The 55,943-nt window shown below is 72.2% G+C and carries 53 protein-coding genes (2 of these 53 only partly in view); 17 read left to right on the forward strand and 36 right to left on the reverse strand.

Translation table 11 applies throughout. The features are described 5' to 3' along the window. On the forward strand, positions 1-344 hold the 3' portion of the coding sequence (locus AB0424_RS03950) for a hypothetical protein (protein WP_366302031.1). It extends 379 nt beyond the left edge of the window; 344 of the gene's 723 nt are visible here — the last part of the coding sequence; its start codon lies off the left edge, out of view; its stop codon occupies positions 342-344. On the opposite strand, the gene AB0424_RS03955 is transcribed toward AB0424_RS03950, so the two are convergent. After that, a complete protein-coding gene (locus tag AB0424_RS03955) occupies positions 341-1,483 on the reverse strand; it encodes a hypothetical protein (protein ID WP_366302032.1) in 1,143 nt (380 codons plus the stop codon). The genes AB0424_RS03950 and AB0424_RS03955 overlap by 4 nt on opposite strands. Continuing rightward, entirely contained in the window at positions 1,480-2,412 is a 933-nt protein-coding gene (locus AB0424_RS03960) for a 5-dehydro-4-deoxyglucarate dehydratase (RefSeq protein ID WP_366302034.1), read from the reverse strand. Before AB0424_RS03960 ends, AB0424_RS03955 begins: the two co-directional genes overlap by 4 nt. Positions 2,413-2,639: 227 nt before the next feature. On the opposite strand from AB0424_RS03960, the gene AB0424_RS03965 reads away from it, so the two are divergent. Next, positions 2,640-3,449 (forward strand): NAD(P)-dependent oxidoreductase, encoded by an 810-nt coding sequence (locus tag AB0424_RS03965; RefSeq protein WP_366302036.1) that lies wholly within the window; start codon positions 2,640-2,642, stop codon positions 3,447-3,449. A 352-nt stretch (positions 3,450-3,801) separates the two neighbouring features. Here AB0424_RS03965 and AB0424_RS03970 read toward each other — a convergent pair whose 3' ends face one another. Then, the gene (locus tag AB0424_RS03970) at positions 3,802-4,794 is read right to left on the reverse strand and encodes an AraC family transcriptional regulator (protein WP_366302038.1); all 993 of its coding nucleotides are present in this window, start codon (positions 4,792-4,794) and stop codon (positions 3,802-3,804) included. 55 nt (positions 4,795-4,849) lie between these two features. Between AB0424_RS03970 and AB0424_RS03975 the strand changes: the two genes are divergently transcribed. Then, the gene (locus AB0424_RS03975) at positions 4,850-5,089 is read left to right on the forward strand and encodes a hypothetical protein (RefSeq protein ID WP_366302663.1); all 240 of its coding nucleotides are present in this window, start codon (positions 4,850-4,852) and stop codon (positions 5,087-5,089) included. Between the two features lie 36 nt (positions 5,090-5,125). After that, positions 5,126-6,349 (forward strand): TerD family protein, encoded by a 1,224-nt coding sequence (locus AB0424_RS03980; RefSeq protein ID WP_366302040.1) that lies wholly within the window; start codon positions 5,126-5,128, stop codon positions 6,347-6,349. A 24-nt stretch (positions 6,350-6,373) separates the two neighbouring features. Here AB0424_RS03980 and AB0424_RS03985 read toward each other — a convergent pair whose 3' ends face one another. The 4 genes from AB0424_RS03985 to AB0424_RS04000 all read right to left on the reverse strand — a co-directional run bounded on the left by AB0424_RS03985 (position 6,374) and on the right by AB0424_RS04000 (position 11,276). Then, positions 6,374-7,390 (reverse strand): 1-aminocyclopropane-1-carboxylate deaminase, encoded by a 1,017-nt coding sequence (locus tag AB0424_RS03985; RefSeq protein WP_366302042.1) that lies wholly within the window; start codon positions 7,388-7,390, stop codon positions 6,374-6,376. A 51-nt stretch (positions 7,391-7,441) separates the two neighbouring features. Then, positions 7,442-8,173, reverse strand: coding sequence for a GntR family transcriptional regulator (locus AB0424_RS03990; RefSeq protein WP_366302043.1), 732 nt, complete (start codon positions 8,171-8,173; stop codon positions 7,442-7,444). Between the two features lie 53 nt (positions 8,174-8,226). Further along, positions 8,227-9,669, reverse strand: a complete 1,443-nt coding sequence (locus AB0424_RS03995; protein ID WP_366302045.1) for an alkaline phosphatase PhoX — start codon at positions 9,667-9,669, stop codon at positions 8,227-8,229. 152 nt (positions 9,670-9,821) lie between these two features. After that, positions 9,822-11,276: a hypothetical protein gene (locus AB0424_RS04000; protein WP_366302047.1), complete on the reverse strand. Its 1,455-nt coding sequence runs from the start codon at positions 11,274-11,276 to the stop codon at positions 9,822-9,824. 209 nt (positions 11,277-11,485) lie between these two features. On the opposite strand from AB0424_RS04000, the gene AB0424_RS04005 reads away from it, so the two are divergent. Next, complete coding sequence (locus AB0424_RS04005) at positions 11,486-13,321, forward strand: endonuclease/exonuclease/phosphatase family protein (RefSeq protein ID WP_366302049.1); 1,836 nt, start codon at positions 11,486-11,488, stop codon at positions 13,319-13,321. A gap of 12 nt (positions 13,322-13,333) precedes the next feature. On the opposite strand, the gene AB0424_RS04010 is transcribed toward AB0424_RS04005, so the two are convergent. Further along, a complete protein-coding gene (locus tag AB0424_RS04010; protein ID WP_366302051.1) occupies positions 13,334-14,047 on the reverse strand; it encodes an antibiotic biosynthesis monooxygenase in 714 nt (237 codons plus the stop codon). Positions 14,048-14,143: 96 nt separating this feature from the next. On the opposite strand from AB0424_RS04010, the gene AB0424_RS04015 reads away from it, so the two are divergent. Together AB0424_RS04015 and dapA are read left to right on the forward strand one after the other, a co-directional pair. Further along, positions 14,144-14,587 carry a GNAT family N-acetyltransferase gene (locus AB0424_RS04015; protein WP_366302053.1) on the forward strand — a complete coding sequence of 148 codons (444 nt, stop codon included), beginning with the start codon at positions 14,144-14,146 and terminating at the stop codon, positions 14,585-14,587. A 102-nt stretch (positions 14,588-14,689) separates the two neighbouring features. Continuing rightward, positions 14,690-15,574, forward strand: coding sequence for a 4-hydroxy-tetrahydrodipicolinate synthase (gene dapA, locus AB0424_RS04020; protein ID WP_366302055.1), 885 nt, complete (start codon positions 14,690-14,692; stop codon positions 15,572-15,574). A 39-nt stretch (positions 15,575-15,613) separates the two neighbouring features. Here the strand turns inward: dapA and dapD are convergent, their stop codons facing one another. The 3 genes from dapD to AB0424_RS04035 form a co-directional block, all read right to left on the reverse strand. After that, positions 15,614-16,597 (reverse strand): 2,3,4,5-tetrahydropyridine-2,6-dicarboxylate N-succinyltransferase, encoded by a 984-nt coding sequence (dapD, locus tag AB0424_RS04025; RefSeq protein ID WP_366302057.1) that lies wholly within the window; start codon positions 16,595-16,597, stop codon positions 15,614-15,616. A 109-nt stretch (positions 16,598-16,706) separates the two neighbouring features. Further along, entirely contained in the window at positions 16,707-17,321 is a 615-nt protein-coding gene (locus tag AB0424_RS04030) for a TetR family transcriptional regulator (RefSeq protein ID WP_366302059.1), read from the reverse strand. Beyond that, entirely contained in the window at positions 17,321-17,641 is a 321-nt protein-coding gene (locus tag AB0424_RS04035; protein WP_366302060.1) for a multidrug efflux SMR transporter, read from the reverse strand. Before AB0424_RS04035 ends, AB0424_RS04030 begins: the two co-directional genes overlap by 1 nt. 63 nt (positions 17,642-17,704) lie before the next feature. Between AB0424_RS04035 and AB0424_RS04040 the strand changes: the two genes are divergently transcribed. Beyond that, positions 17,705-18,766 carry an oxidoreductase gene (locus AB0424_RS04040; RefSeq protein WP_366302062.1) on the forward strand — a complete coding sequence of 354 codons (1,062 nt, stop codon included), beginning with the start codon at positions 17,705-17,707 and terminating at the stop codon, positions 18,764-18,766. Between the two features lie 64 nt (positions 18,767-18,830). On the opposite strand, the gene AB0424_RS04045 is transcribed toward AB0424_RS04040, so the two are convergent. The 8 genes from AB0424_RS04045 to AB0424_RS04080 form a co-directional block, all read right to left on the reverse strand. Beyond that, positions 18,831-19,169, reverse strand: a complete 339-nt coding sequence (locus tag AB0424_RS04045) for a metal-sulfur cluster assembly factor (protein ID WP_360782720.1) — start codon at positions 19,167-19,169, stop codon at positions 18,831-18,833. Continuing rightward, positions 19,166-19,627 (reverse strand): Fe-S cluster assembly sulfur transfer protein SufU, encoded by a 462-nt coding sequence (gene sufU / locus AB0424_RS04050; RefSeq protein WP_250768641.1) that lies wholly within the window; start codon positions 19,625-19,627, stop codon positions 19,166-19,168. The genes AB0424_RS04045 and sufU overlap by 4 nt, the downstream gene beginning before the upstream one ends. 10 nt (positions 19,628-19,637) lie before the next feature. Then, positions 19,638-20,906 (reverse strand): cysteine desulfurase, encoded by a 1,269-nt coding sequence (locus AB0424_RS04055; protein ID WP_366302065.1) that lies wholly within the window; start codon positions 20,904-20,906, stop codon positions 19,638-19,640. Next, complete coding sequence (sufC, locus tag AB0424_RS04060) at positions 20,903-21,667, reverse strand: Fe-S cluster assembly ATPase SufC (protein ID WP_017238623.1); 765 nt, start codon at positions 21,665-21,667, stop codon at positions 20,903-20,905. The genes AB0424_RS04055 and sufC overlap by 4 nt, the downstream gene beginning before the upstream one ends. Before the next feature lie 7 nt (positions 21,668-21,674). After that, the gene (locus AB0424_RS04065; protein ID WP_366302067.1) at positions 21,675-21,992 is read right to left on the reverse strand and encodes a bifunctional 3-phenylpropionate/cinnamic acid dioxygenase ferredoxin subunit; all 318 of its coding nucleotides are present in this window, start codon (positions 21,990-21,992) and stop codon (positions 21,675-21,677) included. Next, positions 21,992-23,173, reverse strand: a complete 1,182-nt coding sequence (gene sufD, locus AB0424_RS04070; protein WP_366302069.1) for a Fe-S cluster assembly protein SufD — start codon at positions 23,171-23,173, stop codon at positions 21,992-21,994. Before sufD ends, AB0424_RS04065 begins: the two co-directional genes overlap by 1 nt. A gap of 63 nt (positions 23,174-23,236) precedes the next feature. Next, positions 23,237-24,652 (reverse strand): Fe-S cluster assembly protein SufB, encoded by a 1,416-nt coding sequence (gene sufB / locus AB0424_RS04075; RefSeq protein WP_056561066.1) that lies wholly within the window; start codon positions 24,650-24,652, stop codon positions 23,237-23,239. Beyond that, positions 24,649-25,374 carry a metalloregulator ArsR/SmtB family transcription factor gene (locus tag AB0424_RS04080; protein WP_366302072.1) on the reverse strand — a complete coding sequence of 242 codons (726 nt, stop codon included), beginning with the start codon at positions 25,372-25,374 and terminating at the stop codon, positions 24,649-24,651. The genes sufB and AB0424_RS04080 overlap by 4 nt, the downstream gene beginning before the upstream one ends. Positions 25,375-25,686: 312 nt before the next feature. On the opposite strand from AB0424_RS04080, the gene AB0424_RS04085 reads away from it, so the two are divergent. The 3 genes from AB0424_RS04085 (at position 25,687) to AB0424_RS04095 (ending at position 28,426) form a co-directional block, all read left to right on the forward strand. Continuing rightward, positions 25,687-26,619 carry an ABC transporter ATP-binding protein gene (locus AB0424_RS04085; RefSeq protein ID WP_366302664.1) on the forward strand — a complete coding sequence of 311 codons (933 nt, stop codon included), beginning with the start codon at positions 25,687-25,689 and terminating at the stop codon, positions 26,617-26,619. Continuing rightward, entirely contained in the window at positions 26,616-27,383 is a 768-nt protein-coding gene (locus tag AB0424_RS04090; protein WP_366302074.1) for an ABC transporter permease, read from the forward strand. Before AB0424_RS04085 ends, AB0424_RS04090 begins: the two co-directional genes overlap by 4 nt. A 74-nt stretch (positions 27,384-27,457) precedes the next feature. Then, a complete protein-coding gene (locus AB0424_RS04095; protein ID WP_366302076.1) occupies positions 27,458-28,426 on the forward strand; it encodes a COX15/CtaA family protein in 969 nt (322 codons plus the stop codon). Positions 28,427-28,571: 145 nt separating this feature from the next. Here AB0424_RS04095 and AB0424_RS04100 read toward each other — a convergent pair whose 3' ends face one another. From AB0424_RS04100 to AB0424_RS04110, 3 genes are all read right to left on the reverse strand, one after another. Then, entirely contained in the window at positions 28,572-29,684 is a 1,113-nt protein-coding gene (locus tag AB0424_RS04100) for an amidohydrolase (protein ID WP_366302078.1), read from the reverse strand. Positions 29,685-29,754: 70 nt separating this feature from the next. After that, complete coding sequence (locus AB0424_RS04105; RefSeq protein WP_366302080.1) at positions 29,755-30,075, reverse strand: hypothetical protein; 321 nt, start codon at positions 30,073-30,075, stop codon at positions 29,755-29,757. Between the two features lie 101 nt (positions 30,076-30,176). Continuing rightward, entirely contained in the window at positions 30,177-31,124 is a 948-nt protein-coding gene (locus tag AB0424_RS04110) for a heme o synthase (protein WP_366302082.1), read from the reverse strand. Positions 31,125-31,438: 314 nt separating this feature from the next. Between AB0424_RS04110 and tkt the strand changes: the two genes are divergently transcribed. The 5 genes from tkt to pgl are packed head-to-tail and all read left to right on the forward strand — an operon-like array spanning position 31,439 to position 38,035. Beyond that, positions 31,439-33,526, forward strand: coding sequence for a transketolase (tkt, locus tag AB0424_RS04115; RefSeq protein WP_366302084.1), 2,088 nt, complete (start codon positions 31,439-31,441; stop codon positions 33,524-33,526). Between the two features lie 36 nt (positions 33,527-33,562). Next, the gene (gene tal / locus AB0424_RS04120; protein WP_366302086.1) at positions 33,563-34,681 is read left to right on the forward strand and encodes a transaldolase; all 1,119 of its coding nucleotides are present in this window, start codon (positions 33,563-33,565) and stop codon (positions 34,679-34,681) included. A gap of 5 nt (positions 34,682-34,686) precedes the next feature. Beyond that, positions 34,687-36,219 carry a glucose-6-phosphate dehydrogenase gene (gene zwf, locus AB0424_RS04125; protein ID WP_366302088.1) on the forward strand — a complete coding sequence of 511 codons (1,533 nt, stop codon included), beginning with the start codon at positions 34,687-34,689 and terminating at the stop codon, positions 36,217-36,219. Beyond that, entirely contained in the window at positions 36,216-37,265 is a 1,050-nt protein-coding gene (gene opcA, locus AB0424_RS04130) for a glucose-6-phosphate dehydrogenase assembly protein OpcA (protein ID WP_366302090.1), read from the forward strand. The genes zwf and opcA overlap by 4 nt, the downstream gene beginning before the upstream one ends. After that, positions 37,262-38,035, forward strand: a complete 774-nt coding sequence (pgl, locus tag AB0424_RS04135; RefSeq protein ID WP_366302092.1) for a 6-phosphogluconolactonase — start codon at positions 37,262-37,264, stop codon at positions 38,033-38,035. The genes opcA and pgl overlap by 4 nt, the downstream gene beginning before the upstream one ends. Positions 38,036-38,071: 36 nt before the next feature. Here pgl and AB0424_RS04140 read toward each other — a convergent pair whose 3' ends face one another. The 13 genes from AB0424_RS04140 to uvrC form a co-directional block, all read right to left on the reverse strand. Beyond that, positions 38,072-39,607 (reverse strand): PH domain-containing protein, encoded by a 1,536-nt coding sequence (locus AB0424_RS04140; protein ID WP_366302094.1) that lies wholly within the window; start codon positions 39,605-39,607, stop codon positions 38,072-38,074. Next, positions 39,604-40,104, reverse strand: a complete 501-nt coding sequence (locus AB0424_RS04145) for a PH domain-containing protein (RefSeq protein WP_366302096.1) — start codon at positions 40,102-40,104, stop codon at positions 39,604-39,606. Before AB0424_RS04145 ends, AB0424_RS04140 begins: the two co-directional genes overlap by 4 nt. A 4-nt stretch (positions 40,105-40,108) precedes the next feature. After that, a complete protein-coding gene (pgi, locus tag AB0424_RS04150) occupies positions 40,109-41,764 on the reverse strand; it encodes a glucose-6-phosphate isomerase (RefSeq protein WP_366302665.1) in 1,656 nt (551 codons plus the stop codon). Positions 41,765-41,932: 168 nt separating this feature from the next. Continuing rightward, positions 41,933-42,268, reverse strand: coding sequence for an RNA polymerase-binding protein RbpA (locus tag AB0424_RS04155; RefSeq protein ID WP_071891222.1), 336 nt, complete (start codon positions 42,266-42,268; stop codon positions 41,933-41,935). 77 nt (positions 42,269-42,345) lie between these two features. Continuing rightward, on the reverse strand, positions 42,346-42,576 hold the full coding sequence (secG, locus tag AB0424_RS04160; protein WP_030205174.1) for a preprotein translocase subunit SecG: 231 nt from the start codon (positions 42,574-42,576) through the stop codon (positions 42,346-42,348). 97 nt (positions 42,577-42,673) lie between these two features. Continuing rightward, on the reverse strand, positions 42,674-43,450 hold the full coding sequence (gene tpiA / locus AB0424_RS04165) for a triose-phosphate isomerase (protein WP_366302097.1): 777 nt from the start codon (positions 43,448-43,450) through the stop codon (positions 42,674-42,676). A gap of 7 nt (positions 43,451-43,457) precedes the next feature. Then, positions 43,458-44,669, reverse strand: a complete 1,212-nt coding sequence (locus tag AB0424_RS04170; RefSeq protein ID WP_366302099.1) for a phosphoglycerate kinase — start codon at positions 44,667-44,669, stop codon at positions 43,458-43,460. Between the two features lie 104 nt (positions 44,670-44,773). Further along, positions 44,774-45,784 (reverse strand): type I glyceraldehyde-3-phosphate dehydrogenase, encoded by a 1,011-nt coding sequence (gap, locus tag AB0424_RS04175; protein ID WP_366302100.1) that lies wholly within the window; start codon positions 45,782-45,784, stop codon positions 44,774-44,776. Positions 45,785-46,002: 218 nt separating this feature from the next. Further along, positions 46,003-48,954 carry a M14 family zinc carboxypeptidase gene (locus AB0424_RS04180; RefSeq protein WP_366302101.1) on the reverse strand — a complete coding sequence of 984 codons (2,952 nt, stop codon included), beginning with the start codon at positions 48,952-48,954 and terminating at the stop codon, positions 46,003-46,005. Positions 48,955-49,118: 164 nt separating this feature from the next. Further along, a complete protein-coding gene (whiA, locus tag AB0424_RS04185) occupies positions 49,119-50,108 on the reverse strand; it encodes a DNA-binding protein WhiA (protein ID WP_017238652.1) in 990 nt (329 codons plus the stop codon). After that, complete coding sequence (gene yvcK / locus AB0424_RS04190) at positions 50,099-51,124, reverse strand: uridine diphosphate-N-acetylglucosamine-binding protein YvcK (protein ID WP_366302103.1); 1,026 nt, start codon at positions 51,122-51,124, stop codon at positions 50,099-50,101. Before yvcK ends, whiA begins: the two co-directional genes overlap by 10 nt. Then, a complete protein-coding gene (rapZ, locus tag AB0424_RS04195) occupies positions 51,121-52,098 on the reverse strand; it encodes an RNase adapter RapZ (protein ID WP_366302104.1) in 978 nt (325 codons plus the stop codon). Before rapZ ends, yvcK begins: the two co-directional genes overlap by 4 nt. After that, positions 52,095-54,077, reverse strand: a complete 1,983-nt coding sequence (uvrC, locus tag AB0424_RS04200; RefSeq protein WP_366302106.1) for an excinuclease ABC subunit UvrC — start codon at positions 54,075-54,077, stop codon at positions 52,095-52,097. Before uvrC ends, rapZ begins: the two co-directional genes overlap by 4 nt. Positions 54,078-54,189: 112 nt before the next feature. Here uvrC and AB0424_RS04205 point away from each other — a divergent pair, with 112 nt between their 5' ends. Beyond that, complete coding sequence (locus AB0424_RS04205; RefSeq protein WP_366302107.1) at positions 54,190-54,900, forward strand: SDR family oxidoreductase; 711 nt, start codon at positions 54,190-54,192, stop codon at positions 54,898-54,900. Between the two features lie 378 nt (positions 54,901-55,278). Here the strand turns inward: AB0424_RS04205 and AB0424_RS04210 are convergent, their stop codons facing one another. Continuing rightward, positions 55,279-55,943 carry the 3' portion of a hypothetical protein gene (locus tag AB0424_RS04210; RefSeq protein WP_366302109.1) on the reverse strand. It continues 97 nt past the right edge of the window, so the window shows 665 of its 762 coding nt (coding positions 98-762); its start codon lies beyond the right edge, outside the window; its stop codon occupies positions 55,279-55,281.

A 55,943-nucleotide genomic window follows, 5' to 3' on the forward strand; every position in this document is an offset into this window, starting at 1 on the left:
TGAACCGGACCGCGTCGGCCCTCTTCGTGACCGGCTCGGCCTTCCCGCTGCTGTACGCCCTGGCGGGCTGGAAGCTGCTCGCGGGCCCGTCCTCGGCGTGTTCCGCCGGCGGCGGCTGGGGCAGCCATCCGCCCAGGACACTGGAGGTCTCCTTCCTCCCGCCGCAGGCCACCTGCCAGTACACCAGCGGCATGACGTCACCGCTCAACCCCGCGTGGCTGGCCTCCCTCACGGCCTGGTCCGCCGTCCCCCTGATGCTCGCCTCGGTCGGCTTCGCCCTCGCCTGGCGCCGCCGCCGCGCCGAGCGCCGCTCGACGGCCGCGCAGGCGCAGGACGCCGCCTAGAGCCTCCCGCCCAGGGTCCGCAGCGCCGTCCGGACGGCGGTCAGGTCGGCGTCCGAGGCCAGGCCGGCGTGGTAGAGCCGGAGTTCGGTCGCGCCCGCGGTCCGGGCCCGTACGGCGTCGTCGGCGAGACGCTCCGGGGCGCCGCCCATGCCGCCGACGACGGAGAGGTTGGCGGCGAGGACGGCGCCGGGACGGGCGTGGGCCGCGAAGTCGGCGATCCTCGGCGGCCGGGCGACCACGCCGTCGGCGAGGCCCAGGACGTGCGCCGGGTCGGTGCCCGCGTCGGCGCCGCAGCGGTACGGGTCGGGGTCGGCGTGCAGCAGGACCCGGAAGCCGGGCGGGGCGGCGGCCCGTACGGCGGCGACCGCGGCCTCCTGGAAGGTACGGGCGGTCCCGGCGCGCCAGGCCAGGACGGGGGCCTCCAGGGCGCCGAGGCCGCCCGCCGGGCCCGCGCCGGCCCAGACGGGTGCCAGGGCCCCGCGCACGGCGGCGGCCAGCTCGTCCGGGTCGGCGCCGCCGTTCCCGTAGCCCTGTCGGCAGGCCGGGCAGAAGCAGAGCGACATCAGGTACTGCTCGCGCTCGCCGAGCGCGACCCCGCCGGTCTTGTCGTGGGCGTGCAGGTGCGCGAGGCCGTACCAGCCGCAGGACTCCAGTTCGGTGCCGGCCGCGCCGGGCCGTACGGCGGCCTCGGCGGCCAGGCCGACGAGGAGGGCGCGGACGTCGGGCCGGGCGATGCAGGGCGCCCAGGGGTAGCGGTCGCCGTAGGCGTTGACGACGGAGGTCTCCGGATGCTCCGCCCCGAGGCGGGAGTTGTGGGCGAGGACGACCCAGCTGTGCACCTCGATGCCGGTGCCGGCGAGGGCGTCGGCGGCCCGCCCGTAGGCGTCGCCGGGGGCCCACTCCCCCGCCGGGTACGGGCGGAGCGCGCGGCCGGCCCATCGGTCGGGGTCGGGCGGGTAGAGGACGGCGGCGTGCTCGGCGGTGACGATCCGGTGCGCCGGGTGACGGGGGCTCAGCGCCCGGGTGGAGTGGTAGGCGGCGGCGAGGGTGACCTGGGCGAGCCCGAGGCCGGCGAGGAGTCCGGGCGCGGCGGGGTCGCCGTCGACGTCCCAGGGGTAGACGAACGCGCCCGCCCTCACGCGCCGGCCTCCTTGAGGAGGGCCCGGCCGCGCTCGACGAGCAGGGCGAGCTCCCGCAGGTGCGCGGGGGCGGGCTCGCTGAGCGGCGGCCGCACCTCGCCGACGTCCAGACCGCCCATCCGCACGGCCGCCTTGACGAGCGAGACGGCGTATCCGCGCCCCTGGTCGCGGAGTTCGACGAGGGGCCGGAAGAAGCCGTCGACGAGCAGGTCGACGGTGGCGTCGTCGCCGGCGGCGAGGGCCCGGTGGAAGGCGAGGGCGAGGTCGGGGGCGAAGCAGAACACGGCGGAGGAGTAGAGGGTGACGCCGATGGACCGGTAGGCGGCGCCGGTGAGTTCGGCGGTCGGCAGGCCGTTGAAGTACAGCAGGTCGAGGCCCTCGGCGCGGACGGCGCTGACGATCCGCTGCATGAGGCCGAGGTCGCCGTGGCCGTCCTTGAGGCCGATGACGCCGTCGGTGCGGGCGAGGGCGACGGCGGTGGCCGGGGTGAGGATCGCGTTGTCCCGCTGGTAGACGATCACGTCGAGCGAGGTGGCGGCGGCGAGCCGGGTGTAGTGGCGGAGCAGCCCGTCCTGGTCGGGGACGACGAGGTACGGGGGCATGGCGAGGAGGCCGTCGGCGCCCGCCTCCTCGGCGAGGCGGGCGTACGCGACGGCCAGCGCGGTGCCGTAGCCGGTGCCCGCGACGACGGGGACGCGGCCGGCGGTCTCCTCGACGGCGGCGGCGACGCAGTCCCGGAACTCCTCGGGGGTGAGGGCGTGGAACTCGCCGGTGCCGCAGCAGGCGAACACGGCCGCGGCGCCCGCGTCGACGCCGGCCCGGACGTGGGCGCGGAAGACGTCGAGGTCGACGGAGCCGTCCGGCGCGAAGGCGGTGACGGGGAAGAAGAGCAGGCCGTCGAGCCGGCCGGCGAGCGGGGCAGTGGACACGGGCGCTCCCAGGGAAGTCCGTCGTACACGATCTCTGTGCACGGTTATGACTGTCATCCATATTCTTGAACAGTGCCGTCAGGCACGCTAGATCAGCCAGGAAGACCGGTCAAGAAGGGAACGCCGCGGATCACCGACTCTTGACGCTCCGTCGGACGGCTCCCTAGCGTGTCCATGGTTGTGAACGACACGCATCCGCATGCCACTCGACGGAGGAGACCCGCTCCATGTCCGCACCCCGCACCGTCCTGCTCACCGGCGCCGCCGGGGGCGTCGGCACGCTGATGCGGGAGCTGCTGCCCCCGTACGGCTACGCGCTCCGCCTCCTCGACGTCGTCCCCGTTCCCGGGGAGCCGGAGGCGATCGTCGCCGACCTCGCGGACCGCGCCGCGGTGCGCGAGGCGGTCCGCGGCGTGGACGCGATCGTGCACCTGGCGGGCATCTCCCTGGAGGCGGACTTCGAGAAGATCATGGCCGCCAACATCGCCGGGACCCACCACCTCTACGAGGCCGCCCGCGAAGAGGGCGTCCGGCGGGTGGTGTTCGCCTCCAGCAACCACGCCGTCGGCTTCACCCGGCGCCCGCGCGAGGGCGAGCCGCCGGTCCCCGTCGGCACCCCGCACCGCCCCGACACCTTCTACGGCCTCTCCAAGTGCTTCGGCGAGGACCTGGCGCAGCTCTACTGGGACCTGCACGGGGTCGAGTCGGTCTCCGTCCGCATCGGCTCCTGCTTCCCCGAGCCCACCTCCGTGCGGATGCTGTCGATGTGGCTGAGCCCCGCCGACTGCGCCCGGCTGCTGCACGCCGCGCTCACCGCCCGGGACGTGGCCCACACCGTGGTGTACGGCTCCTCGGCGAACACGCGCGCGTGGTGGGACCTCGGCACCGCGCGGGCACTCGGCTTCGATCCGCAGGACGACTCGGAGGCGTACGCGGAGAAGCTGGTCGCGGAGAAGGGCCTCCCGGCCGAGGGCAGCGCCGACGACCTCTACCTCGGCGGCCACTTCTGCGTGGACCCGCCCCGGTGGCCGCACTGAGCGGCGGGCGGCCGGGGGCGTGTCCACCGGGCGCGTACCTCGGGGACGGGGGTACGCAGGACCCGGCCGGACTGATACGGGGGAGCCGGCCGGGGCCCGGGTCACGGCGCGCGCTGGCTGACCGGACCTGTCCACCGTAGGCCGGGGCGAAGATCGTCGCGAGCCGCGGAACGCGGCAGCTGTCCGGAATGCGCGACGAATGAATGCGCGGTGGTGCGCCCCCGGCGCACAGGGGGCGCGTGTTTTGCTCCCGCCCAGCTCGGAGCAGGGGTACGGCCCGGAATCCGCAGCGGAACCGGCCCCGTACGGCAGCGTTCGCGAGCCATCGGCCGACACGTTGCGCGCCCCCCGGTCAGCGGCCCCGCAGCGTGCGCGAGGGCGTCTCGCCGAACTTCTCCCGGTAGCGCGCGGCGAACCGCCCCTGGTGGCCGAAGCCCCAGCGCCAGGCCACCTCGCTCACACCGGTCTCGTCCGGGTCGGCCGCCCTCAGCTCCTCGCGGACCCGGTCGAGACGGACCTCGCGGACGTACGCCATCGGCGACATCCCGACGTACTCCCGGAAGGACTCCTGCAGGCGCCGCACGCTCACCCGGGACAGGGCCGCGAGCTCCGTGGTGGTGAACGGGTGCTCCGGACGCTCCCGCACCGCGTCCATCGCCCGCTTGACCGGGGCCGGGCGGAGCGGCTCCCCCGGGTGGGCGAGCGCCTCGCGCCAGGGGTGGTCCGCGGCCAGCAGCAGCCCGTTCAGGAGCGCCTCCTGCAGGGGCCGCGCGACCAGCTCGTGCCGGGCGAGACCCTCCCCGGCCAGCGCCTCGTAGGCGACCTGCCGGGCGAAGCGCACCCAGCTGAGCCCGGGGCCGCGGCTGATGTCCAGCCGGGGTGCGAAGGCGAGCGGCCCGTTCGGGCTCCGGCCGATCAGCCGCTCCAGGCGGTCGGCCAGCTCGGCCGCCCCGACCTTCACCGACAGGGTCCGGCAGTCACCGCTCCACCGGTCCAGGAACGTGTCCCCGGCCGGGTCGAGCAGCAGGGCCTCCGCGGGCGTCGCGACGACCGTGGGACCACCGCCCTGCCGCATCTCCATCGTCCCGCTCAGCGGCGCGTTCAGGTGGTACGCGCCCAGCTCCCCGAAGCTCATCCGCACGTCGGCGCCGCAGCTCAGGTCACCGATGACCAGCGGCCCGAGCGCCACCGTGTCGAAGCGGGCCGCGAAGGGCCGCCCCTCCCCCTCGACCACGTCCATCCGGTTGGCGTAGTACCGCGCGTCGAGCTCCTCGCGCGCCTCGTCGACGTCCCCCGTCCGGAACGAGCTCCCGCCCACCGCGCCCCCGCCCCCCACAGTCCCCATGAACCGAAAGAATATTCATATGACGGATCTGACCGGGAACGGCAGGATGCCCGGCATGCCACGACCTCATGGATTCACCTACGAGCGACGCCCGGACGGGTCCGTCGTCCTCACCCACCAGGGACGCGCCGCGGGCGTGCTGCGCGGCGGCCGCGCCGAGAAGTTCCTGGCCGAGGTGGAGACGGGCGACGCCCAGCTCGTCATGGCCCGGTGGACCGGCTCGTACCGCTTCGGCAACGAGCGGCAGGCCAGGAACCATCCGCGTAACCAGGGTGGCCGAACCGGGCGCGGGTAAGGGAACGGCAAAGGGGGCCGGATCGTTAGCCCTGGCATGACCGCAATGACCCCCGGCTCGAACATCCCTCTCACCGCCGCGCGCGTGGCGGTGGACGTCGCCGCCCCGGTGCGGCTCGACGTCTCGGGCCTGCTGCTCGGCGCCGACGGCAAGGTCCGCTCGGACGACGACTTCATCTTCTACAACCAGCCGGCCGGGCCCGGTGTCACCTACCGCTCCGGCGGCGGGACCGCGCCCGACGCCATCCTGGTGGACACCTCCGCCCTCCCGGCCGGCATCGAGCGGATCGTCGTCACGGCGAGCCCCGACGCCGCGGGCCAGACCTTCCAGGGCATCGAGCCCACCGCGACCCTGCGCAACGCGGACGACGGCAGCGTGCTGGCCACGTTCACGCCGCCGCGGCTGGCCACCGAGACGGCGCTCGTGGTCGTCGAGATCTACCTGCGCAACGGCGCCTGGAAGGCCCGCGCCGTCGGCCAGGGCTACGCGAACGGGCTGGCCGGCATCGCGACCGACTTCGGCGTCTCCGTGGACGACGAGCCGGCCGCCGCCCCGGCCCCGGCCGCCGTCGCCCCGCCGGTCGCCCCGCCGGTCGCCCCGCCTGCCGCCGCTCCGGTGGACCCGCGGATCGCCGCCCCGCCGGCGCCCCCCGCTCCCCCGGCCGCCGCCCCCGCCGCCACGGGCAAGATCAACCTGGACAAGGGCCGCGTCAGCCTCCAGAAGAACCAGACGGTGTCCCTGGTCAAGGGCGGCCGCCCGCTGCTCTCCCAGGTCAAGATGGGCCTGGGCTGGGAGCCGGCCTACCGGGGCAAGGACATCGACCTGGACGCCTCCGTCATCGCGTACGGCCCGCAGCGCAACCACCTGGACAGCTGCTACTTCGGCAAGCTGTCCATCCTGAACGGCTCGATCAAGCACTCCGGCGACAACCTCACCGGCGAGGGCGCGGGCGACGACGAGGTGATCGTCGTCGACCTCGGCCGCCTCCCGGCCGACGCCACCGGCCTGGTCTTCACGGTCAACTCCTTCTCCGGCCAGAAGTTCACCGAGGTGGCCAAGGCGTACTGCCGGCTCATCGACGCGGCGACGGGCGAGGAACTGGTCCGCTTCGACCTCACCACCGCCGAGCCGCAGACCGGCGTGATGATGGCCAAGCTGATCAAGCAGTTCTCCGGCGAGTGGGAGATGACGGCGATGGGCGAGTTCGTGAAGTCCCGCACCGTCCGCGGCATGGTGAAGCCGGCCGCCCAGTCGCTCTGAGCGGCCGGCCCCGGGGCTCGGCGTCTAGAACAGGGCGCTGTAGGCGTTGAGGGCGGGCTGGCCGCCGAGGTGGGCGTAGAGCACGGTCGAGTCCCGGCCGATCTCCCCGCGGTCCACCAGGTCGACCAGTCCCGCCATCGACTTCCCCTCGTAGACGGGGTCCGTGACCATGCCCTCGGTGCGGGCGGCGAGCCGCATCGCGTCGAGGGTGGCCTCGTCCGGAATGCCGTACACCCCGCCGTGGTAGCGCTCGTCCAGCTCGACGTCGTCCGCCGTGACCTCGCGCTCGACGCCGATGAGGGCGGCGGTGTCCCGGGCGATCCGGGTGATCTGCTCGTGCGTCGGGACGGGCTTCGCGGAGGCGTCGACGCCGATGATCCGGCGGGCCGCCCCGCCCTCCTCGGCGAGCGCGGCGAAGCCCGCGACCATGCCGGCCTGGGTGGAGCCGGTCACCGAGCAGACGACCACCGTGTCGAAGAAGACGCCGAGCGCGCGCTCCTGTTCGGCCACCTCGTACGCCCAGTTCGCGAAGCCGAGGCCGCCGAGCGGGTGGTCGGAAGCGCCCGCCGGGATCGCGTACGGCTTCCCGCCGCCCTCCTCCACCTCCCGGAGGGCCTGCTCCCAGCTCTCCTTGAAGCCGATGCCGAAGCCCGCCCGGACCAGGCGGACGTCGGCGCCGGCGAGGCGGCTGATGAGGATGTTGCCGACCTTGTCGTAGACGGGGTCGGGCCAGTCGACCCAGCTCTCCTGCACGAGGACGCACTTCAGGCCCGCCCGGGCGGCGACGGCGGCGACCTGACGGGTGTGGTTGGACTGGACGCCGCCGATGGAGACGAGGGTGTCGCAGCCCTGCGCGAGGGCGTCGGCCACCAGGTACTCCAGTTTGCGGGTCTTGTTCCCGCCGTACGCCACCCCGGAGTTGCAGTCCTCGCGCTTCGCCCAGAGCGTCGCGCCGCCCAGGTGGTGGGTGAGCCGTTCGAGGGGGTGGACCGGGGACGGCCCGAAGAGCAGCGGATAGCGTTCGAAGTCGGTGATCGGCATGGCGGCTCCCGGTGGGTGGCGGCGGCTGGGGCGACGGTCCCGGGACACCCCTCAGGGGCGCCCGGGAAGTACGGGAGGCGCGGCGGGCGCGGGCGGTTCGGCCGGTGCCGGGATGCCGGTGACCTCGGCCACCTCGATGGCGTCGTCCGCGAGCTGTTCGAGCGCCGCCCATATCTCGGTGGTGACCCGCACCGCCTCCTCGGCGTCCCCGGCGGCGCAGGCGTCGATGAGCCGGGCGTGCAGCTCGGCCGACCCGCAGCTTCCGGAGTCGCCGAAGAGCCGCCGCTCGACGCGGCGGATCAGCGGGGTGTACCGGGCGATGGTGGCGGCGGCGGCGTGGTTGCCGCTGGCGACGACGAGGACCTGGTGCAGCTCGTCGTCGGCGCTCAGGGCGGCCTCGACGTCGGAGGCGCGCACGGCGGCCGCGAAGCGCTCGTTGGCCTCGCTCATGGCCCGGATGCCCTCGGGGCCCAGCAGGGGGACGCCGGTCCTGGCGGCGAGCTCGTGCATCACCCGGACCACCGAGGCGGCGTCCCGGACGACCCGGCTGACCGGCCGGGTGACCCGGGTGTAGCTCTGCGGCTTGGACTCGACGAGCCCCTCGTCGCCCAGCCGGGCCAGGGCCTCGCGCACGGGTGCGCGCGAGAGCCCGAGCCGTTCGGCGAGATCGGCGTCCTTGAGCGCGGCGCCGGGGGCGAGGTCGCCGCGCACGATGGCCTCGCGCAGCGCCTCGTACGCCCGGTCGCGCAGCAGGGTCCGGCCCACGGGCCGCAGTGCGTCCATGGACTGACATGTTAGATGTCAGTCAGAGCGCTGACCAGGGATCAGTTTCGGCCTCAGCGGCGGGGCTGACGGCGCCACGGACCGGTGATCGCCACCATGATGCCCGGGTCCTGGATGTTGGCGAACAGCGTGTCGCCGTCGGGGGAGAAGGTCACGCCGGTGAACTCGCTGCCGTTGAGGTCGTTGCGGGCGATCGGGTAGGTGCGGCCGGAGTCGGTGGCACCGAAGAGGTGCTGGACACCCTCGCCGTCCTCGGCGATGACCAGCCCGCCGTACGGCGAGACCGTGATGTTGTCGGGACCGTCGAAGGCGCCGTCCTCGTCGGGGGCGGCGTTCACGCCGAGCAGCACCTTGAGGGTGAGGGTGCGGCGCTTGGGGTCGTAGAACCACACCTGGCCGTCGTGCGCGGCGCCCGGGCTCTCCTCGCGCGCGTAGGAGGAGACGACGTAGGTGCCGCCGTCGGCCCACCACATGCCCTCCAGCTTGCGGGCGCGGGTGACCTGGCCGTCCGCGAACTGCTTGCGGACGGAGGTGGTGCGGGCGTCGCGGTCGGGGACGTCGACCCAGTCGACGCCGTAGACGGTGCCGATCCGGGTGGCGCGGGAGAGGTCGTCCACGAACCGGCCCGCGGAGTCCGTGCACTTGAACGCCTGGAGCACGCCGGCGTCGTCGGCGAGGGTGCGGAGCCTGCCGCGGCCGTGCTCGAAGCCCGCCGGCGGCGTCCAGCGGAAGAGCAGGCCGTTGGGGTTGGACGCGTCCTCGGTGAGGTAGGCGTGGCCCCGCTTGGGGTCGACGACGACGGCCTCGTGGTCGTAGCGGCCGAATGCCTTGACCGGCTTCGGATCGCGGTTGGCGCGGCGGTCGCGCGGGTCGACCTCGAAGACGTAGCCGTGGTCCTTGGTCATGCCGTTGACGCCGGCGCGGTCGGAGTTCTCCTCGCCGGTCAGCCAGGTGCCCCAGGCGGTGCGGCCGCCGGCGCAGTTGGTGGAGGTGCCGGCGATGCCGACCCACTCGGCGACGGTGCCGTCGCGGTGCACCTCGACGACCGTGCAGCCGCCGGCGGCGGCGGGGTCGTAGACCAGGCCCTCGGTGAGCGGGACGGGGTGCTCCCACTTGGCGCGGGGGCCCTTCAGCTCGTGGTTGTTGACCAGGTAGGTGGTGCCGCGCGGGCCGGCGAAGGCGGCGGTGCCGTCGTGGTTGGACGGCGTGAACTCGCCGCTCTCCAGGCGGGTCACGCCGCTGTGGGTGACGACGCGGTACGAGAAGCCGGCCGGCAGGGCGAGCATCCCCGCGGGGTCGGAGACGAGCGGTCCGTAGCCGAGACCGCGGCCGTGGCCGTGGTCATGCCCGTGGCCGTGGCCGTGGCCGGCACCGAGCGCGGCCGGCTCGTCGGAGGCCAGCGCCTCGGGCGCGGTGGCGAGGGCCCCGACGACACCGGTGAGGGCGAGGCCCGCGCCGGCGGACTGCTTGGTGAACTCTCTGCGGTTGAGGGGCATGTGTGGCGTTCTCCCTGTGATGGCCGAATCTCGCTGGCCACCCTTGCGCGCCTCCGCGAACACCGGCTGAACGCCACGGGAACACCGCCCGCGCCCCGCACGGCCGGGACCCGGCGGGCGACGGCCGTCCCGTCGCCCGGCGGGCCCGGGGGTCAGGAGCCCGAGCGCGAGCGGGCCTTGAACGCGGCCTTGCGGGCGTCCTTCGCCGCCGCCTTGTCGCGGTGCAGCCGGCCCATCGCCTCCAGGACCTCCGCCGTCGCCGGGTGCTCCACCCGCCAGGCCGTCTCGAAGAAGCCGCTGTGGCGGCCGGTCAGCCCCTCGATCAGCTCCTGGAGCTCCTCCAGGTCGCCGTCGGCGTCGAGCTGGGCGGCGATGGTGTCCACGGCAAGCCAGAAGATCATCGCCTCCGAGGGCGCGGGCACGTCCGTCGCTCCCCGCTCGGCGAGCCAGACCCGGGCCAGACCGCCGAGTTCGGGGTCGTCGAGGACCTCGCGCACGGCCGGCTCCGCCTCGGCGCCCACCAGCGAGAGCGTCTGCTGGCAGTGGAGGCGGCGGAGCGGCGAGCCGGCGTCGGTGCCCCGCGCGGCGGCCAGCAGCTCACGGGCGGCGGTGAGGGCGTCACGGCCGTCGAGCCACGCGGCGGTCTCCTCGCGCGCCGCGGCCTCCGGGTAGCCGGTGATCCCGTCCAGGAGCGCGTCGGCGCCCTTCTCGGCCAGATCGCCGACGGCGGGCGCGTCCACGCCGGCCTCCAGCATGCGGGCCCGGACGCCGTAGAGGCCGAGCGGGGTGAGCCGGACCATGCCGTACCGGGAGACGTCCTCGTCGTCGACCGGCGGCGCGGGCTCCTCGCCCTCCTCGGCCATCAGGGCCTCGTCAACGGGCCGGTAGGCGACGAGGCCGATCGGTTCGAGGAGCCGGAACTGCTCGTCGAGCCGCATCATGGCGTCCGAGACCTGCTCCAGGACGTCGTCGGTGGGCTCGCCCATGTCGTCGGGGACGATCATCGACGCGGCGAGCGCGGGCAGCGGCACGGGGCCCTCGCCGGCTCCGCCCTCGCTGACGGTCAGCAGGTAGAGGTTGCCGAGGACGCCCTCCAGGAAGTCGGCCTCGACCTCGGGGTCCCAGTCGAGCGCCTCGAAGTCGATCTCGCCGTCGTCGCCGACGATCGCGTCCAGGTCGTCGAGGACGGGGGCGACCGCGTCGGCGAAGACGGCGTCGAAGCCGTCCAGCCAGATCGCGAGCACGTCCTGCGGCGAACCGCCCGTGACCAGCGCCAGGTTCTCGCCGGGCCCGGCGCTGCCGGGGGTCACGGCCTCCTCGTCCTCCGTGCCGTCCTCGACGTCCACCAGGCCGGTGTCGACGGCGAGCCGCCAGGCGTCGCCGGCCAGGATCTCGCCGTCCTCCACGTCGTCGAGGCCCAGCAGCGCCACGGCCTCGGGGAGTTGCTCGTCGACGAGCTCGCCGCCGGCGTCGACCCGGGTGTCGGGGCCGGCCCAGCGGGCGAGCCGTACCGCGTGGGCGAGGAGGGGGGCGGCCAGGGCGTCCCGCGCCAGCTCCGCGTCCGCACGGAGCCGAACGGGGGGAAGGGTGGGGTGCTCCGCTGACATCTGGGGGGTCTCCTCGACGCGTGCGTGGGTGATGGTGAAGGGCTCAAAGAGCGGTCCTCAGCGTAGACGCATCCGGGGGCCCGTCCGGCGGTTCACCGATCCGTCAGCCTTCGTACACCCGTCGACTCTTGACAAGTCCACTGCTCTCACAAGAGATTGACGCGCGTAGATTCTTCTGCCGATCGTCCAAGCACCCTCGGAGTCCTCTGATGTCTTCCTCCATACCGAGATCCGCCGCGGTCTCCGCCGTCGTCGCGGCCGCCCTCGCCGCCGGTCTGCTGGCGAGCTCGTCCAGCGCCGCGGCGGAGGACGCCGCGGGCGTCCGCATCCACGACATCCAGGGCACGACCCGCGTCTCCCCCCTCGTCGGCCGGCAGGTCACCGGCGTCACGGGCATCGTCACCGGCGTCCGCACCTACGGCTCGCGCGGCTTCTGGATCCAGGACCCCGAGGCCGACGCGAACCCGGCCACCAGCGAGGGCGTGTTCGTCTTCACGAGCTCCGTCCCGACCGTCGCCGTCGGCGACGCGGTCAGCGTGAACGGCACCGTCACCGAGTACGTTCCCGGCGGTCTGACCTCGGGCAACCAGTCGCTGACGCAGATCTCGAAGCCGGTCGTCACGGTCGTCTCGAAGGACAACCCGGTCCCGGCCCCGGTGACGATCTCCGCCTGGTCGGTCCCCGACGCGTACGCCCCCGAGGGCGACCCGGCCGCCGGCGGCTCCGTCAACGGCCTGACGCTGGACCCCGAGACGTACGCCCTGGACTACTACGAGTCCCTGGAGGGCACCAACGTCCGGATCGGCTCCTCGCGCGTGGTCGGCGCCACCGACGCGTACGCGGAGCTGTGGGTGACGGTGAAGCCCTGGGAGAACCCCAACCGGCGCGGCGGCACGGTCTACGGCTCGTACGAGTCCCAGAACACCGGCCGGCTCCAGATCCAGTCGCTGACCCCGCTCGCCCAGCAGCCCTTCCCCAAGGCGAACGTCGGCGACCGGCTGACCGGCGCCACCGAGGGCCCGCTCGACTTCAACCAGTTCGGCGGCTACACGCTGACCGCCCGCACCCTGGGCACGGTCGTCGACCGCGGCCTGGAGCGCGAGACCACGGACAAGCAGCACAAGAACGAGCTGGCCGTGGCGACGTACAACGTCGAGAACCTCGACCCGAGCGACCCGCAGGAGAAGTTCGACGCGCTCGCGAAGGCGGTCGTCGAGAACCTCGCCTCGCCCGACATCGTCGCCCTGGAGGAGATCCAGGACAACAACGGCGCCAAGAACGACGGCACGGTCGCCGCCGACCAGACGGTGAAGAAGTTCACCGACGCGATCGTCGCGGCCGGCGGCCCGGCGTACGACTGGCGCTCGATCGACCCCGAGAACGGCAAGGACGGCGGCGAGCCCGGCGGCAATATCCGTCAGGTCTTCCTCTTCAACCCCGAGCGGGTCTCCTTCACCGACCGCGCCGGCGGCGACGCCACCACCGCCACCGCCGTCACGGGGACCAAGGGCCGCGCCGCGCTGACCCTCTCCCCCGGCCGCATCGACCCGGCCAACGCCGCCTGGGAGAGCAGCCGCAAGCCGCTCGCGGGCGAGTTCGTCTTCCGCGGCCGCACGGTCTTCGTGATCGCCAACCACTTCGGTTCCAAGGGCGGCGACGAGTCCATCGTCTCGCACCACCAGCCGCCGGCCCGCTCCTCCGAGGCGAAGCGACTCCTCCAGGCGCAGGCGGTCAACGCCTTCGTCAAGGACATCGTCAAGGTGGAGAAGCAGGCCGACGTCCTCGTCGTCGGTGACATCAACGACTTCGAGTTCTCCGGCACGACGCAGGCGCTGACCGACGGCGGCGCGCTGTTCCCGGCCGTGAAGTCGCTGCCGTGCAGCGAGCGTTACTCGTACGTCTACCAGGGCAACAGCCAGGTCCTCGACCAGATCCTGACCAGCCCGGGCGTGCACCACTTCGAGTACGACAGCGTGCACATCAACGCCGAGTTCGCCGACCAGGACAGCGACCACGACCCGCAGGTCCTGCGCTTCCGCCCGTAGGGGGAGGCCCGGTCACACGCCCGCGCTCAGAGTGAGCGCGGGCGTGTACCGCCGCACCCGGCCGCCCGTGAGCCCCGGGTGGTGGTGCACCCGCTGCCACGCCTCGCCCTGCCGGCCGTCGTCGGCCAGCCACTCCTCGTGGGCCCGCTCGCTCTCCCACTCGGCGTAGTTCAGGACCCGGCCGCCGTCGACGGACAGATGGAACCGGCCGCTGATCCCGCCGGACACCCGCCCGGCCGCCGTGTCCTCGTCGAGGGCGGCGAAGACGGCGTCCACCCACGCCTCCCGGCGTCCCTCCCCTGGGCCGTCGAAGTCGGCCTCGACGACCACGACGACCCCGGGCAGCTCCCCGGCGCCCGTCCCGCCGCGGACCGCGGAACGGTGGACCGGCGCGTACCGGCGGAGCTCCACCCGCTCGATGCCGGGGACGGCCGCGTCGATCTCGGCGTTCCGGTCGTCGCGGTAGGCGCGCACGAAGTCGTCGTAGGCGCTCTGCCCGGTCCACTGCGAGTAGTGCAGGAGCGTGTCCCCGTCGGTCCCGATGTGGACGCTGTACGAGAGCAGCCCCAGGTCGGGCCACTCCCTGCGCTCCCAGGCCGTGCGGATGGCCTCGACGGCGGCCCGCTGCCGCTCGGGGGTGCCGACCCGCCAGGTGCTGACGAGGACGGCTCCCACTCCGGGGCGGTGGAGGTCGGGGCGGGCGTCGGGGTGTGCGACGGCGTTCATGCGGGACTCCTTCGACCGTGATCGGCTCGGACCCCTCCACCGTCACACCTCGACCTTGGTCGAGGTCAAGCCTCCGCCCCGTGCGAGACTCCCGGCATGATCCTCCGCCCCGCCACCCGCGCCGAACTGCCCGCCGTCCTGGCCCTGCTCGCCGACGAGGAGCGGGTCGTGGACCCCGCCTCGGTCACCGTCACCGAGGCGTACGAGCGGGCCTTCGCCGCCATCGAGGGCGACCCGCGCAACGAGATGCTGGTCCTGGTGGACGACGGTCTCGTCGTGGGCTGCCTCCAGGCCACGTACATCCCGGGGCTCGGCAGGGGCGGCGCCGAGCGGGCCCTGATCGAGGCGGTCCGGATCAGGGCCGACCGGCGTGGCGGCGGCCTCGGCCGGGAGCTGATGGAGCGGGCGGCGGCACGCGCGCGGGAGCGCGGCTGCGCGCTCGTCCAGCTCACCAGCGACAAGCGGCGCACACAGGCCCATCGCTTCTACGCCTCCCTGGGCTTCGCACGCAGCCACGACGGCTTCAAGCGGACGCTCTAGCGCGGACGCGTACTCTCCGGCAGAACCCTTCAGCAGCGCTTATCCCTCGAACCAAGAAGGTCTAAGTGGACCTACATGGTCGGGTGTGCCCAGACTTGTCGCATGACTCCTGCACGTCCTTTCGGCCGCGCGCTCTGCGCGATGATCACCCCGTTCGCCCCGTCCGGCGCGCTCGACCTCGACGGGGCGGGAGAGCTGGCCGTGCGTCTCGTCGCGGACGGCTGCGACGGTCTGGTCCTCAGCGGGACCACCGGGGAGTCCCCGACCACCACCGACGCCGAGAAGGCGGCGCTCGTCCGCGCGGTGCGGGAGGCGGTCGGCCCCGGCCCGTCCGTCGTCGCGGGCGTCGGGACCGCCGACACCCGTCACACCGCGGAGCTGGCCCGGCAGGCCGAACGGGCCGGGGCCGACGGGCTGCTGGTCGTCACCCCGTACTACAGCCGACCGCCCCAGGCGGCCGTCGAGGCGCACTTCCTGAAGGTCGCGGACGCGACCGGGCTGCCGGTCATGGTCTACGACATCCCCGGCCGCACCGGCACCCGCGTCGAGCCCGCGACGATGCTGCGGCTCGCCGCGCACCCGCGGATCGTCGCGGTGAAGGACTGCTCCTACGACCTGCTGGGTTCGGCGCGGGTCATCGCGGAGAGCGAACTCGCCTACTACTCCGGCTGCGACGAGCTCAACCTGCCGCTGTACGCGATCGGCGCCGCGGGATACGTCAGCACGGTCGCGAACGTGGTGCCGCGTCCGATGCGGGCGGTCCTGGACGCCTTCGACGCGGGCGACACCGCCGGGGCGGCCCGCCTGCACGCCCGGAACCTGCCGCTCACCGAGCTGATGATGGCCGCCGGCCTGCCCGGCACGGTCACCGTGAAGGCGCTCCTCGGCAGGACGGTGCGCGAACCGCTGCAGCCCGCCGACCGGGAGACGGCCGACGGGCTGCGGAAGGCGTACGAGGCGCTGGTTCAGGCGGAGTCGACGGTGTAGATCCGGCCGAGGGGGCCGCCCGGCCCAGGGCGCGCCCGGTCAGTTGTGGCTGTGGAGGATGTCGTTGAGGCCGCCCCAGACCGCGTTGTTCGGGCGGGCCTCGACGGTGCCGGTGACCGAGTTGCGGCGGAAGAGGATGTTCGAGGCGCCGGAGAGCTCGCGGGCCTTCACGATCTGGCCGTCGGGCATGGTGATCCGGGTGCCGGCGGTGACGTAGAGGCCGGCCTCGACGACGCACTCGTCGCCCAGCGCGATGCCGACGCCCGCCTCGGCGCCGATCAGGCAGCGCTCGCCGATCGAGATGACGACGTTGCCGCCACCGGAGAGGGTGCCCATGGTGGAGGCGCCGCCGCCGATGTCGGAGCCGTTGCCGACGACGACGCCGGCGGAGATACGGCCCTCGACCATGGAGGTGCCGAGGGTGCCGGCGTTGAAGTTGACGAAGCCCTCGTGCATGACGGTGGTGCCGGCGGCGAGGTGGGCGCCGAGGCGGACGCGGTCGGCGTCGGCGACGCGGACGCCGGCGGGCACGACGTAGTCGGTCATGCGGGGGAACTTGTCGATCGAGGTGACCTGGAGGTGCAGGCCCTCGGCGCGGGCGTTGAGCCGCACCTTCTCGACGTCGTCGACGGCGACCGGGCCGAGCGAGGTCCAGGCGACGTTGGCGAGCAGGCCGAAGACGCCGTCCAGGCTCTGGCCGTGCGGCTTGACCAGCCGGTGGCTGAGCAGGTGCAGGCGCAGGTAGGCGTCGTGGGCGTCGAGCGGCTTGTCGTCGAGCGAGGAGATCACGGTGCGGACGGCGACCACCTCGACGCCGCGGCGGGCGTCCACCCCGAGGGCCTTGGCGGCGCCCTCGCCGAGGGCGTTCACCGCCTCGTCGGGGGTGAGCCGCTCGGTGCCGGCGGGGCCGGCCGCTTCGGTCAGCTCGGGGGCGGGGAACCAGGTGTCGAGAACGGTGCCGTCGCCGGAGATGGTGGCGAGGCCGGCGGCGACGGCGCCGGTGGTGCGAGGAGCAGTGGTCATGACGGAAAACCTAACGGGCGGGCCCCCGCCCGGGCCAACCGGTCTCAGGTGTCGGGCGAGCCCGTAGGGCGTTCCGACGAACCCCCGGAGGGCGGTCTCGGCACTTCCTTCAGACCCCCGGTGACGCTCCCTTCGGCCCGCGGGCCGCCCCCTTCGAGGCCGGTGACGCTCCCTTCGGCCCCGCGTCCAGGATCCGCGCCAGCACGAGCCTCGCGTACTCCTCGTCGTACGCGCCGTCCGTGAGCAGGACCTGGAGGCAGATGCCGTCCATGAGGGCGACGACGGCGCGGGCGGTGACGGGGTCGGTGCGGGAGGCGAGGGCGGCGGTGACGCTCTCGGTCCACTCGGCGGCGACGGGGCGCAGGGCGGGGCGGCGCAGCGCGGCCAGGTAGAGCTCGTACTCCAGCTCCACGCGCGCGCGTTCGCCGCCCAGCCACGCGCCGAGGAGCCGGGCGAGGGCGGTGGCCAGGTCGACGTCCGGCGCGGTGAGGCCCGGGGTCTCCCGCAGCAGCCGGCCGAAGCCCTCGTTGGCCTTGCGCAGCGCGGCGACGAGGAGTTCGTCGAGGGAGGCGAAGTGGTACGTGGTGGAGCCGAGGGGCACGTCGGCCTCGGCGGCGACCGTGCGGTGGCTCAGCCCGGCGATGCCGGACCGTCCGGCCACCCGGAGGGCCGCGTCGACGATCCGCTCGCGCCGTTCGGGGTCGTGGCGCCGCGGGCGGGCCATCAGTGCGCCCCGCCGAGGTTGAGGACGGCGACCCCCGCGATGATGAGGACGATCCCGGCGATCTTGGCGGCGTTGAGGCTCTCGCCGAGGAAGAGGAAGCCGATGGCGGCGACGGCCGCGGTGCCGACGCCCGACCAGATGGCGTAGGCGGTGCCGACCTGGAGCGTCTTGAGCGCCTGCGCCAGGAGGGCGAACGCGATCAGGTAGCCGACACCGGTGACCAGCGAGGGCCAGAGCTTGCTGAAGCCGTCGCTGTACTTCATCGAGGTGGTGGCGAGGATCTCCGCCACGATGGCGCCCGCCAGCAGTCCGTAACCCATGCGTACGAGCGTACACAGCGATGCGTACGGTCGTACACAAAGGGCACCGATACCGTGTCCCGCATGACGTATCCCCCAGGCCCGCCCTACGGCTACGGCTACGCGCCGCCGCCTCCTCCGCCGAAGCCCGGCGTGATACCCCTGGCCCCGCTCTCGTTCGGCACCGTCCTCGGCGGGGCCTTCGCCACCTTCGGCCGCTACTGGAAGCAGCTGCTCGGCGTCACCGCGGCCGTCTACGGCACCGCGCTGCTGCTCGTCGGGGCGGCCGTCGGCATCGCGTACGCCGCCGTCGGCGACCTCTTCCCCGCCGTGTTCGACCTGCCGTCGGGCCAGGAGCCGGCCTGGGACGACGTCCGCCCGCTGATCGTCGCCTTCGTCTGCGTCTGGCTCGCGGCCATGATCGCCATGGTCTGCGCCAACGCCGTCGTGGCGGCCGCCTGCCCGGCCGTCGTCCAGGAGGCCGTCCTCGGCCGGCCGACCACCTTCGGGGCGGTCTGGCGACGCGCCTGGTCACGGATGCCGGCCGTCCTGGGCACGGTCGTGCTGACCAGCCTCCTCCTGCTGCTCCCGGTGGCGCTCGTCGCCGTGGCCTTCGCCGGGACCTTCGCCGCCCTGCTCTCGGCCGCGGCCGACTCGGACGCCCCCGGCAGCGGTCTGTGGGTCGTCCCGCTGGTCGCCGTCGTCCTGGCCCTGCTCATCACCCCGCTCGCGGCCTGGATCTGGGTGAAGTTCAGCCTCGCCCCGGCCGCGGCGGTCGTCGAGGGGCAGGGCGCCGTCGCCTCGATGCGCCGCTCGTCGTTCCTGGTCCGCGACTCCTGGTGGCGGCTGTTCGGCTGCCTGCTCGCCATCGGTGCGATGGCCTCGTTCGCGGGCTGGCTGATCCAGCAGCTGCTCTCCGTGCTGGTCACGGCGCCGCTGGCGGCCGTCGACTTCTCCGGCGACGACCCCGGCGCCCTGATCGCGTCCTTCGCGGTCCTCTTCGGCTTCCTCGCCGTGGGCCAGCTCGTCAGCCAGGCGGTCGTCTCCCTCTTCCCGCCGCTGGTCGCCTCCCTGCTCTACGTCGACCAGCGCATCCGCAAGGAGAACCTGGCCCCGGAACTCGCCCGCGCGGCCGGCGTCTTCTAGGACGGCCTCCCGGCACGCGAAACGGCCGTGCCCCGAAGGGCACGGCCGTTCTCCCGCGGACGGGTCAGACGTTGAAGCCGAGCGCGCGCAGCTGCTCGCGGCCGTCGTCCGTGATCTTGTCCGGGCCCCACGGCGGCATCCAGACCCAGTTGATCTTCAGCTCGTTGACGATGCCGTCCGTCGCGGACTTCGCCTGGTCCTCGATCACATCGGTCAGCGGGCAGGCCGCCGACGTCAGGGTCATGTCCAGCGTCGCGATGTTCGCGTCGTCGATGTGGATGCCGTAGATGAGGCCCAGGTTGACGACGTCGATGCCCAGCTCGGGGTCGACGACGTCGTACAGCGCCTCACGGACTTCTTCCTCGGAGGCCGGCTTCATGGTGGCCTCGGCGTTCTCGGTCATGCCGACTTCCTCTCCGCGTCGCCCAGCGCCTGGGCGGTCGCGTCCTTCCACGCCATCCAGCTGAGCAGCGCGCACTTCACACGGGCCGGGTACTTGGAGACACCGGCGAACGCGACCGCGTCCTCCAGGATCTCCTCCATCGCGTCGTCGGGCTCGATCTGGCCCTTGGACTGCATCAGCTCCAGGAAGGTGCCCTGGATCCGCTGCGCCTCGGCCAGCTCCTTGCCGACGAGCAGCTCGTTGAGGACGGACGCCGATGCCTGGCTGATCGAGCAGCCCTGGCCCTCGTACGACACGTCCTCGATACGCGAGCCGTCGTATTTCACGCGGAGCGTGATCTCGTCGCCGCACGTCGGGTTGACGTGGTGCACCTCGGCGTCGCCGTCCCGAAGACCGCGCCCGTGCGGGTGCTTGTAGTGGTCCAGGATGACGTCCTGGTACATCGAATCCAGCTTCACGAGCCGTCCCCTAGCCGAAGAAGTTCCGTACGTGCTCCAGACCCTCGACCAGGGCGTCGACCTCGGCCGGAGTGGAGTACAGATAGAACGACGCCCGCGTGGTCGCAGGAATTCCGTACCGCAGGCAGACCGGCCGCGCGCAGTGGTGGCCGACCCGGACCGCGATGCCCTGCTCGTCGAGGACCTGGCCCACGTCGTGCGGGTGGATGTCGCCCAGCGTGAAGGAGATCGCCGCGCCGCGGTCCTCGGCCGTGGTGGGGCCGATGATCCGCAGGTCCGGAACCTCCTGGAGGCGCCGGACGGCGTACTCGGTGATCGCGTGCTCGTGGCGCGCGATGTTCTCCATGCCGATCGCCGACAGGTAGTCCACGGCCGCGCCGAGGCCGACGGCCTGGGCGATCGGGGGCGTGCCCGCCTCGAACTTGTGCGGGGCCGGCGCGTACGTCGAGGAGTGCATCGACACGGTCTCGATCATCTCGCCGCCGCCGAGGAAGGGCGGGAGGTCCTCCAGGAGCTCCTGCCGTCCCCACAGCACGCCGATGCCGGTCGGGCCGCACATCTTGTGGCCGGTGAAGGCCACGAAGTCGGCCTGGAGCGCCTGCACGTCCAGGACCATGTGCGGGGCCGCCTGGGAGGCGTCGATGCAGACGAGCGCACCGACCTCCTGGGCGCGGCGGATGATGGTCTCCACCGGGTTGACCGTGCCCAGCAGGTTCGAGACCAGCGTGAACGAGACGATCTTGGTCTTCTCGGTGATGACCTCCTCGATGTTCGAGAGGTCGAGACGGCCGTCGTCGGTGAGGCCGAACCACTTCAGCTTCGCGCCCGTGCGCTGCGAGAGCAGCTGCCACGGCACGATGTTGGAGTGGTGCTCCATCTCCGTGATGGCGATCTCGGTCTCGTGGTCCACGCGGTAGGGCTCCTCGGCCCAGCCCAGCATGTTGGCCACGAGGTTGAGCGACTCCGAGGCGTTCTTGGTGAAGATCACCTCGTCGCGGCTCGGCGCGTTGATGAAGGCCGCGACCTTGTCACGGGCGCCTTCGTACAGCGCCGTCGCCTCCTCGGCGACCGTGTAGACGCCGCGGTGGACGTTGGCGTTGTGGCGCTCGTAGTACGTGTTGAGCGCGTCGAGGACCTGCCGCGGCTTCTGCGAGGTCGCCGCGGAGTCGAGGTACACGATCTTCTTGCCGTCGTGGACCACGCGATCCAGGAGCGGGAAGTCCTTGCGGATCGCCTCGGTGTCGAGGAGGCCGGAGAGCCCCTGATGGGCAGAAGTCACGCGGATGCGCCACCCTTCACGTACTTGTCGTAGCCCTCGTTCTCCAGCTGGTCGGCGAGCTCGGCACCGCCGGACTCGGCGATGCGGCCGTTCGCGAAGACGTGCACGAAGTCGGGCTTGATGTAGCGCAGGATGCGCGTGTAGTGGGTGATCAGCAGGGTGCCGACCTCACCCGTCTCACGCACGCGGTTGACGCCCTCGGAGACGATGCGGAGCGCGTCGACGTCGAGGCCGGAGTCGGTCTCGTCGAGGATCGCGATCTTCGGCTTGAGGAGCTCCAGCTGCAGGATCTCGTGGCGCTTCTTCTCACCGCCGGAGAAGCCCTCGTTGACGTTGCGCTCGGCGAAGGCCGGGTCCATCTGGAGCTGCTCCATGGCGGACTTGACCTCCTTCACCCAGGTGCGCAGCTTGGGGGCCTCGCCGCGGACGGCGGTGGCGGAGGTGCGCAGGAAGTTGGAGACCGAGACGCCGGGGACCTCGACCGGGTACTGCATGGCGAGGAAGACGCCGGCGCGGGCGCGCTCGTCGACCGACATCTCCAGGACGTCCTCGCCGTCGAGGGTGACGGTGCCGCCGGTGACCGTGTACTTCGGGTGGCCGGCGAGGGAGTACGCCAGGGTCGACTTGCCGGAGCCGTTGGGGCCCATGACGGCGTGGGTCTCGCCCTGCTTGATGGTCAGGTCGACGCCCTTGAGGATCTCGCGGGGACCGTTCTCCGCCTCGACGGAGACGTGCAGGTCGTGGATTTCAAGCGTAGCCATGGGTGACTCAGGACTCCTGGGTGACGGAGACGAGCACATCGTCCCCTTCGATCTTTACGGGGTATACGGGGACGGGGCGCGTCGCGGGCAGGCCCGAGGGCTTGCCGGTGCGCAGGTCGAAGCTGGAGCCGTGCAGCCAGCACTCGATGGAGCAGTCCTCGACCTCGCCCTCCGAGAGGGAGACGTTCGCGTGCGAGCAGATGTCGTTGATCGCGAACACCTCGCCCTCGGTGTGCACGAGGGAGATCGGCGTGCCGTCCACCTCGACCCGCTTGGGGGTGTCGGTCTCCAGCTCGCTCAGCGCGCAGACTCGGACGAAGGCCATCAGACCGACGCCTCCAGCTCGGCCTCGATCTTGGCGATCAGGCGCTCCTGGACGTCGGGCAGACCGATCTGCTGGACCAGCTCAGCGAAGAAGCCGCGGACGACGAGGCGGCGGGCCTCGGCCTCCGGGATGCCGCGGGCCATCAGGTAGAAGAGCTGCTCGTCGTCGAAGCGGCCGGTGGCCGAGGCGTGACCGGCGCCGGCGATCTCGCCGGTCTCGATCTCCAGGTTCGGCACGGAGTCGACCCGGGCGCCGTCCGTGAGGACCAGGTTCCGGTTGAGCTCGTACGTGTCGGTGCCCTCGGCGGCGGCCTGGATAAGCACGTCGCCGATCCAGACGGCGTGCGCGTCCTGGCCCTGCAGCGCGCCCTTGTAGGCCACGTTGGACTTGCAGTGCGGGGTGTTGTGGTCGACCAGCAGGCGGTGCTCCTGGTGCTGGCCGGCGTCGGTGAAGTACAGGCCGAAGAGCTCGGCCTCGCCGCCCGGCGCCGCGTAGGAGACGCGCGGGTGGATGCGGACGACGTCGCCGCCGAAGGTGACGACGACCGACTTGAAGGAGGCGTCGCGGCCGACCAGCGCGTTGTGCTGGGCGACGTGGACGGCGTTCTCGTCCCAGTCCTGGACGGAGACGACCGTCAGCTTGGCGCCGTCGCCGAGGACGTAGTCGACGTTGGCGGCGAGGACGGCGTCACCGGTGTGGTCGATGACCACGACGGCCTCGGCGAAGGCGCCGAGCTCGATCGAGAGGTGGCCGAAGGCGACCCCGCCGACGCCGTGCACCGCGATGCGGATCGGCTCGGCGAGGACGGCCTCCTTGGCGACGGTGACGACCGACGCCTTCTCGAAGGACGAGTACGCCTGGGCGGCGACGCGGTCGACGGGCGTGCCGGCCTTGCCGAGGCGCTGGTCCTCGCGGCCGACGGCCTCCACGGTGACGCCCTCGGGGGCCTCGATCTCGACCTTGACGCCCTCGCCGGAGGCGACCGCGGTGCCGTCGTGGAGGCCGCGCAGACGCGCCAGCGGCGTGAAGCGCCACTCCTCTTCACGGCCGTGCGGGACGGGGAAGTCCGCGACGTCGAAGGACGGGGGCGCGCTCATGCGCGTGGCGACGGTGGACTCGGCGGCCACCGCGATGGAGCCGGCGGTGGTGGAGCCCGCCGGGATGTACTGAGCCTCAGCCATGGCTGTCGTGTTGCTCTCTTCCTGCGTAAAAGAAATCGGTCGCTGCGTGGGTGGGGCGGGCTCCTAGCCGACCGCACCTTCCATCTGCAGCTCGATCAGCCGGTTGAGCTCCAGGGCGTATTCCATCGGCAGCTCCTTGGCGATGGGCTCGACGAAGCCTCGAACGATCATCGCCATCGCCTCGAACTCGGTGAGGCCGCGGCTCATGAGGTAGAAGAGCTGGTCCTCGGAGACCTTGGAGACGGTGGCCTCGTGCCCCATGGAGACGTCGTCCTCGCGCACGTCCACGTAGGGGTACGTGTCGGAGCGGGAGATCGTGTCGACGAGCAGCGCGTCGCAGAGGACGTTCGACTTGGCGCCCGGGGCACCCTCGCCGATCTCGATGAGACCGCGGTAGGAGGTGCGGCCGCCGCCTCGCGCCACCGACTTGGAGACGATGTTGGAGGAGGTGTTCGGCGCCATGTGGACCATCTTGGCGCCGGCGTCCTGGTGCTGGCCCTCGCCCGCGAACGCGATGGAGAGCGTCTCGCCCTTGGCGTGCTCGCCCATCAGGTAGACGGCCGGGTACTTCATGGTGACCTTGGAGCCGATGTTGCCGTCGACCCACTCCATGGTGGCGCCCTCGTAGGCGACGGCGCGCTTGGTCACCAGGTTGTAGACGTTGTTCGACCAGTTCTGGATGGTCGTGTAGCGGCAGCGGCCGCCCTTCTTGACGATGATCTCGACGACGGCGCTGTGCAGCGAGTCCGACGAGTAGATCGGGGCGGTGCAGCCCTCGACGTAGTGGACGTAGGCGTCCTCGTCGACGATGATCAGCGTCCGCTCGAACTGGCCCATGTTCTCCGTGTTGATACGGAAGTACGCCTGCAGCGGGATCTCGACGTGCACGCCCTTCGGCACGTAGATGAAGGAGCCGCCGGACCACACGGCCGTGTTCAGCGAGGCGAACTTGTTGTCGCCGACCGGGATGACGGTGCCGAAGTACTCGCGGAAGAGCTCCTCGTGCTCCTTCAGCGCGGTGTCGGTGTCGACGAAGATGACGCCCTGCTCCTCCAGGTCCTCGCGGATCTGGTGGTAGACGACCTCGGACTCGTACTGGGCGGCGACACCGGCGACGAGGCGCTGCTTCTCCGCCTCGGGGATGCCGAGCTTGTCGTACGTGTTCTTGATGTCCTCCGGCAGGTCCTCCCAGGACTCGGCCTGCTTCTCGGTGGACCGCACGAAGTACTTGATGTTGTCGAAGTCGATGCCCGAGAGGTCGGAGCCCCAGGTCGGCATGGGCTTCTTGCCGAAGAGGCGCAGACCCTTGAGACGGAGCTTCAGCATCCACTCGGGCTCGTTCTTCTTCGAGGAGATGTCGCGGACGACGTCCTCGTTGAGTCCGCGCTTGGCGGTGGCACCGGCAGTGTCGGAGTCGGCCCAGCCGTACTCGTACCGACCCAGGCCCTCAAGCTCGGGGTGGCTGATCTCGGTGGTCATGCGGGGTTCCTCCCGGCCGTGCTGACAGATGCTGATGACGTGGTCTGCGGGGCGCTGTGCGGGATGAACGTGGTGCAGACGCCGTCACCATGCGCGATGGTGGCCAGACGCTGGACGTGCGTTCCCAGGAGGCGGGAGAAGAATTCCGTCTCCGCCTCACACAGCTGGGGGTACTGCTCGGCGACGTGGGCGACCGGGCAGTGGTGCTGGCAGAGCTGCTCGCCGACCGGCGCGTTCCGCGCAGTGGCAGCGTACCCGTCCGCCGTCAGGGCCTTGGCCAGCGCCTCGGTCCGCCGGGCGGGGTCGGCCGATTCGACGGCCTCCCGGTACGCGCCCGCCTGGGCCTCGATGCGGTCGCGGGCGAAGGCGGCGACGGCCGCTTCCCCTCCGGCGTTCCGCTCGATCCAGCGGAGCGCCTCGACGGCCAGCGAGTCGTAGGACTGGTCGAAGGCGTCCCGGCCGCAGTCGGTGAGCGCGAAGACCTTCGCGGGGCGGCCGCGGGCGCGGGTTCCGTAGACGCGCTGCTCGCGGGCCTCGACGACGTTCTCGGCGACCAGCGAGTCGAGGTGGCGCCGGACGGCGGCCTGGGTGAGGCCGAGCCGGTCCGCCAGGTCGGCGACGGTCGACGGCCCGTGATCCAGGATCGACCGCGCGACCCGGTTGCGCGTCGAACGCTCACGGGTCGCGAGTTCCTCCACGGGAGCCGCACCGACGTTTTTCACAACGCCATTGTTGCGTAATTAATCGGCGAGTGACAAGCGGCACCGGAACCACCGGCGGTGCCGTGCATCACTCAGGTAAGCCTTACCTGACCTGCGGATTTGATCATTGGTAGGACGAATCACCGCCCCCCACAGGCCGCGCCGAGGACACGTCCGCGCAGGCCACAGGGGTCCCCGCGCGCGCCGCGGCGCCCTTTCGGCCCGGTCGCCGCCCCGGGCGCGCGCGCCCGGCCGCGCGCCACCGCCGACGGGGCCCGGGCCCCGCGCCGGGAGGACCCCCGCGCCCTCTCTAGACTTCCCGTCATGCGCGGGATGTCCACACAGAGCGAGGCCGTCGTCCAGGTCAGGGGCCTGGTCAAGCGGTACGGAGCCAAGACCGCCGTCGACGGCCTCGACCTCGACGTGCGGGCGGGCACCGTCACCGCCGTCCTCGGCCCCAACGGGGCCGGCAAGACGACCACCATCGAGACCTGCGAGGGATACCGCAGGCCGGACGGCGGCACCGTCCGCGTCCTCGGCCTCGACCCGGTCGCCGACGCGGCCGCCCTGCGCCCCCGGATCGGCGTCATGCTCCAGTCCGGCGGCGTCTACTCCGGAGCCCGGGCCGACGAGATGCTCCGCCACATGGCGAAGCTGCACGCGCACCCCCTCGACGTGGACGCCCTCGTCGAGCGGCTCGGCCTCGGCTCCTGCGGCCGTACGACCTACCGGCGCCTCTCCGGCGGCCAGCAGCAGCGCCTCGCGCTCGCCATGGCCGTCGTCGGCCGACCCGAGCTGGTCTTCCTGGACGAGCCGACCGCGGGCCTCGACCCGCAGGCCCGCCGGGCCACCTGGGAGCTCGTCCGCGAGCTCCGCGCCGACGGCGTCACCGTGGTCCTCACCACCCACTTCATGCAGGAGGCCGAGGAGCTCGCCGACGACGTCGCCATCGTCGACGCCGGCCGGGTCGCCGCCCAGGGCAGCCCCGAGCAGCTCTGCCGCGGCGGCGCCGAGAACACCCTGCGCTTCACCGGGCGCCCCGGCCTCGACCTCGGCTCCCTGCTCAAGGAGCTGCCCGACGGCACCGCCGCGGCGGAACCGCTCCCCGGCACCTACCGCGTCACCGGCGCGGTGGACCCCCGCCTGCTCGCCGCGGTGACCACCTGGTGCGCCCGGCACGACGTGATGCCCGACGGCATCTCCGTCGAGCGCCACACCCTCGAAGACGTCTTCCTCGAACTGACGGGCAAGGAACTGCGGTCGTGAGCACTGGCACCTACTCCCCCCGGCCGGGAGCCGCCCCCGTCGGCCGGATGATCGCCGCGCAGGCCGCCCTGGAGACCAGGATGCTGCTGCGCAACGGCGAGCAGCTGCTGCTGACGGTGATCATCCCGTCGCTCCTGCTGGTCCTGTTCTCCACCGTCGACATCGTCGACACCGGCGCCGGCGAGGCCGTCGACTTCCTCGCCCCCGGCGTGCTGGCGCTCGCGGTGCTCTCCACCGCCTTCACCGGCCAGGCCATCGCGACCGGCTTCGAGCGCCGGTACGGGGTGCTCAAGCGGCTCGGCGCCTCACCGCTCCCCCGCTGGGCGCTGATGACCGCCAAGACGCTCGCCGTGCTGGTCACCGAGGTGCTCCAGGTCGCGCTCCTGGCCGCGATCGCGCTGGCGCTCGGCTGGTCACCGCAGGGCGGCCCCTTCTCCGTCGCGCTGCTCCTCGTCCTGGGCACGGCCGCCTTCTCCGGCCTCGGCCTGCTGATGGCGGGCACCCTCAAGGCGGAGGCCACCCTGGCCGCCGCCAACCTGGTCTTCCTGCTGCTCCTGGTGGGCGGCGGGGTCATCGTGCCGCTGGACCGGTTCCCGGAGCCGGCCCGCGCGGTCCTGGAGCTGCTGCCGATCTCGGCCCTCTCGGACGGCCTGCGGGACGTCCTCCAGCACGGCGCCGCGATGCCGTGGGGCGACGCGCTGGTCCTGGCGGTCTGGGCGGTCCTGGGTCTCGGGGCGGCCGCGAGGTTCTTCCGCTGGGAGTAGCCGAACCGGTTCAGAGGGTGACGTTTCCCGACAAGGCACCCCCTCGTGAAAGCGTGCACAAGCCCCCGCCTACGATGGGCACCGTGCTGACCCCCCTCGCCTTCCTCGCCAAGCGCTGGACCCCGTCCCCCCGGACGCTCCGGCGCGCCGCGCTCTCCGCCGTCGTGATGAGCGTCCTCATCATCGTCACCGGTGGCGCGGTCCGGCTGACCGGTTCCGGTCTCGGCTGCGACACCTGGCCGAAGTGCACGGACGACAGCCTCATCGTGACGCCCGAGCAGGGCTACCGCGGCGTCATCGAGTTCGGCAACCGGATGCTGACGTACGTCCTGTCGGCGGCCGTCGGCTGGGCCATCGTCGCCGCCCGGTGCACCAAGCCGTGGCGCCGGAACCTGACCCGCTGGGCCTGGGCGCAGTTCTGGATCGTGATGAGCAACGCCGTGATCGGCGGCATCACCGTCTGGATGGGCCTCAACCCGTGGACGGTGGCCGGTCACTTCCTCGCCGCGAACTCCCTCCTCACGGTGGCGGTCATCACCTGGCACCGGACCGGCGAGGGCGACACCACCCCCCGGCCGCGCGCGCCGCGGCCGGTCCGCAAGCTCTCCTGGGCGATCACCGTCACCTCCGCCCTGCTGATCGTGCTCGGCACGACGGTCACCGGAGCCGGCAAGCACGCCGGTGACAGCAGCGACGTGCCGCGCATGCCGTGGGACTGGACGGACGCCGCCCACGTCCACGCCGTCGCCGCCTGGGTCGTCTGCGCCCTCGCCCTGGCGATGTGGCTGGTCCTGCGCGTGGTGGACGCCCCGGTCGACACCCGGGCCCGGGCCCGCGACCTGCTGGTCGTGCTGCTCGCCCAGGGCGCGATCGGCTACGTCCAGTACTTCACCGGCGTCCCCGAGATCCTGGTCGCCGCCCACATGCTCGGCTCCTCGCTGATGTGGATCGCCGTGCTGCGCCTCGCCCTGAGCCTGCGCGAGCGTCCGCTCCCCACCCCGGAGATCCCGGCCCAGGCCGACCCCGAGCTGGCGACCGCCTGAGCCGTTCCGCAACCACCCGAGTCCGCCCGCACCCCGCCCCCGCGCGGGGTGCGGGCGGTTCCGGTCGGACCGCGGGCGACTCGGCGACAGGCGGGCTCGGGCGCCCGAGGCACCCGTGGTCGCCGCTCGGAGTGGCGAAGGCGGGCTACGGGCGGGGACCGGCCCCGGGGCCGAGCCGGTAGACGCGCCGGGCGTTGTCGGCGGCGATCATGCCGGCGACGCGCTGGGCGTCCGTACGGGACCATGCGCCGTCGGCGACCCAGGCGCCGAGCACCCGGGCGAGCGCCGCGCGGAAGGTGCTCGCGGCGACGACGTGGAGTTCGGGCAGGGCGTGGGCGCCGCTGGAGAAGAGCAGCTTGCCGAACGGCGCCCGCTCCAGGACCTCGGCGAGCGCGTCCGCGGCCCGGGCTCCCGTGTGGGCGAGGACGGGCCCGAGATCGGCGTACACGTGCGCGTGGACCCCGGTCAGCCGGGCCGCCTCGCGGTGGTACGGGTAGGCGTGCAGCAGGACGAGGTCGGTGCCGAGCCCGGCGGTGGCGGCGGCGAAACCGGCGACGACGGCCGGGTCCCGGTCCCCGGTGTGCAGCTGGAGCGGGCGCCCCGCGCCGACGGCGATCCAGAGCAGATGGCGCAGCAGGACGGGGTCGGTGAGGCGGCCGCCGGCCGGGCGGGCGGCCAGCCAGCGGCCGGCGGCCCCGCGCACCTCGCCGGGCCCGGGCGGTTCGGACGTGTGCGCCAGGCCGTGGCGCGCCCCGGCGGCGGAGGCGAGGGCCACGGCTCCGGCGGCGGCGGCGTGGACGGCCTCGGCGAGGTTGGCGAGGAAGCCCTCGACGGTTCCGGAGGTGTCGGCGACCTGTTCGGCGAGGGGTTCGAGGCGGACGATCTCGTGGGCCTCGGCGGCGCCGGCGGCGGCGATCTCGGCGGGCCCGGTGAGATCGCCGGAGAGCCCGGTGTCGACCAGGTAGGTGGCGATCCCGGAGGCGCGCAGGAGCCGACGGCCGGACTCGTCGACGCCGAGCTCGCGTCGGCGGGCGAGGTAGCGGGCCGGCGGGCAGTGCGGTTCGAGGCCGAGCAGCGGCGGGCACCAGCGGCGTACGGCGAACCCGGTCTGGGTGTCGAAGAAGGTGGTGCCGGCGGCGGGGAGCGCGGAGGTCCCGCCGAGATGGGCGCCGAGCCGGGCCTCGAAGGTGCCGAGGCCGAGCTCGGTGCGGAGCACCCCGTGGCAGTACTGGTCGACCAGGCTCGGCGTGTCGATCATCTCGGGGGGCTCCCTGCGTGGACGTGTCTCCACACGTCCTAACGGGTGAGCCCCGCGTGAGGTTGTTGCCTCAGCCGTTGGAGGGGCCGCCGATCTGGATACCGGCCATCCGGGTCCACTCGTACGGGCCGGTGGCCACCTTGGCGGCGAACTCGCCGTCGAACTCCTCGTGGAGGGTCAGGCCGGCCTTCTCGGCGGCCTTGCGCGCGATCTCGTGGGTGGGCGCGACCAGGTCGCCCCAGCCGCCGTCGGTCCCGACGAGCACGATCCGGGTGCCGGCCTGGCCGATGTGCGCGAGGTGTCCCTCGGAGCCGCCGTGCTCCTCGGAGAAGGCCCGGATCTCCTTGGCGAGCTTGGCCGCCCTGCGCTCTTCCTGCTTCGTTTCTGCCATGACAGCGATGCTACCGAGGGGTAGATCCACTGGCGACGGCCGGGCCACGTGGCCTATCCCACGTGACCCGGCCGCCGGCCGGAGCTCTCATACGAGCGGCGCTAGCGCAGGAACGGGTCCACCGCGACGGCCACGAAGAGGAGGGAGACGTAGGTGATGGACCAGTGGAAGAGGCGCATCTCCTTGAGCTTGGCGCCGGTGGCGCCGTTCTTGGCGCGCTGGAGCAGCGCGTGCGCCTCCCACAGCCACCAGCCGCCGGTGAGCAGGGCCACCGCGGTGTAGAACCAGCCCGTGTAGCCCAGCGGGGTGAGCAGCAGGGAGACGGCGACCATGACCCAGCTGTAGAGCACGATCTGCTTGGCGACGACCTTGTTGGAGGCGAGCACCGGCAGCATGGGGACGCCGGCGCGGGCGTAGTCGTCCTTCACCTTCATCGACAGCGGCCAGTAGTGCGGCGGCGTCCAGAAGAAGATGACGAGGAAGAGGATGACCGCGGCCCACGACATCGAGTTCGTGACGGCGGACCAGCCGATGAGCACCGGCAGGCAGCCGGCGATGCCGCCCCAGACGATGTTCTGGGCGGTGCGCCGCTTGAGGATCATCGTGTAGACCACGACGTAGAAGAGGAGCGCACCGAGCGAGAGGGCGGCGGACAGCCAGTTGACGAGCAGCCCGAACCAGAGCGTGGAGACCACCGCGAGGGTGAGCCCGAAGACCAGTCCCTCGCGCGGCGTGAGCACGCCGGTGACCAGCGGCCGCTGCGAGGTGCGGTCCATCAGCGCGTCGATGTCGCGGTCGATGTACATGTTCAGCGCGTTCGCGCCGCCCGCCGACAGATAGCCGCCGAAGCAGGTGGCGAGCACCAGCCACAGGTCCGGCACGCCCTGCTCGGCGAGGAACATCACCGGCACGGTGGTGATGAGCAGCAGCTCGATGATCCGCGGCTTGGTCAGCGCCACGAATGCCTTGACGCGGGCCCCGAACGGCCGATGGCCCCCCGGGCTGGGAGTCAAGACGACCCCTGCGGGTCGGGACTCGACGGCCGTCACGCACACCCCTGACAGAGAAATTCCCAGCAAGCCCCCCGGATGAAGGCGGGGTGAAGCTTGCGCGTACCACGCCACTGTAGACGTTGCCCAGACGCCGATCTTCGCGGGGGTGGGGTCGTGTTGGAGGGGTACGTCCCAAGGGGTGGACGCCGTTCGAGAGGCGAAGTCCCACACCCGGCGGCAGTCTTGCTGTGTCCGCTCATATGAGGGGCATGCACACGAAAAGAGGGGCGTTCCGGCGGGGGTAGGCTCGACAACGCCGGTACACCCTCAGTCACCGGCCCAAGACATGTGGAGAGGAGCCCTGACCCAGGGTGAGCACTAAGCCGACCACCACAGACCTCGAGTGGACCGAGTTGGACCAGCGGGCCGTCGACACCGCCCGCATCCTGGCCGCGGACGCCGTACAGAAGGTCGGCAACGGCCATCCCGGTACGGCGATGAGCCTGGCGCCCGCCGCGTACACCCTCTTCCAGAAGGTGATGCGGCACGACCCGGCCGACCCTCAGTGGGTCGGGCGCGACCGGTTCGTCCTCTCCGCCGGGCACTCGTCCCTGACCCTCTACACCCAGCTCTACCTGGGTGGCTTCGGTCTCGAGCTGGACGACCTGAAGGCGTTCCGCACCTGGGGCTCGAAGACCCCGGGCCACCCGGAGTACGGCCACACCGCCGCCGTCGAGACGACCACGGGCCCGCTGGGCCAGGGTGTCGCCAACGCCGTGGGCATGGCGATGGCCGCCCGCTACGAGCGCGGTCTGTTCGACCCGGAGGCCGCCGCGGGCACCTCCCCGTTCGACCACCGGATCTACGCGATCGCCGGCGACGGCTGCCTGCAGGAGGGCATCTCGGCCGAGGCGTCCTCGCTCGCCGGCCACCAGAAGCTCGGCAACCTGATCCTGCTGTGGGACGACAACCACATCTCGATCGAGGGCGACACCGAGACGGCCGTGTCCGAGGACACGATGAAGCGGTACGAGGCGTACGGCTGGCACGTCCAGCGCGTCGAGCCGCAGGCCAACGGTGACCTGGACCCGGCCGCCCTGTACACGGCGATCAAGGCCGCCGAGGCCGAGACCGAGCGTCCGTCGTTCATCGCGATGCGCTCGATCATCGCCTGGCCCGCCCCGAACGCGCAGAACACCGAGGCCGCGCACGGCTCGGCGCTCGGCGACGAGGAGATCGCGGCCACCAAGCGCGTCCTGGGCTTCGACCCGGAGCAGACCTTCGAGGTCTCCGACGAGGTCATCGGGCACACCCGGTCGCTCGGCGACCGCGGCCGCGAGGCCCGCGCCGCGTGGGAGAAGTCGCTCGCCGAGTGGCGTACGGCCAACCCGGAGCGTGCCGCGGAGTTCGACCGCATCGAGGCCAACGAGCTGCCGGCGGGCTGGGCCGACAAGCTCCCGGTCTTCGAGCCGGGCAAGGTTGTCGCCACCCGTGCCGCCTCGGGCCAGGTCCTCAAGGCGCTCGGCGCGGTCATCCCCGAGCTGTGGGGCGGCTCGGCCGACCTCGCCGGCTCGAACAACACGACGATCGACAAGGACTCGTCGTTCCTGCCCGAGGGCAACCCGCTGCCGGAGGCCGACAAGTACGGCCGCACGATCCACTTCGGCATCCGCGAGCACTCCATGGCCGCGGAGATGAACGGCATCGCGCTGCACGGCAACACGCGCATCTACGGCGGCACCTTCCTGGTGTTCTCCGACTACATGCGCAACGCCGTCCGCCTGTCCGCGCTGATGCACCTGCCGGTGACGTACGTGTGGACCCACGACTCGATCGGTCTGGGCGAGGACGGCCCGACGCACCAGCCGGTGGAGCACCTGGCCTCGCTGCGCGCGATCCCGGGTCTGAACGTGGTCCGCCCGGCCGACGCCAACGAGACGGCGATCGCCTGGCGCGAGATCATGCAGCGCCACACCAAGGTGTTCGGCAAGGGCGCCCCGCACGGCCTCGCCCTCACCCGTCAGGGTGTGCCGACGTACGCGCCGAACGAGGACACCGTCAAGGGCGGCTACGTGCTGTTCGAGGCCGACGGCGGCGCTCCGGAGGTCGTGCTGATCGGCACGGGCTCCGAGGTGCACCTGGCCGTGGAGGCCCGCGAGCAGCTCCAGGCCGCCGGCGTCCCGACCCGGGTCGTCTCGATGCCGTCCGTGGAGTGGTTCGAGGAGCAGGACCAGGAGTACAAGGACTCGGTCCTCCCGCCGTCGGTCAGGGCCCGTGTCGCCGTCGAGGCCGGCATCGGTCTCACCTGGCACAAGTACGTGGGCGACGCCGGCCGGATCGTCTCCCTGGAGCACTTCGGTGCCTCGGCGGACGCGAAGGTCCTCTTCCGCGAGTTCGGGTTCACCCCCGAGGCGATCGTGGCCGCCGCCCGGGAATCGATCGACGCCGCCGCGCGCTGACGCGGATACGTACGACTTAATGGAGATGCAACTCTCATGACAGACGCTCTCAAGCGCCTCTCCGACGAAGGCGTCGCGATCTGGCTGGACGACCTTTCGCGCAAGCGGATCACGTCCGGCAACCTGGCCGAGCTCATCGACCAGAGCCATGTGGTCGGTGTGACCACCAACCCGTCGATCTTCCAGAAGGCCATCTCCTCGGGTGACGGTTACGAGCAGCAGCTCGCCGACCTCGCCGCCCGCAAGGTGACCGTCGACGAGGCGATCCGCATGATCACGACGGCGGACGTCCGCGACGCCGCCGACATCCTGCGGCCGGTCTTCGACGCGACCGACGGCCAGGACGGCCGGGTCTCCATCGAGGTCGACCCCCGTCTCGCCCACGAGACGACCGCCACCATCGCCGAGGCCAAGCAGCTGGCCTGGCTGGTGGACCGGCCCAACACGCTCATCAAGATCCCGGCCACCAAGGCGGGTCTGCCGGCGATCACCGAGGTCATCGGCCTCGGCATCAGCGTCAACGTGACGCTGATCTTCTCGCTGGAGCGCTACCGCGCGGTCATGGACGCCTACCTGGCGGGTCTGGAGAAGGCCCGCGAGCGCGGCCTCGACCTCTCCAAGATCCACTCGGTGGCGTCCTTCTTCGTGTCCCGTGTGGACACGGAGATCGACAAGCGCCTGGACGGCATCGGCACCGACGAGGCCAAGGCCCTCAAGGGCAAGGCCGCGCTGGCCAACGCCCGTCTGGCCTACGAGGCGTTCGAGGAGGTCTTCTCCTCCGACCGCTGGGCCGCCCTCGACAAGGCGCAGGCCAACAAGCAGCGTCCGCTGTGGGCCTCGACCGGCGTCAAGGACCCGGCGTACAAGGACACCCTGTACGTGGTGGACCTTGTCGCCCCCGGCACCGTCAACACCATGCCGGAGGCCACCCTGGAGGCCACCGCCGACCACGGCGTCGTCGCCGGTGACGCCGTGCGCGGCACCTACGACCAGTCGCGCGCCGAGCTGGCGGCCGTCGAGAAGCTGGGCATCGCCTACGACGACGTCGTCCAGCTCCTGGAGGACGAGGGCGTCGAGAAGTTCGAGGCGTCCTGGAACGACCTGCTCAAGTCCACCGAGGCGGAGCTCCAGCGCCTCGCACCTTCGGAGGCGTAAGCACTTTGAGCGCAGTCCACGGAGCCAACCCGCTCCGTGACGCCGCAGACCGACGGCTCCCGCGCATCGCGGGGCCGTCGGGTCTGGTGATCTTCGGCGTCACGGGCGATTTGTCCCGTAAGAAGCTGATGCCTGCCGTCTACGACCTGGCCAACCGCGGCCTGCTGCCGCCGGGCTTCTCGCTCATCGGCTTCGCCCGCCGCGAGTGGCAGGACGAGGACTTCGCGCAGGAGGTCCACGACGCGGTCAAGCAGCACGCCCGCACCCCGTTCCGCGAGGAGGTGTGGCAGCAGCTGATCCAGGGCATGCGGTTCGTCCAGGGCGACTTCGACGACGACGACGCCTTCGAGCAGCTCAAGACCACCATCGAGGAGCTGGACAAGGCGCAGGGCACCGGAGGCAACTTCGCCTTCTACCTGTCCGTGCCGCCGAAGTTCTTCCCGCTGGTCGTGCAGCAGCTCAAGAAGCACGGCCTGGCGGACCAGAAGAACGGGTCCTGGCGCCGCGCGGTCATCGAGAAGCCCTTCGGCCACGACCTGACGTCCGCCAAGGAGCTCAACGAGGTCGTCCACGAGGTCTTCCCGCCCGACGCGGTCTTCCGGATCGACCACTACCTCGGCAAGGAGACCGTCCAGAACATCCTGGCGCTCCGCTTCGCCAACACCCTCTTCGAGCCGATCTGGAACCGGTCCTACGTCGACCACATCCAGATCACCATGGCCGAGGACATCGGCATCGGCGGCAGGGCCGGCTACTACGACGGCATCGGCGCCGCCCGTGACGTCATCCAGAACCACCTGCTCCAGCTGCTCGCGCTGACCGCGATGGAGGAGCCCGCCTCCTTCGACGCCGACGCGCTGGCCGCCGAGAAGACCAAGGTCCTCGGCGCCGTGAAGCTGCCCAAGGACCTCGGCAAGTCCACGGTCCGCGGCCAGTACGCGGCCGGGTGGCAGGGCGGCGAGAAGGCGGTCGGCTACCTCCAGGAAGACGGCATCGACCCCCAGTCGAAGACCGACACCTACGCGGCCGTCAAGCTGGAGATCGACAACCGCCGCTGGGCGGGCGTCCCCTTCTACCTGCGCACCGGCAAGCGGCTGGGCCGCCGCGTCACGGAGATCGCGGTCGTCTTCCAGCGCGCCCCTCACTCCATCTTCGACCACACCGCGACCGAGGAGCTCGGCCGCAACGCCATCGTCATCCGGGTCCAGCCGGACGAGGGCGTGACCATGCGGTTCGGCTCCAAGGTGCCCGGCACCCAGATGGAGATCCGGGACGTGTCGATGGACTTCGCGTACGGCGAGTCCTTCACGGAGTCCAGCCCCGAGGCGTACGAGCGACTCATCCTCGACGTCCTGCTCGGCGACTCGAACCTCTTCCCGCGGGTCGAGGAGGTCGAGCTGTCCTGGAAGATCCTCGACCCGATCGAGCAGTTCTGGGACAAGCACGGCAAGCCCGCGCAGTACCAGTCCGGGACCTGGGGTCCGGTCGAGGCGGACGAGATGCTCGCACGAGACGGCAGGAGCTGGCGCCGGCCATGAAGACCGACCTGACGGACACCACGTCCTCCAAGATCAACAAGGCGCTGGTGCTCGGGCGGCGGGCGATCGGCACGCCGGCCGTCGGCATGGTGCTCACCCTCGTGATCGTCACCGACGAGGAGAACGCCTACGACGCCCTGAAGGCGGCCAACGACGCGTCCCGCGAGCACCCCTCGCGGACCCTCGTCGTCATCAAGCGGGTCTCGCGCTCACCGCGGGACCGTTCCCAGGCACGACTCGACGCCGAGGTCCGCCTCGGCGCCGACGCCAGCACCGGCGAGACGGTGGTCCTCCGGCTGTACGGCGAGGTCGTCGACCACGCCCAGTCGGTCGTCCTGCCACTGCTCCTCCCGGACGCCCCCGTCGTCGTCTGGTGGCCGGTGAACGCGCCGACCGACCCGGCGAACGACCCGCTGGGCGCCCTCGCCCAGCGGCGGGTGACCGACACGTACGCCGCCGAGCAGCCGATCCAGGAGCTGACCGCGCGCGCGGACGCCTACACGCCGGGCGACACGGACCTCTCGTGGACCCGGATCACCCCCTGGCGCTCGATGCTCGCCGCCGCGCTGGACCAGGTCGCGTGCGAGGTCACCTCCGCCGAGGTGGAGGGCGAGGAGTTCAACCCCAGCGTCGAACTGCTCGCCATGTGGCTGGCGGAGCGGCTGAAGGTCCCCGTGCGCCGCGCGCGGTCGGCCGGTCCCGGCCTGACCTCCGTGCGCATGGAGACCAGCACCGGACCGATCGTCCTCGACCGGCCCGACGGCTCGCTCGCGACGCTCTCCATCCAGGGGCAGCCGGACCGTGCCGTGGCGCTGAAGCGCCGCGAGACGGCCGAGCTGATCGCGGAGGAGCTGCGCCGGCTCGACCCGGACGACACGTACGAGTCGGCGCTGAGGTTCGGTCTCGAACGACTGGACGAGGAGGCGGCGACCGTCGCTCCCCAGCCGGTCGACGAGGTCCCGGCCGAGGCCGCGGCCGCGGAGACCCCGGCCCCGGCCAAGCCGGCCGCGAAGAAGTCGCCGGCCAGGAAGGCGGCGGCCAAGTGAGCACCCCTCAGCTGGTCGTCCACCGTGACAAGGAGCTGATGGCCGAGGCCGCGGCGGCCCGGCTGATCACGAGGATCGTGGACGCCCAGGCCACCCGCGGCTCGGCGTCGGTCGTCCTGACCGGTGGCCGCAACGGCAACGGGCTGCTCGCGGCGCTCGGTTCGGCGCCCGCGCGGGACGCGGTCGACTGGTCGCGGCTGGACCTCTGGTGGGGTGACGAGCGCTTCCTGCCCGAGGGCGACCCCGAGCGCAACGTCACCCAGGCCCGGGAGGCGCTGCTCGACCGGGTGCCGCTCGACCCGGCGCGGGTGCACGCCATGCCCGCCTCGGACGGCCCGTACGACGACGTCGACTCCGCCGCCGCCGCCTACGCGGAGGAGCTGGCGGCCGCCGCGGGCGGCCGCGGCGGGGTGCCGGAGTTCGACGTGCTGATGCTGGGCGTCGGCCCGGACACGCACGTGGCCTCGCTCTTCCCGGAGCTGCCGGGCGTCCGCGAGACCGAGCGGACGGTGGTCGGGGTGCACGGCGCGCCCAAGCCCCCGCCGCTGCGGGTCTCGCTGACCCTCCCGGCGATCCGGGCGGCGAAGGAGGTCTGGCTGCTCGCGGCCGGCGAGGACAAGGCCAAGGCGGCGGCGATCGCGCTGTCGGGAGCGGGCGAGGTGCAGGCCCCGGCGGCGGGCGCCCACGGCCGCTCGCGCACGCTGTGGCTGCTCGACGCGGCGGCGGCCTCGGAGCTGCCGCGGAGCCTGTATCCGCCGGCGTCGGCCTGATGCACCCGGCCTGATGCACCCGGACGGAGGCCCGGTTCACCCCACGGTGGACCGGGCCTCCGGCCTTTCCGCGGGTTCCAGGAAGGGTCCGAGGAGGTCGGGGACGGCCGCGGCGGCGAAGGACAGGCCCTCGCTCTCGCCGGCGTCGAGGACGGCGTACGCGCCCGAGCCCGCCGCCGTCGTGGCGGTGAGCGTCAGGAGGCCGGCGCGCCGCTGGAAGTACGACTGCTTGACGGTCCAGCCGATGACTCCGCCGCGCCGGAGGGCCACCGTGGCCCGCCGCAGGGTGCCCGACCGCGTCACCAGGTAGCCGCCGCTGACGGTGTGCCCGAGGCCGCGGTAGGCGTCGAGGGCGAACAGCACGGCGATCGGGGTGAGGACGACCGCCCAGCCGCCCGCCACGTACAGCAGGACCGGGGTGAGCAGCACCCCGAGGACGGCGAGGAGCGCGACCGGGACGAGGACGGCCCACAGCGCCCGGCGCAGCCGCCGGGTGCGGGCGGCCCGGGGGTGGGCGGTGAGCGGCGCCCCCGTGGGCGGCTCGGGCTCGCCCAGGACGTCCGCGGCGACCCGGTCGGCGACGGCCCGGTCCACGGCCGGCAGCAGGTTCCTGAGGTCGGCGTGCTTGTCGTCGGAGTCCTGGACGAGGCCGGTGGCGACGGCGTCGACGCGGGCGGCCCCGCACATCCGCACGCCGAGCGGCGCGACGAGCTCGATCCCGCGCAGCCTGCGCTCCTCCAGGGAGACCGAGCGGGCGGTGAACAGGCCGCGGGAGACGCGCAGGGTGCCGCCGGGCTCGCGCTCCAGACGGTAGTTCCACCACATCTCGACCCAGAGTCCGAGGGCTCCGACGGCCCCGACGACGGTGGCGACGAGCACCAGGTCGAGGACCACCCACAGCGGCGAGACGTCCTGGAAGCGGTCCCCTATCCAGTCGATGACCCTCGCCTGGGCCCCGAACCACTCGCTGACCTGCAGCACGGCGCCGGCCGCGGCTCCGCCGAGGGCGGGGGCGAGGAAGGAGACGGGCGCGTAGCGGATCCAGCGCGGGTCGAGGACGGCCAGGGCGCTGTCCCGGTCCGGTGCGCCGGGCACCGCGGCGCGGGCGAGGAGCTCCCGGCGGAGCCGCTCGCCCTCGGCGCGGGTGACCAGGTCGAGTTCGAGGGTGGACTCACCGCCGCCCGCGTGCTCGCCGGTGCCGATGCGGACCTTGACGAGGCTGAGGAGGCGCTGGAGGGGGTTGGCGGTGAGGTCGACCGTGCGGATCCGCTCGCGGGCCAGGGAGCGGCGCTTGAGCAGCAGCAGGCCGGTGTGGAGGTCGACCCGCTCGGGGCCGACGCGGTAGCGGGTGCGGCGCCAGCGGACGTAGTCGCCCGCGGTGCCGGCCAGCACCAGGAGGAGGGCGCCGGCGAGGATCCAGGAGACGGCCTGCCGGAGCGGGAGGGAGCCGGCGAGTCCGGCCGCCACGGGGAGGGCGGCGCCGCCGGCCACGCCGCACAGCACGGCGGCGGTGGCCAGGAGGGTGCGCCGGTCGAGGCGGCGCCACTCCCCGCCCGGGCCGTCCTCGCTCACGTGGCGTCCCCGGGGGTGGCCCCGGTGACGAGGGTGAGCCGCTCGGCGAGCCCGGCGGCGAGCTCGTGGTCGAGCCCCTCGATCCGCAGGGCGCCCTTGGAGGAGGCGGTGGTCACGGTGACCGTGGCGAGCCGGAAGAGCTGCTCCAGCGGGCCGCGGACGGTGTCGACGGTCTGGATCCGGGACATGGGGGCGATCCGCCACTCCTGCCAGAGGGCCCCCGTCCGGACGTAGACGGCGTCGTCGGTGACCTCCCAGCGGTGGACCCGGAACCACCAGACGGGGAGGAACGCGGCGCAGGCCAGTCCCAGGAACGCCACGGTTCCGGCCGACAGCATCAGCCAGAACCGCGCGGACCCGAGGAACGCCCCGAGGACGGCGAGCACCGCCACCGGTGCGGCGGTGGTCACCAGGAGCCGGCTGCGCCACCAGGCGACGGCCCGCTCGTCCACGGCGTTCCTGGGCGGCCGCAGCCGCACCGCGTTCTCCCCCGTCACGCGGTCAGCCCCGGTCGCGCAGCGACCGGTAGGCGGTGACGAGTGCGGCGGTGGAGCTGTCGAGCTGCCCGCCGTCCTCGGCACCGGTCAGGACCGGCTCGATCTTCTTGGCGAGGACCTTGCCGAGCTCGACGCCCCACTGGTCGAAGGAGTCGATGTTCCAGACGGCGCCCTGGACGAAGACCTTGTGCTCGTAGAGCGCGATCAGCTGGCCGAGGACGGACGGGGTGAGCTCGTCGGCCAGGATCGTGGTGGTGGGGTGGTTGCCCCGGAAGGTCTTGTGCGGGACGAGCTCCTCGGGGACCCCCTCGGCCCGGACCTCCTCGGGCGTCTTGCCGAAGGCGAGCGCCTGGGTCTGGGCGAAGAAGTTGGCCATGAGCAGGTCGTGCTGGGCGACCAGGCCCGGGAGCAGGTCGGCGACCGGCCGGGCGAAGCCGATGAAGTCGGCCGGGATGACCTTGGTGCCCTGGTGGATCAACTGGTAGTACGCGTGCTGGCCGTTGGTGCCCGGGGTGCCCCAGACGACCGGTCCGGTCTGCCAGTCGACCGGCCGGCCCTCGCGGTCCACGGACTTGCCGTTGGACTCCATGTCGAGCTGCTGGAGGTAGGCGGTGAACCGGGACAGGTAGTGCGAGTACGGCAGGACCGCGTGCGACTGGGCGTCGAAGAAGGCGCCGTACCAGACGCCGAGGAGGCCGAGGAGGAGCGGCGCGTTCTCCTCCGGCGGGGCGGTGCGGAAGTGCTCGTCGACGAGGTGGAAACCGTCGAGCATCTCCCGGAAGCGCTCCGGGCCGATGGCGATCATCAGCGAGAGGCCGATGGCGGAGTCGTAGGAGTAGCGGCCGCCGACCCAGTCCCAGAACTCGAACATGTTCGTGGTGTCGATGCCGAACTCCTCGACCTTCTCGGCGTTGGTCGAGAGGGCGACGAAGTGCTTGGCCACGGCCTCCTGGCCGGCGCCGAGGCCGGCGAGGAGCCAGTCGCGGGCCGAGGTGGCGTTGGTGATCGTCTCGATGGTGGTGAAGGTCTTCGAGGCGACGATGAAGAGGGTCTCGGCGGGGTCGAGGTCGCGGACGGCCTCGTGGAGGTCGGCGCCGTCGACATTCGAGACGAAACGGACCGTCAGGTCCCGCTGCGTGAAGGAGCGCAGGACCTCGTAGGCCATGGCGGGACCGAGGTCGGAGCCGCCGATGCCGATGTTGACGATGTTCCTGACCGGCCTGCCGGTGTGGCCGGTCCAGTCGCCCGCGCGGACCGTGTCGGCGAAGCCGGCCATCTTGTCGAGGACGGCGTGCACGCCCGGGACGACGTTCTCGCCGTCGACCTCGACGACGGCTCCGCGGGGAGCGCGCAGCGCGGTGTGGAGGACCGCCCGGTCCTCGGTGGTGTTGATCTTCTCGCCGCGGAACATGGCGTCGCGCAGCTCGGCGACGCCGGTGGCGACGGCCAGTTCGCGCAGCAGCGCCAGCGTCTCGCCGGTGACGAGGTGCTTGGAGTAGTCCAGGTGGAGGTCGCCGACCCGCAGGGTGAGGTCGGTGCCGCGCGCCGGTTCGGCGGCGAACAGCTCACGCAGCCGGGTCTCCCCCAGCTGCTCACGGTGCTTGCCGAGGGCCGCCCACTCGGGCAGCCGGTTGAGCCTGGTACGGCCTTCGTTGGTCATCTCGGACATCGCCCACTTCTTCTCGTACTGCTTGTCTGCCCCGCTGCACCCCCAAACCTAATTGATCAGAGGGGCGGGCGACGCGAAGGCGGGCGGGAACGGCGAACGGGCCCGGCCCGCGAATCGAGTTCGCGGGCCGGGCCCGTTCGTCACACCGTCACACCACGCTCAGATCTCGCCGCGCAGTTTGGCGAGCGCCTCGGCGAGGATCGCCTCCCCGTCGGCGTCGCTGCGGCGCTCACGCACATAGGCGAGGTGGGTCTTGTACGGCTCCGTGCGCGGCGGGTCCGGCGGGTTGTCCCGGTCCTGACCTGCCGGGAAGCCGCAGCGCGGGCAGTCCCAGGTCTCCGGGATCGCCGCGTCGCTGGCGAAGCTCGGCTGCGTCTCGTGCCCGTTCGAGCACCAGAACGAGATGCGGGCGCGCGGTGCCGATTCGCCTCGCTCGGCCTCGCCCATCGGCCCCGCTCCGACCCGGCTTCCCCGGATCGCGTTGCCACTTGCCACGGTCGTAACTCCCTGCGTGATGGTGCTCGAAGATGCCCCAGTCTACGTAAGGCCCAACGCGCGTCCAGTGATTGGAGTTACCCGTCCAACTTCATCAGCAGACCGAGTACCACAATGCAGGCGAACCAGAGCAGACCGACCACGACGGTGATCCGGTCCAGGTTGCGCTCGGCGACCGAGGAGCCACCCACGGAGGACTGCATTCCGCCACCGAACATGTCGGAGAGGCCGCCACCCTTCCCCTTGTGCATCAGCACGAGCAGCATCAGCAGCGCGCTGAAGACGATCAGGGCGATCGAGAACCCCATAACCACGGCTGGACCAACTTCCTCGGACTTATACGGACGGGGGCCGGGCACCTGCCCGACCCCCGCAAGGGTACGACGTAACTCCGCTACCGCATACTCACTGGTCGCGGAAGCGAACGATCTTGACGAACTCGTCGGCGTCCAGCGCCGCGCCGCCCACCAGGGCGCCGTCGACGTCCGGCTGCGCCATGATCGCGGCGACGTTCCCGGACTTGACGGAGCCGCCGTACTGGATGCGGACCTTGTCGGCCAGCTCCTGCGAGTACAGCTCCGCGAGACGGCCGCGAATCGCCCCGCAGACCTCCTGGGCGTCCTCGGGGGTCGCGACCTCGCCGGTGCCGATGGCCCACACCGGCTCGTAGGCGATCACGATGGTCTCGGCCTGCTCGGCCGGGACGTCCTTCAGGCCGCCGTCGAGCTGGGCGAGGGTGTACTCGACCTGCTGACCCGCCTTGCGGACGTCGAGGCCCTCGCCGACGCAGAGGATCGGGGTCACGCCGTGCTTGAAGGCGGCCTTCACCTTGGCGTTGCAGATCTCGTCGCTCTCCGCGTGGTACTGGCGGCGCTCGGAGTGGCCGACGGCCACGTAGGAAGCCTTCAGCTTGGACAGCATCAGGCCCGAGATCTCGCCGGTGTAGGCACCGGAGTCGTGCGCCGAGATGTCCTGGGCGCCGTACTTGATCTTCAGCTTGTCGCCGTCGACCAGGGTCTGGACGGACCGGAGGTCGGTGAAGGGGACGAGGACCGCGACCTCACAGGCGTCGTAGTCCTTGTCGGTCAGGGCGAAGGCGAGCTTCTGGGCGTGGGCGATGGCCTCGAGGTGGTTGAGGTTCATCTTCCAGTTGCCCGCCATCAGCGGGGTGCGGGTGGTCATAAGGGGGTCAGTCCTCCAGTGCGACGAGGCCGGGGAGCTTCTTGCCCTCGAGGTACTCGAGGGAGGCGCCGCCGCCGGTCGAAATGTGGCCGAATGCCTTCTCGTCGAAGCCCAGGATGCGGACGGCCGCGGCGGAGTCGCCACCGCCGACGACCGTGAAGGCCGGGGAGTCGACGAGCGCCTGGGCGACGGCCTTGGTGCCCTCGGCGTAGTCGGGGTGCTCGAAGACGCCCATCGGACCGTTCCAGAAGACGGTGCCGGCGTCGGCGAGCTTCGAGGCGTAGAGCTTACGGGTCTCCGGACCGATGTCCAGGCCCTCCTGGTCGGCCGGGATGGCGTCCGCGGCGACCGTGGTCGGGTGGGCCGGGGCCTTGGTCTTCAGGTCCGGGAACTCGGACGAGACCAGGACGTCGACGGGGAGAACGAACTCCACGCCGCGCGCGTCGGCCCGCTTCAGGTACTCCTGGACCGCCGGGATCTGGTCCTCCTGGAGCAGCGAGATGCCGACCTCGTGGCCCTGGGCCTTGAGGAAGGTGTACGCCATGCCGCCGCCGATGAGGATGCGGTCGGCCTTCTCCAGGAGGTGGTCGATCACGCCGAGCTTGTCGGAGACCTTGGCACCGCCGAGCGCGACCACGTAGGGGCGCCGGACGTCGTCCGTGAGCTTCCTCAGGACGCCGACCTCGGTGGCGATGAGGTAGCCCGCGGCATGCGGGAGGCGCGCCGGGAGGTCGAAGACCGAGGCGTGCTTGCGGTGCACGGCGCCGAAGCCGTCGCCGACGTAGACGTCGGCGAGGGCGGCGAGGGCGTCCGCGAAGGCGCCGCGCTCGGCGTCGTCCTTGGACGTCTCGCCGGCGTTGAACCGCAGGTTCTCGATGACGGCGACGCCGCCGTCGGCGAGGCCGGCGACGGTGGCGGTGGCGGACTCGCCGACCGTGTCGGTCGCGAAGGCCACGTCGGCGCCGAGCAGCTCGCCCAGGCGGGCCGCGGCCGGCGCGAGGGAGAACGCCGGGTCCGGGGCGCCCTTGGGGCGGCCCAGGTGCGAGGCGACGACGACGCGGGCGCCGGCGTCGGCGAGCGCCTTGACCGTGGGGACGACGGCGCGGATGCGGCCGTCGTCGGTGATGGTGGTGCCGTCGAGCGGCACGTTGAGGTCGGCGCGGACGAACACCCGCTTGCCGGAGACGCCTTCGGCGAGAAGCTCGTCGATCGTCTTCATCTGTCACTGACTCCTTGGTACGCGGTGGAGCACACAAACAGGGCTCGCACAGCGCGGCGTTGCGCTGCCCGAGCCCTGCTCACATCGAAAGCCCGCCCTAGAGTCTAGAGCTGGCCGCCGACGAAGACGGTGAGGTCGACGAGACGGTTGGAGTAGCCCCACTCGTTGTCGTACCAACCCAGGATCTTCACCGTCTTGCCGTCCTGGACCATGGTCAGGGAGGCGTCGAAGGTGCAGGAGGCCGGGTCACTCACGATGTCCGAGGACACGATGGGGTCCTCGGTGTAGTACAGGTAGCCCTTCAGGTCGCCGTCGTCGGCGGCCTTCTTGAACGCGGCGTTGACCTCGTCCTTGGTGACCTCGCGCTCGAGGGTCACGACCAGGTCGGTGGCGGAGCCGGTCGGGACCGGGACGCGCATGGCGATGCCGTCCAGCTTGCCCTTGAGCTGCGGGAGGACCAGGGCGGTGGCCTTCGCGGCACCCGTCGTGGTCGGGATGATGTTCTCCGCGGCGGCGCGGGCGCGGCGCAGGTCCTTGTGCGGGAAGTCCAGGATGCGCTGGTCGTTGGTGTACGCGTGGACCGTGGTCATCAGGCCCTTGACGATGCCGAAGTTCTCGTCGAGCACCTTCGCCATCGGCGCGACGCAGTTGGTGGTGCAGGACGCGTTCGAGATGACGTCGTGCCGGGCGGCGTCGTACTTGTCCTGGTTGACGCCCATGACGATGGTGATGTCCTCGTCGGTGGCCGGAGCCGAGATGAGGACCTTCTTGGCGCCGCCGGCGAGGTGCTTCGCGGCGTCGGCCTTCTTCGTGAAGATGCCGGTCGACTCGATGACGATGTCGACGCCCAGCTCGCCCCACGGGATGTCGGCCGGGTCGCGCTCGGAGAGCACCTTGATGGTGTGGCCGTCGACGGTGATCGTGTCGGCGGTGTGGGTGACCTCGGCCTTGAGGCGTCCCAGGATGGTGTCGTACTTCAGCAGGTGGGCCGTGGTCGCGGTGTCGCCCAGGTCGTTGACAGCCACGATCTCGATGTCAGCACCCTGCTCAAGGAGCGCGCGGAAGTAGTTCCGGCCGATGCGGCCAAAGCCGTTGATGCCTACGCGGATCGTCACGAACCGATCTCCTCGTTAGGTACGCCGGTGTGCTCGACGCCGGCGAGATTTTTGTTTTTTGGGATGTCCCCGACCGCTTACGACCCTACCCCCCCGGGCGCCGGGCAGTGACATCCAGCGCAGCCGTACGAGCCCGGAAAGTGAGGGGGAAGGGCCGACGGCCCGTACCTACCAACGGGTACGGACCGTCATGGGACCTTTGTCCCCACTACTCTCCGTCAGCGGCGGAGCACCGCGAGGGCGCGGCCGACGAGCCGCCCCCGCTCGGCCTCCCCGGGCACGTGCTCCAGGCCGAAGCCGAGGAGGACGGTGTCCCGCGTGGTGACCGCGGCCTGGGAGTGGAAGAGCGCACCGGAGCGCGTCCAGTCGGAGCCGTTGCCGGGGCTGCCGGCGGGAGCGCCCGGCGTGGTCCAGACGCCGAGGGAGGTCTCGAAGCCCTCCGCCTCGCTGGTGGAGACGGTGGTGAACCGGGTGTCGTCGACGAAGGCGCCCGTCTCGCCCGTACCGGGGTCGGAGACGTACGAGATCGACAGTTCGACCTGCCTGCCGGCCCAGGCGCTCAGGTCGACGGTGGCCTGGCGCCAGCCGTTGGACGGGCCGGTGAAGGCGTTCCAGGAGCCGGTGGTCCCGCTGGCCGCGCAGCCGTCCTCGCCGACGGTGAGGTAGTGGGCGAGGAACGGGTGGTCGCGGACGTAGTAGCCCTCGCCGCAGTCGGCCGGGGGCTCGCTGGAGGTGCCGCCGCCCAGATCGGGCAGGGTCGTCCAGTCGTCCTGGCCGACGGTGTGGGCCTCGACGACGAGGTTGTCGTAGCCGGGCTCGGTGTCGTAGCTGACCTGGAAGCCGAGGCGCGGCTGCTGCGCGGCCGTCACGGCGGTGAGGTCGACGGTCCGGCTGAGCCGGGCCCAGGTGCCGTCGGTGTGCTTGACGGCGGCGAAGGACGTGCCCTCGGCGGGCTCGAACGGGGTGCGCACGCCCGGGTAGTCGCCGGCGGAGGCGCTGCTGGCGAACTGCGGGAACTGCCGGGGCTTCAGGGTGTCCGAGGTGACCGTGTACGCGCCCGCGTTGTCCAGCGGGTTGTCGGCGGCGGCCGCCAGACCGGCCGCGGAGCCGGCGAAGGAGCCCGTGCCCGCGAAGGCCGGCGGGTTCTTGAGGCCCGCGCGGTGGTACGCGCCGAGGTAGTACTGGGCGAAGTCGTTGGACTCGGCCCGGCCGATCTGGGTGAGACCGCCGGACTTCTCACCGGCGTTGATCAGCTTGCCGCCCTCGTTGAGGTAGTCGCGGACGGCGAGCTGGGTGGCTCCCGAGGGCCGCTCGGCGCCGGTGTACCAGACGACGGTGCGGAAGTGGGAGAGGACGCCGAGGGCGTCCGGGGTGCCCTGGGTCGCGACGTCCCAGACGGCGGACCCGCGGCCGTTGGCGGCGAGCGCCTTCACGTACGCGGCGGAGTGCCGGGCCGCGGTGGTGCCGCCCTCATCGGCCAGGACGAGCACGTCGCCGCGGGGACGCTCGGCCACCTTGTACGTGAAGGGGGCGGAGGAGGTGGCCCGGCCCTCGCGGGTGCGGGCGGTGAACCAGACCTCGACGGAGTCGCCGGGGCGGGCTCCCTCGACCTCGGCGCGGTACTCGTCGAAGTAGAGGTTGTCCTCGCCGCCGAACGTCTCGCCGCCCTTCCAGGCGTCGAGCCCCTCGCTGTGGGTGCGGCCGCCGTTGATCCGGTACTTCAGGGTCTTGCCGCGCAGGGACTTGCGCGCGGTGACGGCGACCTCCTGCTCCCCGCCGCGGGCGTAGGAGGAGGTGAAGGTCTTCGGAGTGAGGTCGGGGGCGTCGATGCCGACCGGGGAGACGGGCCGGTCCGGGTGGGCGGCGGTCTCGGCGACGGCGAGCGCGAAGGGGATGTTCTTGGCGAACTCGGCCTGGATCAGCTTCTCGTCGTCCGGGAAGGTGAACACGGAGGCGCAGTCGGCCGGGTTCCAGGCGTCGTTCGGGTCGACCCGGGAGGCGGTGGCGCAGGTCGACATCTCCGGGGTGAACATCTGCATCCCGTTGACGTTGGCGGCGTGTCCGTCCGCCTCGCCGTTGGTGATGTAGAGCTCCGAGGAGACCTGCGGGCGGTAGCCGGGGACGGCCGAGTTCTGCGGGGTGCCGGCGAGGGCCTTGAGGGCCACGTCGTCGGGGGTGTCGGTGGCGACCTGCCACCCCACGCCGTACAGCAGGAGCTGGGCGGCGGAGTGGTAGTTGATGCCGTACGCGAAGCCGATGCGCTTCTGGAAGGCGTCGAGGGCCCTGGTCTCGGGCTCCGACATGGCCGTCTTGCCGCGGAAGGTCTCGTCGGCCGGGTCGGGCGACGAACCCTCGTTGTCGTAGCCCCACTTGTAGGCGAAGTTGCGGTTCAGGTCGACGCCGTCGCCGGGGCCGAACCGCCCGTCGCCGTCGTTGTCGCGGAGGTTCTTGCGCCACTGCCGGTTCTCGGGGGCGGCGTGCGTGTAGTCGTAGCCGTCCGGGTTGGCGGAGAGCACGAACCACAGCTCGGTCGAGTCGACGATCCGGGTGATCCGCTCGTCCTTGCCGTAGCCGTCGAGGTAGTGGTGGAGCAGCCGCCGGGTCATCTCGGGGGTGATCCACTCGCGCGCGTGCTGGTTGGACATGTACAGCGTGGCCGGCTTGGAGCCGTCCTTCACGCGCTGCGCGCCCTTGCTGACCTTGAGCGCGAGGATGTCCTGGCCCTTGAGGGTCTTGCCGAGGGAGACGACCTTGGTGATGCCGGGGTTGGCCCGGGCGGTGTCCAGGATCTCCTGCTTGAGGCCGTTCGGGCCGCCGTACGGGCGGAAGACGCCGTCCCCCGCGGCCGCCACCCGCTTCTCGGCCTGTGCCGTCAGGCTGTGCTCGGCGAGCTCGACGCCCTGGCCGCGCAGCTGCCCCGCCTGCCGGCCGGTGAGGAAGAGCTCGACCGTGGCGGAGCCCTTGGCGGGCACCTGCTCGGTCAGTTCGTGGGCGTCGGCACCGGCGTCGAGGAGCAGCGGTACCTGCTCCTTGCTCACCGTGGCGCGCCATACGGAGAGGGCGTCACCGCCGTCCCGGTCGTTCGGCTGCGCGCCGGCGACGGGTGCCGCCGCCACTCCCGCGATCAGCAGTGAAGCCGCGGCGAGGATCGATCTCGCTCTGCGTCCCATGAGCCCCCCTTGCTGTTGTCTGCCACGAAGGTGAACAGACGCCAGGCTCATGGGCGCCCATGGGCCTGTCAAGGGTGCCTCGCGGGTGGACGAAAAAGCTGCCGGCGCCTCAGAAAGGCACCGGCAGCGTGGAGTTCGGGGTTCCGTCCGGACGGCGGGTCCGGTCAGCCGACCAGGCTGTCGTCGAGCTCCTCGGTCAGGTTGGACTCGGTCCCGGGAATGCCCAGGTCCTGCGCCCGCTTGTCGGCCATCGCCAGCAGCCGGCGGATCCGGCCGGCCACCGCGTCCTTGGTCAGCGGCGGGTCGGCGAGCGCGCCCAGCTCCTCCAGGGACGCCTGCTTGTGCTCCATGCGGAGCCGGCCGGCCGCGGCCAGGTGTTCGGGCACCTCCTCGGCGAGGATCTCCAGCGCGCGCTGCACACGGGCCCCGGCGGCGACCGCCGCACGGGCCGAGCGGCGCAGGTTGGCGTCGTCGAAGTTGGCCAGGCGGTTGGCGGTGGCGCGGACCTCGCGCCGCATCCGCCGCTCCTCCCAGGCGAGCACCGACTCGTGCGCGCCGAGCCGGGTCAGCAGGGCGCCGATCGCGTCGCCGTCGCGGACGACGACCCGGTCCACCCCCCGCACCTCGCGGGCCTTGGCCGCGATGGAGAGCCGGCGGGCGGCCCCGACCAGGGCGAGAGCCGCCTCCGGCCCCGGGCAGGTGACCTCCAGGGAGGAGGACCGGCCGGGCTCCGTCAGCGAGCCGTGGGCGAGGAAGGCGCCTCGCCAGGCCGCCTCCGCGTCACAGGTGGCACCGGAGACCACCTGGGGCGGAAGGCCCCGGATGGGGCGGCCCCGGCCGTCCACGAGACCCGTCTGGCGGGCCAGCTGGTCGCCGCCGGCCACCACGCGCACCACGAAGCGCGAGCCGCGCCGCAGTCCGCCGGGGGCCATCACGATCAGCTCGGAACTGTGTCCGAAGATCTCCAGGATGTCCCGCTTGAGGCGGCGGGCCGCCATCGCCGTGTCCAGCTCCGCCTCGATCACGATGCGGCCGCTCACCAGGTGCAGCCCGCCGGCGAACCGCAGGATCGACGAGACCTCTGCCTTCCTGCAGCAGGTCCGGGTGACGGGGAGCCGGGAGATCTCGTCCTTCACCGCTGCCGTCATCGCCATGGGCCGATCCTTCCATGCATCCGAAAAATACGGTCGTACGCGGCGGCCAACAGCTCCGGGTCATGCTTCGCGGAGCCGTCGGGCCCGGCCACCGGCGCCAGCTCGACCGCGGCGCCGAGCCGCTTGGCGGCATCGGCGAGGGACTCGCGGTCGGGCACGGCCGCCTCGTCGGCGAGCACCACGTCCAGGGCGAGTTTAGGGGCGTGTCGTCCCAAAACCTCCAAATGACGCTGCGGGGAGAAGCCTTCTGTTTCTCCGGGCTGCGGCGCGAGGTTCAACGAGAGGACCTTCCGGGCTTTCGTCTCGACCAGGGCGTCGAGGAGTTCGGGGACGAGGAGGTGCGGGATCACGGAGGAGAACCAGGAACCGGGGCCCAGGACCACCCAGTCCGCGTCGAGGACCGCGGCGACCGCCTCGGGCACGGCGGGCGGGTCGTTCGGCACGAGGTGCACCGACTGCACCTCGCCCGGGGTGAGCGCCACGGTCGCCTGCCCGGCGACGGTGTCCACGTCGTCCGGCCGCTCCGGGTCGTGCCCCTTGACCAGGGCCTGGAGCTCCAGCGGCACGGCGGACATGGGCAGGACCCGGCCCTGGGCACCGAGCAGCCGTCCCACCAGGTCCAGCGCCTGCACGGGGTCGCCGAGCTGCTCCCAGAGGGCGACGATCAGCAGGTTGCCGACGGCGTGGCCGTTGATCTCGCCCTTGGAGTGGAAGCGGTGCTGGATCACCCGGGCCCAGGTCTGGCCCCAGTCGTCGTCCCCGCAGAGCGCGGCGAGCGCCTTGCGGAGATCGCCCGGGGGCAGCACGCCGAGCTCCTCCCGGAGCCGGCCGCTGGAGCCCCCGTCGTCGGCGACGGTGACGACGGCGGTGAGGTCGCCGGTGATCCGGCGGAGCGAGGCGAGGGAGGCCGAGAGGCCCATGCCGCCGCCCAGCGCGACGACCTTGGGCTGGGCACCGCGCCTGCGGAGCGTGCGTCGCACCGTGAGGGTGGAGGCACGCCGGCGGTACGGCTTCACTCGCGCCCCATGTCCCGGTGGACGACGACGGTCTCGACGCCTTCGGCGGCGAGGCGGGCGGCGAGACGCTCGGCGGTGGCCACGGAGCGGTGCTTGCCGCCCGTGCAGCCCACGGCCACGGTGACGTACCGCTTGCCCTCGCGGCGGTATCCGGCGGCGATCAGCTGGAGGAGCTCCGTGTAGCGGTCGAGGAACTCCTTGGCGCCGGGCTGGTTGTAGACGTAGTTCGACACCTCCTCGTTGAGGCCGGTGAAGGGGCGCAGCTCGGGGACCCAGTGGGGGTTGGGCAGGAACCGCATGTCGACGACGAGGTCGGCGTCGACGGGCAGGCCGTACTTGAAGCCGAAGGACATCACGGTGGCCCGCAGCTCGGGCTCCTCGTCGCCGGCGAACTGGGCGTCCATCTTGGCCCGCAGCTCGTGGACGTTGAGGCTGGAGGTGTCGATCACCAGGTCGGCGTCGCCGCGCAGCTCGCGCAGGAGGTCGCGCTCGGCGGCGATGCCGTCGGTGATGCGGCCGTCGCCCTGGAGCGGGTGCGGCCGGCGGACCGACTCGAAGCGCCGGACGAGGGCCTCGTCGGACGACTCCAGGAAGACGATCCGGCGGGTGACCTGCTTGGAGTCGAGGTCGGCGAGGGACTCCCTGAGGTTGTCGAAGAACTGTCGGCCGCGGACGTCCACGACGACGGCGATCCGGGCGACGTTGCCCTGGGAGCGTGCGCCGAGCTCCACCATGGTGGGGATCAGCGCGGGCGGCAGATTGTCCACGACGAACCAGCCGAGGTCCTCCAGGCACTTCGCCGCAGTGGACCGGCCGGCTCCGGACATGCCGGAGATGATCACCAGCTCGGGAATGGCCGCCTCGGCGCCGTTGTCGCCGGGGGTCTCCTTCGTGCCCGTACTCACGTGTCCTGCTCCGTCTTCTCGGTCGTGCCGGCCTTGCTCTTCGTTCCGGTCCTGCTCGTGCGCGGTCATGCCGTGCCGCCCCCGTCTTCCATGATCTCTCCTGTCGCCGTGTTCACGGCGGGTGCGGCCGGAGCCGCCGCTGCGAGGGCCACGACGACCGCCTCCGCGGTCTTCCGGCCCATGCCGGGGACCTCGCAGATCTGCTCGATTGTCGCCTGCCGGAGCCGCTTCACCGAGCCGAAATGCTTGATCAACGCCTGTTTCCGGGTTTCCCCGAGCCCGGCGACCGCGTCGAGGGGGCTGGTACGGATGCGTTTCGTGCGCTTGGAGCGCTGGTAGCGGATGGCGAAGTCGTGAGCAGTGTCACGCACCCGCTGGAGGAGGTAGAGGCCCTCGCTGGAGCGGGGCAGCACCACCGGGTCGTCCTCGCCGGGCAGCCACACCTCCTCCAGCCGCTTGGCGAGCCCGCAGACGGCGATGTCGTCGATGCCCAGCTCGTCCAGGGCCCGGCGGGCCGCGGCCACCTGCGGCTGCCCGCCGTCGACCACGACGAGCTGCGGCGGGTACGCGAAGCGCTTGGGCCGGCCGTCGTCCTGCGGGTCCTCCGCCGGGACCTCCCCGTCGGTGGCGCCCCACTCCCCCGTGCGGTCCTTCTCGGCGAGGTAGCGCTTGAAGCGGCGGCCGATCACCTCGTGCATGGAGCGGACGTCGTCCTGCCCCTCGAATCCCTTGATCTGGAAGCGGCGGTACTCGCTCTTGCGGGGCAGCCCGTCCTCGAAGACCACCATCGACGCCACGACGTCCTCGCCCTGGAGGTGCGAGATGTCGAAGCACTCGATCCGCAGCGGCGCCGAGTCCAGGTCCAGCGCCTCGGCGATCTCCTCCAGCGCCCGGGAGCGCGTGGTCAGGTCGCTGGCCCGCTTGGTCTTGTGCAGGACGAGCGCCTGCTGGGCGTTGCGCGCGACCGTCTCCATCAGGTCCTTCTTGTCGCCGCGCTGCGGGATGCGCAGCGAGACGTTCGACCCGCGGCGGCCGGACAGCCAGGCGGTGACGGCCCCGGTGTCCTCCGGCAGCGCCGGGACCAGGACCTCCTTGGGGACGGTCTCGCCGGTCTCCTCGCCGTACAGCTGCTGGAGCGCGTGCTCGACGAGCCCCGCCGTGTCCACCGCCTCGACCTTGTCGGTGACCCAGCCCCGCTGGCCGCGCACGCGTCCGCCGCGGACGTGGAAGATCTGGACGGCGGCCTCCAGCTCGTCCTCGGCGAGGGCGATCAGGTCGGCGTCGGTGGCGTCGCCGAGGACGACGGCGCTCTTCTCCATCGCCCGGCGCAGCGCCCCTATGTCGTCACGGAGCCGGGCGGCCTTCTCGTACTCCATGTCCTCGGCCGCGATCGTCATCTGCTTCTCGAGCCGCCGCAGGTAGGTGCCGGTCCGGCCCGCCATGAAGTCGCAGAACTCCTCGGCCAGTTCGCGGTGCTCCTCGGGCGAGACCCGGCCGACGCACGGCGCCGAGCACTTGCCGATGTAGCCGAGGAGGCAGGGCCGGCCGGCCGAGGCCGCGTTCCGGAAGACGCCCGCCGAGCAGGTGCGGACCGGGAAGACCCGCAGCATCAGGTCGACGGTCTCGCGGATCGCCCACGCGTGCGCGTACGGCCCGAAGTACCGCACGCCCTTCTTCTTGTGGCCGCGCGTCACCTGGACCCGCGGGAACTCCTCGTCGAGGGTCACCGCGAGGTACGGGTAGCTCTTGTCGTCCCGGTACTTGACGTTGAACCGGGGGTCGAACTCCTTGATCCAGGTGTACTCCAGCTGCAGCGCCTCGACCTCCGTTGAGACCACCGTCCACTCCACGGACGCCGCCGTCGTCACCATCGTCGCCGTGCGCGGGTGCAGGCTCGTCAGCGGCTGGAAGTAGTTCGCCAGCCGCTGGCGCAGCGACTTCGCCTTGCCGACGTAGATCACCCGGCGGTGCTCGTCGCGGAACTTGTAGACCCCCGGGGAGTCGGGGATCTGACCCGGCTTGGGGCGGTAGCTCGAGGGGTCTGCCATGGTCCCCACCCTACTGGCGCACACCGACACTCCGGCCGCTCGCGCTCGTTGGCGAGGCATGGCGAATCATGGTGCGGAAACGGCTCGGGGACGGCTCGCGGACCGGGTGTGCGTGATCACGGGCGCGGCGAGCGGCATCGGGCGGGCGACGGCGGAGCGGTTCCTCCAGGAAGGGGCCCGCGTGGTCGCCGCCGACCTCGACGGGGACCGTCTCGCGACCCTGGCGGGCGTCGTCCCGGTGACCGGTGACGTCTCCCGCGCGGACGACGCCCGGCGCATGATCGACACCGCCGTCGAACGCTTCGGCCGCATCGACGTCCTCGTCGCCAACGCCGGCGTCGTCCCGTTGCTCTCCGTCACCGAGGCCGAGGCGTCCGACTTCGACGAGGTGATGGCCGTCGACGGCCGCGGCATGTTCCTGACCTGCAAATACGCGATCGAGGCCATGCTCCTCTCCGGTGGCGGCGCCATCGTCTGCACCTCGTCCATCTCCGGCGTCGCCGGCCAGGCACGGCAGGCCGTCTACGGCCCCGCGAAGTTCGTCGCCTCCGGGCTGACCAAGCACCTCGCCGTCGAGTGGGCGCAGCACGGGATCCGGGTCAACGCCGTCGCCCCCGGCACCATCGAGACCGAACGCGTGGCCGCCGCGCGCCACGAGCCCGGCGGCCCCGAGTACCTCGCCGACGTCGTCCGCGCGCATCCCATGGCGCGGTTCGGCACGCCCGACGAGGTCGCCGCCGCGATCCTCTTCCTCGCCTCCGACGACGCCTCCTTCGTCACCGGCGCCATCCTCCCCGTCGACGGCGGCTACCTGGCCCACTGACCGGCCCGGCCCTCCGCCGGGCCTGGGGCCCACCCCCGTGTGGGCAATCGTCCCGCTGGGGCGGGACGGGTGGGCACACGGGACGGCGCCCTTGGCGGCGCCTCGCCCCTTGTGCCTGAGCTCGCACGGACTGTGCGCCGCACAGAGGTGCGGGTGAGGGCGCGGAAGCCTAGGCCCGGCAGGGGGCGCCGTCCGTTGTGCCCACCCGTTCCGCCCCAGCGAAACGAATGCCCACAACGGGGGCGGCACGACCCCTGCCCCGTCCGCGGAGTGGGGACCGCCCCAGCGGAACAGTTGCCCACAGCGGGGCGGGCCCGGCGCGGCAGGCGGAGGCCCGCCACGGGGGCCGGTGGGGGCGGCGCCGTGGCGGGCGGTCGGTCAGGCCGGGTGGGAGCCCCGGCGGCGGATCGCGACGGCGGCGCCGAGGGCGACGGCGACGACGGCACCCGCACCCGCCGCGGTGACGGCGGCGGAGGAGGACTCAGGCACGGACGGGGCGGCCGGGGCGGAGCCGTATCCCCCGGCAGCGCCCTTCCTCGCGTAGGCGGAGCCGGGCAGCTTGTCGGCGTAGGCGCGCGCGACCCGTTCGCGGTAGGCGGTGAGGCTCGTGCCGCCGCGGCCGACGGCGCGTACCGCGTCGTCGTCGAGCGGCAGCACCTTGGCGCCCTTCTGGACGTACCAGGCGTCGATCTGGGGCTCGCGGAAGACGAGGCCGCCGGGGAGGAGGCGGGCGCCCTGTTCCGCGTAGCGGATCTCGTCGTCGCCGGTGGCGATGTTGACCACCTGCCAGCCGTCCGGCTGCCGGACCGTCCAGAGGGAGGCGGTCCGGCCGTCGGCGGCCACGGCACGGCTGGCCCGGAACTCGACGCGGGCGACGGGGGCACCGGGCTTGCCGGCGACGAAGTCCGGGGACAGGAGGCTGACGGGCACGGAGCCGCCGTCGACGCGCGGGGCGGCGGCGGGGCGGGCGAGGGCGCCGTCGCGGGCGAAGAACCGGGCGAGGGTGTCCAGGGTCCCGGGCGCGGAGGCGGCCTGTTCCGCGG

This window comes from Streptomyces sp. NPDC051180, from assembly GCF_040689545.1.
Classification (GTDB): domain Bacteria; phylum Actinomycetota; class Actinomycetes; order Streptomycetales; family Streptomycetaceae; genus Streptomyces.

What these genes read in the sequence shown, in the direction of transcription:
- AB0424_RS03965 (WP_366302036.1), top strand. Translation starts at nt 2,640, where the DNA reads ATGTCCGCACCCCGCACCGTCCTGCTCACCGGCGCCGCCGGGGGCGTC.
- AB0424_RS03970 (WP_366302038.1), bottom strand. Translation starts at nt 4,794, where the DNA reads ATGGGGACTGTGGGGGGCGGGGGCGCGGTGGGCGGGAGCTCGTTCCGG.
- AB0424_RS03975 (WP_366302663.1), top strand. Translation starts at nt 4,850, where the DNA reads ATGCCACGACCTCATGGATTCACCTACGAGCGACGCCCGGACGGGTCC.
- AB0424_RS03980 (WP_366302040.1), top strand. Translation starts at nt 5,126, where the DNA reads ATGACCGCAATGACCCCCGGCTCGAACATCCCTCTCACCGCCGCGCGC.
- AB0424_RS03985 (WP_366302042.1), bottom strand. Translation starts at nt 7,390, where the DNA reads ATGCCGATCACCGACTTCGAACGCTATCCGCTGCTCTTCGGGCCGTCC.
- AB0424_RS03990 (WP_366302043.1), bottom strand. Translation starts at nt 8,173, where the DNA reads ATGGACGCACTGCGGCCCGTGGGCCGGACCCTGCTGCGCGACCGGGCG.
- AB0424_RS03995 (WP_366302045.1), bottom strand. Translation starts at nt 9,669, where the DNA reads ATGCCCCTCAACCGCAGAGAGTTCACCAAGCAGTCCGCCGGCGCGGGC.
- AB0424_RS04000 (WP_366302047.1), bottom strand. Translation starts at nt 11,276, where the DNA reads ATGTCAGCGGAGCACCCCACCCTTCCCCCCGTTCGGCTCCGTGCGGAC.
- AB0424_RS04005 (WP_366302049.1), top strand. Translation starts at nt 11,486, where the DNA reads ATGTCTTCCTCCATACCGAGATCCGCCGCGGTCTCCGCCGTCGTCGCG.
- AB0424_RS04010 (WP_366302051.1), bottom strand. Translation starts at nt 14,047, where the DNA reads ATGAACGCCGTCGCACACCCCGACGCCCGCCCCGACCTCCACCGCCCC.
- AB0424_RS04015 (WP_366302053.1), top strand. Translation starts at nt 14,144, where the DNA reads ATGATCCTCCGCCCCGCCACCCGCGCCGAACTGCCCGCCGTCCTGGCC.
- dapA (WP_366302055.1), top strand. Translation starts at nt 14,690, where the DNA reads ATGACTCCTGCACGTCCTTTCGGCCGCGCGCTCTGCGCGATGATCACC.
- dapD (WP_366302057.1), bottom strand. Translation starts at nt 16,597, where the DNA reads ATGACCACTGCTCCTCGCACCACCGGCGCCGTCGCCGCCGGCCTCGCC.
- AB0424_RS04030 (WP_366302059.1), bottom strand. Translation starts at nt 17,321, where the DNA reads ATGGCCCGCCCGCGGCGCCACGACCCCGAACGGCGCGAGCGGATCGTC.
- AB0424_RS04035 (WP_366302060.1), bottom strand. Translation starts at nt 17,641, where the DNA reads ATGGGTTACGGACTGCTGGCGGGCGCCATCGTGGCGGAGATCCTCGCC.
- AB0424_RS04040 (WP_366302062.1), top strand. Translation starts at nt 17,705, where the DNA reads ATGACGTATCCCCCAGGCCCGCCCTACGGCTACGGCTACGCGCCGCCG.
- AB0424_RS04045 (WP_360782720.1), bottom strand. Translation starts at nt 19,169, where the DNA reads ATGACCGAGAACGCCGAGGCCACCATGAAGCCGGCCTCCGAGGAAGAA.
- sufC (WP_017238623.1), bottom strand. Translation starts at nt 21,667, where the DNA reads ATGGCTACGCTTGAAATCCACGACCTGCACGTCTCCGTCGAGGCGGAG.
- AB0424_RS04065 (WP_366302067.1), bottom strand. Translation starts at nt 21,992, where the DNA reads ATGGCCTTCGTCCGAGTCTGCGCGCTGAGCGAGCTGGAGACCGACACC.
- sufD (WP_366302069.1), bottom strand. Translation starts at nt 23,173, where the DNA reads ATGGCTGAGGCTCAGTACATCCCGGCGGGCTCCACCACCGCCGGCTCC.
- sufB (WP_056561066.1), bottom strand. Translation starts at nt 24,652, where the DNA reads ATGACCACCGAGATCAGCCACCCCGAGCTTGAGGGCCTGGGTCGGTAC.
- AB0424_RS04085 (WP_366302664.1), top strand. Translation starts at nt 25,687, where the DNA reads ATGTCCACACAGAGCGAGGCCGTCGTCCAGGTCAGGGGCCTGGTCAAG.
- AB0424_RS04095 (WP_366302076.1), top strand. Translation starts at nt 27,458, where the DNA reads ATGGGCACCGTGCTGACCCCCCTCGCCTTCCTCGCCAAGCGCTGGACC.
- AB0424_RS04100 (WP_366302078.1), bottom strand. Translation starts at nt 29,684, where the DNA reads ATGATCGACACGCCGAGCCTGGTCGACCAGTACTGCCACGGGGTGCTC.
- AB0424_RS04105 (WP_366302080.1), bottom strand. Translation starts at nt 30,075, where the DNA reads ATGGCAGAAACGAAGCAGGAAGAGCGCAGGGCGGCCAAGCTCGCCAAG.
- tal (WP_366302086.1), top strand. Translation starts at nt 33,563, where the DNA reads ATGACAGACGCTCTCAAGCGCCTCTCCGACGAAGGCGTCGCGATCTGG.
- opcA (WP_366302090.1), top strand. Translation starts at nt 36,216, where the DNA reads ATGAAGACCGACCTGACGGACACCACGTCCTCCAAGATCAACAAGGCG.
- pgi (WP_366302665.1), bottom strand. Translation starts at nt 41,764, where the DNA reads ATGACCAACGAAGGCCGTACCAGGCTCAACCGGCTGCCCGAGTGGGCG.
- secG (WP_030205174.1), bottom strand. Translation starts at nt 42,576, where the DNA reads ATGGGGTTCTCGATCGCCCTGATCGTCTTCAGCGCGCTGCTGATGCTG.
- tpiA (WP_366302097.1), bottom strand. Translation starts at nt 43,450, where the DNA reads ATGACCACCCGCACCCCGCTGATGGCGGGCAACTGGAAGATGAACCTC.
- AB0424_RS04170 (WP_366302099.1), bottom strand. Translation starts at nt 44,669, where the DNA reads ATGAAGACGATCGACGAGCTTCTCGCCGAAGGCGTCTCCGGCAAGCGG.
- AB0424_RS04180 (WP_366302101.1), bottom strand. Translation starts at nt 48,954, where the DNA reads ATGGGACGCAGAGCGAGATCGATCCTCGCCGCGGCTTCACTGCTGATC.
- whiA (WP_017238652.1), bottom strand. Translation starts at nt 50,108, where the DNA reads ATGGCGATGACGGCAGCGGTGAAGGACGAGATCTCCCGGCTCCCCGTC.
- rapZ (WP_366302104.1), bottom strand. Translation starts at nt 52,098, where the DNA reads ATGACCGCGCACGAGCAGGACCGGAACGAAGAGCAAGGCCGGCACGAC.
- uvrC (WP_366302106.1), bottom strand. Translation starts at nt 54,077, where the DNA reads ATGGCAGACCCCTCGAGCTACCGCCCCAAGCCGGGTCAGATCCCCGAC.